Genomic DNA, 55,883 nt, shown 5'->3' with positions numbered 1-55,883 from the left:
TGCTCTGGATCCCTCACTGCCGCAAGGATCAGCCATGCAGTTCTCGTTTCGCACGTTGTCGATTTTTACCGCAGCCTTGTGTCTGTTGCTGGCCTCGATCTGGGGTGTAATACCCGACTGGATGCTGGCCACCTGGGATATCGACTATTCACTGGCGGCAGGTCTGATTGCACGACGCATGGCGGTACTGTTTCTGGCGTTGGGGGTGATGTTTTATCTGGTGCGCAACGAAGCGCCATCTGCAACTCGCAATGCACTGAGCAATGGCTTGATGGTCGGGTGCTGGGGGTTGGCGATACTGGGCTTCGGTGAATGGCTCAATGGCCATGTCGGACCGGGTATCTTGCTTGCGGTCGGAGTGGAACTGGCGCTGGGCCTGGCTTTTTTTCAGACCCGGCGCGTGTCGGTGGAGTTCGAAGCCGCGGGTTAAAGCACTTTACGCATCGGCTGAGTATGCCCGGGTTCGATGTAGTGATGCTGAAGATCGGTGCGCAACTCTGCAATCAGTTCGTTGATTTCCCGACAGCCATTGAGTCGCCGGGCATCGATACCCGTCTTCAAAAGATCCAGCTGGTCGGTTTCCCCATCGGCGTACACTTTTACGGTCATCGACAAATCCGGCGACAGCGTGCATTGGCAGCGTCTCGGCAGGAAACTGCTTTCAATGATATTGCGTAGTTCCAAGGCAGAAAGAAACATGGCGACCCTCTCCTTTGTGAGACTGCCAATCAACCATCGACGCTGACTCATTTGATATCCCGGTCAGCTCAAGAACAGATACAGCATAAAACATGCCTTGGAATGCGCCCGGTTGTTCATCGGTAAATCAAGGTTTTGTGTAACCGCGCATTAACACCTGCCATGCAATTTGCAAAAAAAACGCCTGCGACCATCGTGCAATTTGCACACACTTGCCTATTTGCAATAGTCGTCGACGGCGGTAAAAATTCGACCTCCACATGAGTACATATGCAAGGAGGCAACATGGGTCCCACAACCTTTAACACGACCGTAGGGCTGATCGCGGCCGTACTGTCGAGCGTCGTACACGCGGCAGATCCCGAAAAGGTCGCGCCTTACCCCGAACCTGAAAGCGGATATACCCGCCAGGTCATACAGCTCACGCCACAAACCCGGGAAAATGACTTCAAAGTCGAAATCCTCGCCGGCAAAACCCTCACCGTTGACTGCAACCTGCAACGTCTGGGCGGCACGCTTGAAGAAAAAACGCTCGAGGGCTGGGGGTATTCGTATTACCGCCTGGAAAAAGTCATGGGTCCAATGAGTACCCGGATGGCATGCCCGGACGGCCAGAACAAACAGGATTTCGTGCCGGTAATCGGTGACGGTTTCATGTTGCGCTACAACAGCAAATTGCCGATTGTGCTGTACGTGCCCCAAGGCATCGAAGTGCGCTACCGGATCTGGTCAGCGTCGGGTCAGGTCGACAAAGCTGTCATGGAGTAGCCGGGTTATCGTGCCAGAGCGGACCTTCATGTGTCCGCTGCTGACCACCACCTTCACGCCGGAGCGTCACTTAACCCGGCGCGTTCTGCCACATACCGCAAACTGTCGAAATTGATGTTGGCGCCAGAATCTATGGCCACAAGGCTCTGACCCCGGACGCCGGTGCGCGCTACGTACTTCTTGATCCCAGCCACGGCCAGGGCGCCGGAAGGCTCAGTGATCGAACGGGTATCGTCGTAGATATTCTTGATCGCGGAGCAAAGTTCATCATTGCTGACTGTCAGCACTTCATCGACGCAAAACCGGCACAATTCGAAACCATGGACGCCGATTTGCGCGACCGCCACTCCATCCGCAAAGGTGCCCACGGCTGGCAGGACCACACGCTCATCGACCTGTAGCGCTGCGCGCAAGCAAGCGGAATGTTCTGACTCTACGCCGATGATGCGCACTTCAGGCCGCAGGTATTTGACGTACGCCGCGATGCCGGCGATCAAGCCGCCACCTCCCACCGGGACAAAGATCGCGTCCAGCGCCCCCTGATGTTGGCGCAGGATCTCCATGGCGACAGTGCCCTGTCCGGCGATCACATCCGGATCGTCGAAGGGCGAAACAAAGGTCTTGCCGGTTTGCTGTGCCAGCTCCAGCGCATGGGTCAAGGCAAACGGAAAGCTCTCACCCTGCAGCAATGCCTCGGCGCCGCGACTGCGCACGCCCAGCACCTTCAACTCCGGCGTGGTGGCAGGCATGACTATCGTGGCCTCGATGCCTAATTCCCGAGCTGCCAGTGCCACGCCTTGGGCATGATTGCCGGCCGAAGCAGTGATCACGCCGCGAACTTTTTGCGCGGCGCTCAGGTTCACCAGTTTGTTGTAGGCACCACGGATCTTGAAGGAAAAGGTCGGCTGCAGATCTTCGCGCTTGAGCAGAATCTTATTGCCCAGCGCCTGGGACAACGCGGGGGCCGGTTGCAGCGGCGTACACACGGCCAGTTCGTAGACCGGCGCGGCGAGGATCTTTTTGACGTAATGCTCTAGCAGGGTCTGTTGGGCGGTGGCGCTCATGTTCGTCTCCTGATATTGATCAGAACCCCGAGACAGAAAATGAAAACCCGCCTCTAGGGCGGGTTGGGTGCTGCAGTCGTGAGCTAGCCCGCCAAATGAGGAATGGCGGTAATAATGCTTGGCTGGCAGCGCAATACTGTGGAAGTCATGCCCGAAAACTAGCCGGGTGCTGATGGCAAGTCAATGGCTAATGTCCATCGGCCGCTGTAGGCTGGCAATCCTGCTCATCGTCCCAAGGAGGGAAACCATGAAGTCTGTCGCCCTGCCTCTCGTTGCCCTGATTGCCTTTGCCAGCTACACCGTTTCGGTGATGCTCCAGGCCGAACAGTCGCTGATCGATTTTGGCCTCAGCCTGATGTCACGCCCGGATACAGCGCAGGTGGTGATTGATCTTTATTTACTGGCGACGCTGGCCGGTATCTGGATGTACAAGGATGCGCGCAAGCGCGGGAAATCGGGGTGGTCGGTGGTGCCGTATCTGATGGTTACTGCTGTATTTGTGTCAGTTGGGCCGTTGTTGTATCTGGTGGTGCGTAATCTCAAGGACATCAAAAAACCGGGGAGTGTTTCGCAACAGATCTGATCCCGAGTTTTCAGTGCTGTTGGCATTGCCTTCGCGAGCCTGACAGACGCCACATTCATTTAGCCAAGCGCTTCAGCCCTAGCACCATCACCCCCGCCCCCAGCATCATTGCGCTCAAAAACAACGGATAGGAAACCCACCACGGCGTACCCTCCGTCATCATGCTGAACTCGGACATGCCGCCAATGCTCGCGATCAGGTTCAACGGCAGGAATACCACGTTGATCAACGTCAACTTGCGTAGCAGGTTGTTCATGCTGTTGTTCATCAGGTTGCCGCGCGCGTCGATCAGGCCGGAGAACACCGTCGAGTAGATTTCAGCCTGTTTGTAGCACTGGTTGTTTTCGATGATCAGATCGTCGATCAGGCCAATGGCATGGGCGTCGAAATGTTCCTTTTGCGCATGGTTGCGCAGTCGGGTCAGGACCGCGCCATTGCTGTGGATGGCGTTGATGTAGTAGATCAGGCTTTCGCTGAGGTTGAACATCTGGATCAGGTGCTGGTTCTGCATTGATGCATTGAATTTCTGCTGCAACTCCCGGGCAACCAGCTTGATGACTTTCAGGTGACCCAAATAGTGATGGATGTTGTTGAACAACAGGTCGAGCAACACATCCTGCGGTGTGTTCAGTGCCTTTCCCCTGCCGAGCCCGTTGAGCGGCGCGTCGTCAGTGGCGATTACCAGCAAGCGATCAGCACAAAACAACAGGCCGCAGGACGATACTTCGAAAGACAGACTACCGGCACCCGAGTAGTTTTCCGGGCGCTTCCAGATCAGGAACAGATTGTCGGGATGGAACTCGATCCGTGAAACCTCATCGGGGTCAAGCGCCGAAGCCAGGGCATGCTCATCGAGCTTGAAGTGGCTGTGCAGCAGGAACCGCTCGGCAGCATCGGGGTTGCTGAACAGCATGACGTCGGCATCCAGGTGATCAACGGCGTGCAACGCGCCATCCACCAATTGAAAACGCTTGATCATCGGCCGCTCACCAGGCCTGGCCGCGACGTTTAAGCTCCAGGCGGCGAACGAACTCTTCCAGCACCAACGAATACAGGTCGTCCTGCAGGTAGGCGTCTTCGATGCCGGCGTCCATGTTCGGGTTGTCGTTGACTTCGATCACTACCACTTTGTCGCCGGACTGCTTGAGGTCGACCCCGTAGAGGCCATCGCCGATCAGGTTGGCGGTTTTGACCGCCAGTTCCACCACTGCCCGCGGCGCTTCGTGAACCGCCAGGGTGCGGCATTCACCGTTGATGTCCTGGCCCTTGGCCTTGTGGTTGTAGATTTGCCAGTGGCCCTTGGACATGAAGTATTGGCAGGCAAAGATCGGTTTGCGGTTGAGAACACCGATGCGCCAGTCGTATTCGGTGTAGAAGAACTCCTGTGCCAGCAATAGTACCGAGTGTTCAAACAGCTCGGCGGTGGCTTCGAGCAGTGCTTGCTGGCTTTCGACCTTGATCACGCCCCGGGAGAAACACCCGTCGGGGATTTTCAATACCAGCGGAAACCCCAGCCGTTCGCCAACCCGTTCGAAGTCTTCCGGTCGCTCCTTGTAGAGGATTTCGGTGGCGGGCATGCCCAGTTGATGGCTCTTGAGCAGGTCGGTCAGGTACACCTTGTTGGTGCAACGCAGGATCGACGCCGGGTCGTCCATCACCACCAGTCCTTCGCTCTCGGCCTTCTTGGCGAAGCGGTAGGTGTGGTTGTCGACGCTGGTGGTCTCGCGGATCAACAGGCCGTCGTACTCGGCAATCCGTGCGTAATCCTTGCGTTCGATCAATTCGACGTCGATACCCAGCGTCCTGCCGACCCTGACGAAATTGTCCAGCGCCGTGGCATTCGACGGCGGCAAAGCCTCCTGGGGATCGTGCAGGATGGCCAGGTCATAACGGGCCAGCCGTCGTGAACGCGGCAGACGCCAGATCTTGCGACTGAAACTGTCCAGGGAATGGGCGAATTGATCTTCCTGATCCTCTCGCAACTTGTGCAGTGCGCCGGATTTTATGCCTTCGATGTGCCAGCCATTCGTTCGGCGAAATTCAACTAACAAGATAGGACAGGCAAATACTTCGAATAACTGTCGGGCCAGATCCTGCAAGGGTTCAATATTGGTCTTGCCGAAATAAAGTGTCAGGGTAAAACCCTCGGTGTCGCTGTAAGCATGATGGCTGAGGGCTTTTTCCAGGGCTTTATCCAGGTCGTCCAGCGCCAATCCATACAGGGACTTCCGGGTCAGTTCGCTGATGGTCCGCACCGACGGAATGACCCTGTGCCCGCGGGCTTCGGCCAGCAGCGAGCAGTAATAACCGTGCCCCAGGTACTTGTAGCTACGGCACAAGTTGATGACCTGAACGCGCTTGCCTTGCTCATTGTCGCGGGTTTGTTCCAGGTATTCCTGAGCCGTGACGATGTCTTCGCTGGGAAAATAAGAGGCCCAGTCTTCCTTGCGCTCGACGATGATAATCAACTGGCTGGAAGTTCTGCTGGTGTCTTTTAAATAAGTTGCTGCCGGCAAAGTTTGCTCGGATACTTCGCGCCAATGACCCTGTACCGCTGACATAGTGATTGATCCGTTGGAGAACAAGACCTTTCCTATTAAGCACGAGATTTTTTGAAAGTCTCGTTCCGTTACGCAACTTTTACGGCGGTCATATGAATACGTTTTTTCGTTTGGCGGTAATGGACGATTTACCTGCGCTGCTAAAACTCGAGGAACAATGCTTCACCACCGATCGACTCAACAGTCGTAGCTTTCAATGGATGATCAGCCGCGCCCACGGACAACTGCTGGTGGCCCAACGCGGCGAGCATTTGTTGGGTTATGCAGTGGTGCTTTTCCACCGAGGTACGTCCCTGGCGCGTCTGTATTCGATAGCCATCACAGCCCAGGCCCGGGGCAATGGACTGGGCAAGCAGTTACTCGATCGCGTCGAGGCCTGCGCCCTGAAGCACGATTGCGCCTACTTGCGGCTGGAAGTGCGGATCGACAATCCGGGGGCGATTGCGCTGTATGAGCGTAACGGTTACCGGCGCTTTGCCCTGATTCACGACTATTACCAGGACCATGTCGATGCACTGCGCCTGGAAAAACGCATCCTCCAGCACCGCGACTCGCGCAACATTCAAGTGCCTTAAACCGGGACAAACTTAGGGCGGCGGTGATTCTTTACTGCCGCCCCTCGCCACAAGAGCAAAGCTACTTCAAACCGATCTTGTACAGTTCTCCATTCTCTTCATCGGTCAGCACATACAAATACCCATCCGGCCCCTGCCGTACATCGCGAATGCGCTTGTTGAGTTCCCCCAGCAAGCGCTCTTCGTGAACGACCTTGTCGCCGTCGAATTGCAGGCGGATCAGTTCCTGGGTCACCAGTGCGCCGATAAATGCGTTGTGTTGCCAGGCCTTGAAGCGATCACCGTCGTAGAACGCCATGCCACTCAGGCCCGGGGATTTTTCCCAGACATGGTGCGGCCTTAGGGTGCCCTCCGCGGATTTACCATTGGCTTCCGGTATCGGCAGGCCGGAATAGTTGATGCCGTGGGTGGCCAGCGGCCAACCGTAATTCTTGCCACGCTCAATGATGTTGACTTCGTCGCCGCCCCGGGGACCGTGCTCGTTTTCCCAAAGGGTGCCGGTCCAGGGATTGAGCGCCGCGCCTTGCGGATTGCGAACGCCGTAGGCCCAGATCTCCGGGCGCACACCCGCCTGGCCGACAAAGGGGTTGTCGTTAGGCACCTTGCCGTCCGGATAGATCCGCACGACCTTGCCTTGCAGTTTGTCGAGATCCTGGGCAGTCGGGCGATCATTGTTTTCGCCCAAGGTAATGAACAGATAGCCATCGCGGTCGAACACCAGTCGCGAACCGAAATGGTTGCCGACGGAAAGCTTGGGTTCCTGACGGAAAATCACTGTGAAATTCTTCAGGTTTGCCAGATCTTCGGACAACTGCCCGCGACCGACCGCCGTGCCGGCCTTGCCACCCTGACCGCCACCTTCGGCGTACGACAGATAGATCGTGCGGTCCTGCTTGAAATCCGGTGACAACGCCACATCCAGCAAACCGCCCTGCCCTTTGGCCCAGACCTTGGGCACCCCGTTGATGGGCGCCGAGAGTTTGCCGTCAGCGCTCACTACCCGCAGATTGCCGGGTCGCTCGGTCACCAGCATGCCCTTGCGGTCAGGAAGGAATGCCAGCGCCCAGGGATGCTCCAGCCCCTGGACGATCGGCGTGACCTCCAGGGTGCCCTGCTCGCTTTTCAGGTCCTGGGAAGGTGCCGCCAAGGCAGGCAGCGTGGCGGCCAGTAAAGCGCCGGCGCATGCAATGGCCGGGAGAGATTTGCACAACATGGACGGTTCCTTTTGTCATGTAAATGGTTCAGCGATTGCTGGTGCCAGCGTCTCGATGAGGTGGATTGGGTATGAATTTCGGCGCACTGGCAGGGGGCGATTGAGTTTGCGGATAGCGATTGCCAATGCCGCCGTTGTCGAGGGTCGGCGGTCGCGGCACCGGCACGGTATTGGGCCCGCGAATGGCCGGCGCGCTGGGTTGGGTGCCCTGCATGCTGTTGGGGTTGGCGCGGCGGATCGGGCTGTTGTAGGGGTTGTTGTTGCCGCTGTTTGGCAGGTTTTGGGCGACCTGCAACGGTTCTCGCGGTGAAAGGCCCTGCGCCAGGACCTGATGGCCGAGAACGCCGCTCAAGGCCAGAAGGATGAGGCCGGGTACGCATCGGTTCATGGAAAGCCTCTCGACGAATGCGTGAATAGTGTCTTCGATAGCACGCTACGCCCAGGGTTCGGATTTGTTAACCAAAACCTCCATGGCGAGATGTAACACGAAGTTGATCCAGCGCTGGAACGGACTGCAAGTCACTGAAACTTTTGCACAAGGCCGCGGGTCACCTGAACATCACTTGCGAGTAGACGACCATGGCACGGGCAATCTGGAAAGGCGCAATCAGTTTCGGGCTGGTGCATATTCCTGTAGCGCTGGTCTCGGCAACCTCATAGCAAGGGGTGGATTTCGACTGGCTCGACAGTCGCAGCATGGAGCCGGTGGGCTACAAGCGCGTGAATAAAGTCACCGGCAAGGAAGTCACCAAGGAAAACATCGTCAAAGGTGTCGCTTACGAAAAAGGCCGCTACGTGGTACTCAGCGAAGAGGAAATCCGCTCCGCGCATCCGATGTCGACCCAGACCATCGATATCTTTTCCTTTGTCGACAGCAAACAGAATCCGTTACAGAACATCGACACGCCTTACTACCTGGCACCGGACAAGCGCGGCGGCAAGGTCTACGCACTTCTGCGTGAAACCCTCACCAAAACCAACAAAGTCGCGCTGGCGCGCGTGGTGCTGCATACCCGTCAGTACCTCGCCGCCTTGATGCCGCTGGAATCGGCCCTGGTGCTGGTGAAACTGCGCTGGCCGGCGGAAGTGCGCAGCCTGGATGAACTTGCCTTGGGTCCTGACGTGACCAAGGCCGAACTGGCCAAGGGTGAACTGGACATGGCCAAACGCCTGGTGCAAGACATGAGCGCTGAATGGTCGCCTGACGATTATCGGGATGAATTCGCAGACAAGATCATGGCGTTGGTGAACAAAAAGGCCCATGAAGGCAAGATCGAGGTGGTTGAAACGGATACGGGGGAAGAGGCGCGCAAGACTGCAGATGTTATCGATTTGACCGAGTTGCTCAAGCGAAGTCTGGGAGGCAAGGGGGCGGATAAGCTAATCTCCAAGCCCAAAGCTGCAAGCAAACCTGCGGCAAGAAAGAAAGTCAGCAAGTGATGTGTTGAATGTCCCGGCCTGCTCGCGAAGGCTTTTTCAGATCAGGACGAAGATCGCCAGCAAACCACCAAAAATCCCCCACTTTTGCAGGTAATAGAGTTTGCGATTGCGCTTCTTCAATTCCTTGCCATGCAGGCGAATCTTGTAGATCTTCCCGAACAGGCGATTGATGCCGCCTGTCTTGTCGCCCGCCTCGTTCGGTGCGCCGGCGGCCGACATGACGGTGCGGCTGAACCAGCCATTGAACGCTGCCACCCAGCGGTACTTCATCGGACGCTCGATATCGCAGAACAGGATGATGCGGTTCTGCTCAGTGGTGTTTTCGGCGTAATGAATGTAGGTCTCGTCGAACATCACCGCTTCACCGTCGCGCCAGTGGTAGTTCTGGCCATCGACATTGATGTAGCAACCGGCGTCGTTGGGCGTTTCCAGGCCCAGGTGGTAACGGTAGGAGCCGGCATACGGGTCGCGGTGACGCACCAGTTTGGACCCCGGTGGCAACTCGGCGAACATGGCGGCCTTGATCGAGCCGATGCTCTGCACCAGCTCGGTGGTGCGCGGGCAGAGTTTCATCGCCGACGGGTGGCTGTCGCCGTACCACTTGAGATAGAAGCGTTTCCAGCCGGTCTTGAAAAACGAGTTGAAGCCGACATCGTCGTACTGGTTCGAACGCTTGATCTCACCGGCCCGCAGCAGGGTCTGGCCTTCGGCGCGAATTTCTTCCCAGTGGGTCTGCAATGGACTCAGGTCGGGGAAATCCGCCGGATTGAGGTAAGGCTTGTTGGGGATCTTCGAGAACAGATAAAGGAAGCAATTGATCGGTGCGAGAAACGTCGAGTGATCGCTCAATTGGCGGCCGAGTTTGTGACGCACGCGACCGCGCAGGTGAACGTAAGCAACGGATACAACGTAAATTGCGGCAATGATGAGTTTCACGGAAATCGTCACACGTCAGAAGTGAACAAACTGCGTCCCCTGCCAGCCAGCAACCTGCGGGTCTTGTGCAGCGTCTGAAAACGAAACAGCGGTCTCTGCGCCCGTCCTTGAGCGACGTCGGACATCGGCATCCGATAGAAAGATGGCATTTTAGCCATCGCCTGTAACCAATTGTTAGCGTTCAAGTGTGAAAATCTGTCCACCGGGAATGGTCAAAGCAGCGGTGCGGTCTTATTGCCCTATCGTTTAAAGAGCCAGACCAGTACAATCGCCGCCAAACTTTACGCGCCCCCCCTTGGTTGATGACGGGTATGACCCCGGCCTCAGCGCACTTCGACTCGGCCGCACCCCTTGCTACTCTGAATGCTTCGCAGGAAAAACCTTTGATTTCTACAGCTAACATCACGATGCAGTTCGGCGCCAAGCCGCTTTTTGAAAACGTCTCGGTCAAGTTCAACGGTGGCAACCGTTATGGCTTGATCGGCGCCAACGGTTGCGGCAAGTCGACATTCATGAAAATTCTGGGCGGTGACCTCGAGCCATCCGGTGGCCAGGTCATGCTCGAGCCGAACGTGCGCCTGGGTAAATTGCGCCAGGACCAGTTCGCCTACGAAGAATTCACCGTGATAGACACCGTGATCATGGGCCACGAAGAGCTGTGGAAGGTCAAGGCTGAACGCGACCGCATCTACTCGCTGCCGGAAATGAGCGAAGAAGACGGCATGGCCGTGGCCGAGCTGGAAACCGAGTTCGCCGAAATGGACGGCTACACCGCCGAATCCCGCGCCGGCGAACTGTTGCTGGGCCTGGGCATTCCCCTGGAACAGCATTTCGGCCCGATGACCGAAGTCGCACCAGGCTGGAAACTGCGGGTGCTGCTGGCGCAGGCGCTGTTCTCCGATCCGGAAGTGTTGTTGCTCGATGAACCGACCAACCACCTGGACATCAACACCATCCGCTGGCTGGAAACGATTCTCACGGCGCGTAACAGCACCATGATCATCATTTCCCACGACCGTCACTTCCTCAACAGCGTCTGCACCCACATGGCCGACCTGGACTACGGTGAACTGCGCCTGTTCCCGGGCAACTACGACGAGTACATGACCGCGGCGACCCAGTCCCGCGAGCAACTGCTGTCGGACAACGCCAAGAAAAAAGCGCAGATCGCCGAACTGCAGACCTTCGTCAGCCGCTTCTCGGCCAACGCCTCGAAAGCCAAGCAGGCCACTTCCCGCGCCAAGCAGATCGACAAGATCCAGCTGGCCGAAGTCAAGCCATCGAGCCGCGTAAGCCCATTCATCCGCTTCGAACAGACCAAAAAGCTGCACCGTCAGGCCGTGACCATCGAGCAGATGTCCAAGGGCTTCGACGGCAAGACCCTGTTCAAGAACTTCAGCTTCACCGTCGAAGCCGGCGAGCGCGTAGCGATCATCGGCCCGAACGGTATCGGCAAGACCACCCTGCTGCGCACGCTGATGGGCGAACTGACCCCGGACGCCGGTTCCGTGAAATGGACCGAAAGCGCCGAGCTGGGCTACTACGCCCAGGACCACGCCCACGACTTCGAAGACGATGTCAGCCTGTTCGACTGGATGGGCCAGTGGACTCAGGGCGAGCAGATCATTCGCGGCACCCTGGGTCGCATGCTGTTCTCCAACGACGAGATCCTCAAGTCGGTCAAGGTGATCTCCGGTGGTGAGCAAGGTCGCATGCTGTTCGGCAAGCTGATCCTGCAAAAGCCGAACGTACTGGTGATGGACGAACCGACCAACCACCTGGACATGGAATCCATCGAGGCGCTGAACCTGGCGCTGGAGAACTACCCGGGTACGCTGATCTTCGTCAGCCACGACCGCGAGTTCGTATCGTCCCTGGCCACGCGCATCATCGAGCTGAGCCCCAATGGCGTGACCGACTTCAGCGGCACCTACGATGACTACCTGCGTAGCCAGGGTGTGGTGTTCTAAGGGCAGCTGTAGGAGCGAGCTTGCTCGCGATGGAGTCAAGATCACCGCGTTTAACCAGTAGACACGCGTTATCGTTGACGACCATCGCGAGCGAGCTCGCTCCTACAATGTTAATGCGCAACCTGTGGGAGCGAGCCTGCTCGCGATGAGGTCCTTATGAATAACGATGATTTAGAGACAAGTAGTTAGCCTGCTTCCTTTTATCCCGCCGCCAAGCCATCATGCAGTTCTCCCACCGCCGCCCGCGAACGAGCCCTCATGTCTGCGCAGCAACAGCCACCGCAAAGCTCCATGGCGATCACCCTGCAGATCGTCTCTATCGTTTTCTATACCTTTATTGCCTTCCTTTGCATCGGCCTGCCGATTGCGGTGTTGCCGGGGTATGTTCACGAGCAGCTCGGGTTCAGCGCGGTCATCGCGGGATTGACCATCGGCTCGCAGTACCTCGCCACCCTGCTCAGCCGGCCCATGGCCGGGCGCATGTCCGACAGCATCGGCACCAAGCGCGCGATCGTTTACGGTTTGGCGGGCATTGTGTTGAGCGGCGTGCTGACGCTGCTGTCGACGATGTTGCAAAGCTTGCCGTTGCTCAGCCTGCTGATCCTGATCGCCGGCCGCCTGTTGCTCGGCATCGCCCAAGGCTTGATCGGGGTCGGCACCATCAGTTGGTGCATGGGCCAGGTGGGAGCCGAACACACGGCGCGCTCGATTTCATGGAACGGCATCGCGTCTTATGGCGCAATTGCCATCGGCGCGCCGCTGGGTGTGGTGATGGTCGATCAACTGGGGTTCACCAGCCTGGGGATCGCCCTGTCGGTGCTGGCCGCGCTGGGGCTGCTGTTGATCCGCAACAAACCTTCGGTGCCGGTGGTACGGGGTGAACGCCTGCCCTTCTGGGCCGTGTTCGGACGCATTGCCCCCTTCGGTGCGAGCCTGAGCCTGGCCTCCATCGGCTACGGCACCCTGACCACCTTCATCACCCTGTATTACGTCAACCGCGGCTGGACCGGCGCGGCTTACTGCCTGACGGTATTCGGCGTGTGCTTCATTCTGGCGCGGTTGTTGTTCATCTCCAGCATCAGCCGCTTCGGTGGATTTACCTCGGCCATTGCCTGCATGACCATCGAAACCGTCGGCCTGGCGCTGCTGTGGTTGGCGCCGTCGACGGGCTACGCCTTGATCGGCGCCGGGCTGACTGGATTCGGCCTGTCGCTGGTGTATCCGGCGCTGGGCGTCGAGGCGATCAAGCAAGTGCCCAACTCCAGCCGTGGCGCGGGGCTGAGTGCCTATGCGGTGTTTTTCGATCTGGCGCTGGCCATTGCCGGGCCATTGATGGGCGCCGTGGCGTTGAACCTGGGGTATTCGTGGATTTTCTTTATCGCGGCGTTGCTGTCGGTGAGTGCGCTGGCGTTGACATTGCTGCTCAAGCGTCGGGCGATGGATTAGTCCCATCACGATCCGTGTGGGAGCGAGCCCGCTCGCGAAGAGACCAGTGCATCCGCCAGATTTCCTGCACCTCAAATGCCGCCTTCGCGAGCAGGCTCCCTCCCACAGAGGTTCGTGAGTATCTATTGATCCGCGGTCTGCATCCCCGCCCGGGTTGCCTTGCCCAGGGTATGGGAGAAGAAGCGCCCGGCTTCGGAAATCAGATTGCGATGAATGTCTTCACGGTCGACGCCATCGGCATCGGTGCACAGTGCCGGCATGATCACGATCTGTTCGTCGTTGCACGGCGCCATAAACACGAAGTGCCCTGCCCCGGCCAGTAATTTGAAGTCTGGCGCGACCGGCAGTTTGCGCGCCAGTGCGGCGGCGTTTTTGTCGAAGGGCACCAGTTTGTCGCCGTCACCGCTGTACAGCAGCACCGGCACATGCACGTCGGCCAGGGTATGACGGCCGAATTTGAGGCTCAGCGGCGCCATCAGCAACAACGCATGGACGCGCGGATCGGCCACCGGTTGCAAGTCATCACGGTCGACGATCAGCTCGCCCTGGGTATTACAGGCATCGCGGTCGTCCGGACGTTCCTGACAGTAACGGCGCAAGCGATCCAGGTCCGGTGTCGCGCCAGACAGTATCAACGCTGTCTCCCCTCCCGCCGAATAACCGATGACGCCAACCTGATCGGCATTGACGAACGGCGCCAGCATACGGTCGCCCAGCGTTGCGGTGATGGCTTCGGAAATCTGGATCGGCCGGCCGTAGAGGTTGCTCATGGTGCCGAGCCGACTATGGTCTTTAGAGTTGTCCCCCGGATGAATCACCGCCACCACCACGAACCCCTTGCGTGCCAGTGACGTGGCCAGGTCATGCAGGGCCAGCGGGGTTCCGGTGTTGCCGTGGGACAGCATCAGCATGGGGAAACGGCCCATGGCGACTTTGGTGTCTTCGCCGGCCTCGACCGTGTACCCCTCAAGCTGGCTGGCGTGCTCTTTTTCGCTGGAGGGATAGAACGCGATGGCGCGCATCGGTTGCAGATCGAGGGGATCGAGGAAACTCATCTCGTGGTAGCCGACGCTCCAGTGAGGATGCGGCGCCGGGGCGGCGTGCACTGAATTCAGGCTGCTGAACAGACACATCAGTAATGTTGCACAAAGACGCATCATGGGATGCCCCACCTTGTACCGAACCGGAGACGTTCACCCTCGGCTGCATAACCCGGGCCATACCCTTGAAATCATGCAACAGCCAGAAACAAAAAACTCTGTATCTGACCCTTGCGTGATCAGAATACAGAGTTTTTTGGGGATTGCCCGCGTCGTTTGACGTCTTTACGCAAGCCTTACGCGGCGGCGAACAGTTGCTCGCTGATTTGCGTGTGGGCGTCGCTCATGGCTTTGATACGCACTTCGTCACCGTATGCCAGGCCGTGGGCGCGGACGAATTCGATATCGGTGATGCCGAGGAAACCGAACATCACTTTCAAGTACTCTTCGTGGGCAACGCCGGTCGCCTGACCCGCATGCAGACCACCGGAAGTCGAAACGATCACTACTTTCTTGCCACCGCACAGGCCTTCAGGACCGGCTTCGGTGTAGCGGAAAGTCTGGCCGGCAACGGCGATGCGGTCGATCCAGGCTTTCAGTTGAGTCGGGATAGTGAAGTTGTACATCGGTGCTGCAATCACCACGGCATCGGCGGCGAGGAATTCGGCCAGGGTCGAGGCGCTCAGTTCGGCTTCGTGCTGTTGTGCGGCATCGCGCAGTTCAGCGGTCGTACCGGCGGCCACCAGGGTGGTCGAGGAGAAATGGCTGATGGCATCGGCGGCCAGGTCGCGGTAGGTCACCACGGCCGTTGGCTCGGCGGTTTGCCAGGCTTTCACAACTTCGCTGCTCAGCTGACGGGAAGCCGAGTTGTCACCAAGAATGCTCGAATCGATATGCAGCAGTTTCATGTGGGATCTCCAGGTGAGGATCGCCGCCAGGGCGATCTGATGGAGACAATCCTACAGACGAAACCAATAGCTGATTAGGCTGCATAAATGCGAAAGTTTGTCCTGCCGATAGAACAATCGAGGCTCACCTCAATACCGTTAAGCCCAAGAGGTTAGCTTATCCGTCACCTCTCCCCGCTGACTATTGAGCATCAAATCCCAGCGCAGCCACCCGTGGCATCCGAACAAAATCCCTGATTGCCGTCACGGAATGTTGATCCGGACATTCGCAGAAATAGTTGTACAAGAAAATTGACTTGTACAGCACACACCATATCCTTTAAAAACTGTACAAGGAACATCGAATTGTACAAGTAAAGAGAAAGGGGGGAGCTCCATGGTCGATCGCGCGCACACCGGAAAAACCAGGATCAGCGCCCCTTGCACGCGAACTGATTCATCCCGCATAGCGAGTGATCCGCGACCCGCCTCTGTTGTCGCCGCGGTCCCCTTGCGGTCCTTGAGTTTGCCTGAGGCCCGACGGGCAATGGAGACGCAACGTGTCTGACTTTCTGCGATGTTTCGCCCACGATTTCGCAGCGCTGAACGCCGGTAATCTGCACACGCTCAAGGCGTTGTACAGCCACGATGTGCGCTTCAGTGATCCGCTCCATGAGATCCAAGGCCTGACAGCGTTACAGGACTATTTCACAGAGCTATATGCCAACGTCAGCGAACTTGGCTTCACGTTTCACGGCTATGACCAGATGCAAGAAGGTGCCGGCTATCTGCGCTGGACCCTGCATTACCGTCATCCCCGTTTACGCCATGGCCAACTTATAGAGGTTGTTGGCTGTTCGTATCTGATGTGGCACGAGAAGGTGTATCAGCATCGCGACTATTTCGATGCAGGCGCCCTGCTCTACGAGCATCTGCCGTTAATGGGGACCGCCATTGGCTGGCTGAAAGGGAGATTGGCATGAAACGCATCTGGCTCACTGGAGCCAGCAGCGGCATTGGCGCCGCCCTGGCGGAGATTTTACTGACCCAAGGTCATTTCCTGGCCGTCAGTGCCCGCAATGTAAAGATCCTGGAAAGCTTGCACAGGAACTATCCGCAACAAGTACTGCTTCTGCCAGGTGACCTGACTGAGCCACGCGTGGTTCAGGCCATGGGTCAGCGAATCGGGCAAGTCTGGGGGCATCTGGATCAGGTCATCCTCAACGCGGGCACCTGCGAGTATTTGGATGCAGGCGTCTTTGAAGCCAACATGATTGAACGCGTGATGCGGGCCAATTTGTTTTCCACCGCTTACTGCGTGGAAGCGGCCCTACCGCTGTTGCGCAAGGCTCAGCGGCCTCATCTAGTGGCAGTGTGCAGTTCGGTGACCTACCTGCCGTTACCGCGCGCCGAAGCTTATGGCGCCTCCAAGGCGGCAATGCGTTACCTGTTTCAATCGTTACGCATCGACCTGGCACACGAGGGTATCGACGTCACTCTCGTCAGCCCGGGCTTCGTCGATACGCCACTCACACAACAGAACGACTTCCCGATGCCGATGCGTTGGCCGGTCGGTAAAGCCGCCGCCTACATCACCACCCGGTTGGAAAAACGGCCATTGGAAATCGCCTTTCCCGGTCCATTCATTGCTGCTCTTCGCGCATTAGCAATATTGCCTCAGCGCCTGCAACTGGCACTGGGCAAACGCATGGTGCGTCCGGTTAAAGAAAAATCCTCATGAAAATAGCCATCATCGGCAGCGGTATTTCCGGCCTGACCTGCGCCTACCTGCTCAACCGCCAGCAAGACGTCACTGTATTCGAGGCCAGTGACTGGATCGGTGGTCATAGCCATACGGTTGACGTCGAAGTAGAGGGCGAACGCTATGCCATCGATACTGGCTTTATCGTCTTCAACGACTGGACCTATCCCAACTTCATCCGCCTGCTGGATCAACTCGGCGTAGCCTCGCAACCCACCGAGATGAGCTTTTCGGTTCAGGATCCGCGTACCGGCATTGAATACAATGGCAGCAACCTCAACCAGGTGTTCGCCCAGCGGCGCAATCTGCTTTCACCTGGATTCTGGGGCATGTTGCGCGAGATTTTGCGCTTCAACAGCCAAGCCCTGCGTGACCTGGACGAACAGCGCATAACTGCTCACACCACGCTGGGTGCCTATCTGCGGGAAAACCGCTACGGCCAACGTTTTATCGAACACTACATAGTCCCTATGGGGTCGGCTATCTGGTCGATGTCACCGGGCGAGATGCAGCGCTTTCCGCTCCAGTTTTTCGTACGTTTCTGCAAAAATCACGGGCTCCTGTCCGTCACCAATCGGCCACAATGGCGTGTGGTCAGCGGCGGTTCGCGCAGTTACGTATCCGCCTTGAGTGCCGGCTTTGTCGAGCGTATCCGCCTCAACTGCCCGGTGTATCGGGTGGAGCGTGACTTGGGTGGGGTCACCCTGCACTGTGCGACAGGAAGCGAGCGCTTTGACAACGTAGTGTTCGCCTGCCACAGCGACCAGGCATTACGCCTGTTGGTCGCTCCCAGCCAAGCCGAACGGGAGATACTCGGCGCACTGCACTACGCCGAGAACGATGTGGTGCTGCACAGCGATACCCGTCTGTTGCCGAAAAGTCGCCGAGCATGGGCGAGCTGGAATTACCGCCTCGGTGACTCAGCCCAGCATCTGGCCGCTGTCACCTACAACATGAATATCCTGCAAGGGCTGCAGAGCAACACCACCTTCTGCGTCAGCCTGAACCAGACCACGGCCATTGAACCGAGCAAAATCCTCGACCGTTTCCGTTACGCCCACCCGCAATACAGCCAGGCAGGACTGGTTGCACAGGCACGATGGCAAGAATTACAAGGCGCCCAGAACAGCTATTACTGCGGCGCCTACTGGGCCAACGGTTTCCACGAGGACGGCGTGGTGAGTGCCTTGCGAGTGGCGGCCGCGTTCGGAGAACGACTGTGAACAGCGCGCTGTACCGCGGCTGGGTCAGCCACCGCCGGCTGCTGCCGCGCGCCCATGGGTTTCGCTACCGCATGGGTATGCTCTACCTGGATCTGGCGGAACAACAACAGGTGCTGGCCTTGTCCTGGCTGGCCGGACATTCGCGCTGGGCTGCCTTTGCCTTCCGCGAAACTGACTACCTGCCGCAGTCAACGCGTCAGGGCATGTCCCTGATCGATGCCGTGCGCCAGCGTGTGGAACAGGCCCTCGGGCACACGCCGCAGGGAAGAATCTGTCTGCTCACCCAGCCGCGCAGCTGGGGGCTGTCTTTCAATCCGATCAGCTTGTTTTATTGCTTTGAATCGGACGGCAGTCTGGCCGCCATTCTCTGCGAAGTCAGTAATACCCCTTGGCGAGAGCGTTACCACTACGTGCTGCCGACCAACGCCACCGGTGACTCACGCCACAGGGTCGCCAAGAGCTTTCACGTCTCGCCCTTCCTGCCTCGAGATCTGGAGTACCGCATGCGGTTTTCCGCTCCCGGCCAGGCACTGCACGTGACCATGCAGGATTGGCAAGGTGAGCAAAAAATATTTGAGGCGGGCCTGGGTCTGGAGCGTGTCGAACTGACGCGCCAAAGCCTGCATCGCCACCTTCTGGACTTTCCCTGGATGACCGGCAAGACCCTGCTCGGCATTTACTGGCAGGCCCTGCGTCTGCTGCTCAAGCGTCTGCCACTGTTTTCCCATAAAGCTGCCGTCGGTGAATATCGCACCGCGAATCTGGAGTCTCGCCATGACGAATCCTAGCTTGACCCCAATAACCTGTGGCTCTGCTGCCAACGGGATGGGCGCGCGCGTATTGAAGAAAGGCGTCTTGCGTCAACTGGCGCACCTGCGCCAGGGTCATTTGGTAATCATCGTCGACGGTGAGCCACTGAGTTTTGGCCAGCCTGGTGCAACGCCACATGGCGAAATCGAAGTGCACAATGCGGCACTCTGGCCAATGGTGGCGGTCAATGGCTCAATTGGCGCCGGCGAGGCTTACATCCACGGATACTGGAGCAGTCCTGATCTGACCGCCGTGATCCGCGTGTTCGTTGCCAATCTCGAAGTGCTGGATGGAATGGAGCGTGGCCTGGCACGTATACACCGTCCTTTGGTAAAAGCGCTGCATTGGCTCAACCGCAACACCCGCCAAGGCTCGCAACGCAACATTTCTGCGCATTACGATCTGGGCAACGCGCTGTTCGAACAACTGCTGGACCCCAGCATGATGTACTCCGCAGCCATGTTCCGCTCAAACAACGATAGCCTCGAACAAGCTCAAATGTACAAGCTGGAGCGCATCTGCCAAAAGCTCGATCTCAAACCCAGTGACCACCTGCTGGAGATCGGCACCGGTTGGGGCAGCATGGCCATTTATGCGGCCACCCGATACGGCTGCAAGGTCACGACCACCACGCTGTCGCGTGAGCAGTTCGCCTACACCCAGCGCCGGATCGAAGAGCAGTGCCTGCAAGGCCGCGTTACCCTGCTGTTGCAGGACTATCGTGACCTGACGGGCAAATACGACAAGCTGGTGTCGATCGAGATGATCGAGGCCGTCGGCCACCGCTTTCTGCCCACGTACTTCAAACAGTGTGCCCACCTGCTCAAGGAACACGGGCTTATGCTATTGCAGGCCATCACCATTCGAGACCAGCGCTACGAGCAGACGAAAAAAACAGTCGACTTCATCCAGCGCTACATCTTCCCGGGCGGTGCCTTGCCTTCGGTGAGTACCATGTTGCAGACCATCAGTCGCGACACCGACCTGAACCTTCATCACATGGAGGACTTCGGCCTTCATTACGCCCGTACCCTTCGCCTGTGGCATGACAATCTGCGACGTAGCCGGCACAACCTGGAAGCGTTGGGTTACGACCAGACGTTTTACCGCTTGTGGGAGTTTTACCTGTGCTACTGCGAGGGCGGCTTTCTGGAACGAAGCATCGGCACCGCGCACCTTTTACTCGCCAAACCCGGAGCACGGCCGCAGCCCTTCGGTCTGGAGGCGTGAACGTGCGAGGCCGGTCGTTGCTCAACGCAGGGCTTTTCCAGCTCGGCTGGTTCGCCTGCGTTTTGGGTGCGCAACGGCCGTGGCTATTGCTGATTGCAATAACTTGTCTGGCGATACACCTGCTTTGGATTTCAAAGAATCCTAATGAGTGGCGCTTCCTGTTATGGGTGGCCGCCTGCGGTTGGGTTCTGGACAGTGCTCTACTGCACCTCGGGGTATTTCAGTTTCCCGGTGCCACGCTTGTTTTACCCCTTTGGCTGGTAATACTTTGGCTTCTCTTCGCCAGCACTTTGCGTCACAGCCTGAGCTGGACAAAGCGTCCGTGGTGGATGGGCAGCCTACTGGGGGCGTTTGGCGGGCCTCTCTCTTACTGGGGCGGCGCCAGATTAGCGGACGTGGGCCTGCCGCTGGGTGTTTGGCCCAGTGTTCTGATACTCGCATTGATATGGGCGCTATTGATGCCGGCGTTGCACTGGATAGCCCTACAGTCTGCGCGTTGACTCAAGACTGCTTGCGAAAGAATAAGGTGATCTGGCCAACTTCCACTTCGAACTTGGTCATGAACGAGCGATTGATCATGGTGTTCTTGTCCATCAAGTACATCCAGTCGTCTAAATGAACCTCATACTCCTTGCCATCCACCGGCAACCTCAGCACATAGCGCCAGCGCAATGTATTCCCTGCAACCTCGCCATGCGCTTCGCCCACCACGTCGCCAGCGGTTCCACGCCATTGGCCAGGTCCGGCCGGGGTTAGCGTCCACACCCGTTTTTGCTGAGTACCGTCGCTGTATGTAAATGACTCGTCGAGGATCAACTGGTTACCGGCGGAGTGGCCATGGATCTCTACGTGGAAGCGTTTGGTGACCTCTCCTGAGCGCTTTTGAAACATGCCCCAGGCTTCTACCCGCCCCTCGAAGAACTCGCGCAAATCAAGCTTGGGCATTTCCTGGCTGTAGGTCTGCACATCCACCCGGCTACAACTTGCAAGGCTGATGCACAACGCCAAGATCCATATCCTCAACATGCGCTTTTCCTCTACGGTTTCAGGGTCTTGCGGCGCCCAGCAATTGGGCGCGCAACTGCGGGTTGCGGGTTCGGGGATCAAGCCAGATGGCAAAAAAAGCTTTGGCGAACGCATCATCCCTCACCACATGCCGTAGATTCTCGCCGACATAAAAACGTGCGCCCTCAGCGGGCAAATAGACACCAGTGATGCGATCACCGGCGCGCACATCGACAAACGCCTGCCGCATCTCCTGCTCCCAACGGGCCATCAACTCCGAATTCGGAGGAGTGGGCGACAGGCGTCTGATCTCCTTGATGCTGGCCTCGACCAGATCCTCGCGACTGATAGCGCGACGGTAGGTCAGCTCCAGCGCAAAAGGCATATTCACGCCGGTCGGATCGCCGACAATCAGGCGTGGGCTCCAGAATTGCGCGCTGTAGATGGAGAAACCGAATACGCGCAGCTCCCCGCTACCCACCCGACGAGCATCGGGTAAAGCCTCGCGCCAATCAGCAAACAGGTCTGCGCTCAGGAGCATCGGAACGAGACAGATAAGGTGGCGGAATAAGCGGTCCATCTGCAGGGTCATGCTAAGGCCTCGATAAGACTCAAGAGACGCCTTTAAAAGTTATACCTAATTATTAGTTTGTACAGCTTTTATCTCGAGACTGGCCCCGCTGTAAAACGCGCACACCAGAACCTCAGAGCTGAAGGGACCATTGCCCCCTCATCCTTTCACTATTTTTTCGAGGGGCTGCATCCAGTTCGTTCTCCAGCGAGTAGTACAGATGAGTAGCCATCGCTGCTCAGCTGAATGGATAACCTTTCTGGAGAGATTTGCATGAACGCGAAACAGTTCTCGAGCATTGTCAGCCTTTCACTCACCGTCACCTGTGTCCTGATCAAGGTATGGTTCAGGGCCTGCTGCGGATGTCTTCGCAGGGCTCTCCTGGCGTCGGCTTTGGCAAAGTCATCCACATTTGCACCTACCGCATGGCCGGATGCGCCTTCCCGGCTTTCTCACAAGCGACCCTGTCCGCTTCGGCGTTGGCGTCAAAATCCACGGCCAACTTATCGATCAGACCGCGGACCGAAGGCAGCAACCCCCTGCGAGACGGGAAGACCGCATGGATAAGCCCACTACGAAGTACGAACTCGGGCAGTACTTCCACTAAGAGCCCATCATGTATGGCATGGCGAACCATGATCTCAGGCATTTGCACGACCCCTACCCCCTGTATGGCGGCACGGTGCAGTGCATCAAGGTCCGAAGTAACAAATCTTGGCGCGTGGACGGCCTCGATCAGTTGATCTTTTGCGCCTAAAAAAGTCCACCTGTGCTCACGGTTGGGTGGACCAAGATCCATGCTCGGCAAACGTGCCAAATCCTTGGGTGTTTGCAGTGTCAGCCCTTCAATCAACGATGGCCGCGCCACCAGTTTCTGATGGCTGTCACCCAACACTCTCATCACCAGGTTGTCGTCTTCCAGTGGCGGAAAACGCACTCTCAGCGCGATGTCATACCCCTCACCCAGCACATCAACGCGGCGATTTGTACTATCGATATGCACCTGAACTTTAGGGTGCAGTACCATGAACTCCGCGATGATGTCACTGACCCCCATGGCACCCAAAGCCGGTGGGCAACTGATACGCACGATTCCCTGAGGCTCGGAGCGCGAATGCTCGACCACTTGTTCGGCTGCATCGGCTTCAACAAGCATCGCCACGCAATGGCGATAGTAATCCTGACCGATCTCTGTGACCGTGAACTTGCGGGTTGATCGCTGGATCAGGCGGACACCGAGCCGTTCTTCAAGCGAGGCAATGCGCCTGCTCAGTTTCGATTTCGGTATGTCGAGTTTTTTACTCGCACTTGTGAAACCGTTGTGGTCGACGACCTGAACAAAAAAGTACAAATCATTGAAATCGTACACGGAGCAATTTACTCGCAGTCTGGATACAGGGCGGAGTATCGCAGGTGATAGAACGTGTTTCACATACTCCGCCGGGAGAAACCGCTTGGAGGGTGTACAGAGGCTGCAGTAGGCCCTCTATCGGACTTGGCGCACGGATAGCGTGAGCATGATCGCTGGTGACTCGCCGCCCGCAATACGTGCCCGGCTCAACCATTTGATCGAAACATTCAATGCCCATGGAGACTATTTGTTATGAAGGCTGCACGCATGAGCGAAGCGCAGGTCGCGGCCTTTTGCCTAGCCTTGCCCGGTGCGCGGGAGGACTACAAGTGGGGCGGCGTGCGGGTGTTTTCGGTAGCCGGGACCAAGATGTTCGCCTTGCAGAACCTGCGTGGCGAATCCCTGGCGTTCAAGGTCGACAAGGATCTGTTTCTGGGTCACTGCGACCGTCCCGGCATTCATCCGGCGCCTTATCTGGCGCGGGCCCAGTGGATCATCATGGCAACGCCCTACCCGCTTGGCGCCGAGGAGTTGCAGGGCTTGTTGCGACGTTCCCATCAACTGGTGGTCGGCAAGTTGCCCAAGCGCACGCAGGTCGGGCTGCTGCTCTAGATCAACGAACAACCCACTGGGGTTGCTCACTGTCTTTCAGAACAATGCAAACAGATGCGCGCCGAGAAACAGCATGTCGATCCAGAACACCTGATGCAGCAGCACGATGAGCCAGAACACCAGTTGAAAGGAAACCTTGCGCGTCTTGTGCCGGAACACTTGCTGCGCCAGTAAGGCGCCCGGCCAGCCACCGGCGAACTCCAGCGCATGCAGCACGTTTTCCGGGGTACGCCAGTGATCGGCGCGCGCCTTGCGCTTGTCGCTCCAGTACAGCAAAAACGCCAGCACGCTGACGATGCCGTAGGCCGCCAGGGGGATTAGCGAACCCCCTTGCAGCCACATCGACATCGAACCGAAAAACGGCAACGCACACAGGATCGCGAACACCAGCAACTTCAACCGCAGATTACGGATCTCGCCGCCCGATGGGCGTCCGGAGTTGTTGCGCGCGCCCGAGTCACTCATGGCTTAACCGCGGTCCAGTCGACCCAGCCGAACTGCCAGGTGGCCAGGATGACCAGGCCGAATGCAATGCGGTACCAGGCAAATGCCGCATAGCTGTGGTTGGCGATGAACTTGAGCAAGCCCCTGACGGCGATCATCGCGAAGATGAACGCGGTGACGAAGCCGATGGCGAATACCGGGAAATCGGCTGGTACGAACAGTTTGTGGTACTTGTAGCCCGAGTACACGGCGGCACCCACCATGGTCGGCATCGCCAGGAAGAACGAAAACTCGGTGGCGGTCTTGCGCGACAGGCCGAACAACAAACCACCGATGATTGTGCACCCGGAGCGCGAGGTCCCCGGAATCATCGCCAGGCACTGGGCGAAGCCGACTTTCAGGGCATCTTTCCAGGTGATGTCATCCACTGTTTCAGCATGCACCTCATGCTGACGATTTTCCGCCCACAACATGACGATACCGCCCACCACCAACGCGGCGGCCACCGTGATCGGGTTGAACAGATAGTGATGGATCAGGTCGGCGAAGGTCACCCCCAGAATCACGGCGGGAAAGAAGGCAATCAGCAGGTTCGCGGTAAAGCGTCGTGCGCTGGGTTGCGTCGGCAAACCAATGACCACATCGAAAATCTTGCGGCGAAATTCCCACACCACCGCCAGGATCGCCCCCAGCTGGATAATGATGTTGAACGCCATGGCGCGCTCGCCACCAAAATTGAGCAGGTCGGCCACAATGATCTGGTGCCCGGTACTGGAAATGGGCAAAAACTCTGTCAGCCCTTCTACAACCCCAAGAATCAACGCCTGAAAGGCAGTCCAAAGATCCATCAATCCCCCAAAGGCTATGCGTCAACGCATGCCCCGTTAGTATTTTTCAAAGCGTTCAGCGTAGTTGAAAACCCGCGTGCACAAGATACCCGCAGGCCGGGGAAAATTCCGTGAAAAATCAATTTGTATTCAGGTTTTTCCGCGCGGGGCCGAAATCCTGTGAGAGAAGCCCGATTGGCGTTGCCGCGTTATCGGGCCGGACAGGATGCTGGCGATCACTTCTTACAAGAACAACCACAAAAACAAGAATCTGGAGCACCGCGTTATGAACAGCTTGCGCAATATGTCGATCAGTCGGCGTTTGTGGCTCATCTTGATCGTGGCCGTCGTGATGCTATTGGCATTGGGCGCCTTGATGCTCAAGCAGATTCACGAAGACCTCAATGAGGCCAAGGCGCAGAAAACCCAGCATGTGGTTCAAACCGCCAGCGGCATTCTCACCTACTACCATGGCCTGGAAACCGCCGGCACCCTCACCCGCGAGGCTGCGCAGAAACAGGCGCTGACCGCCGTTCGCGGACTGCGCTATGACCAGAACGATTACTTCTGGATCAATGACCTGACGCCGGTGATGGTCATGCACCCCGCCAACCCGAAACTCGATGGCCAGAACCTGTCGGCGATCCGCGACCCGGACGGCTTTGCGGTGTTCAACGAAATGGTCGCCGTCGCCAAGGCCAAAGGCGCCGGCATCATCAACTACCGCTGGCCAAAACCGGGTGCCAGCGACCCCGTGGAAAAAACCTCCTACGTCAAACTGTTCGAACCCTGGGGCTGGGTGATCGGCTCGGGCGTGTACATCGATGACATGCAAGCCGAGTTCTACGGCCAGGTCTGGGAAGCGTCGGCGATCGGCCTGGCCATCGCACTCATCATGGCGGCGCTGGTGATCGTGATTGCCCGCAGCATCGTCCGTCCGCTTCAGGAAACCGTGAACGCGATGGCCAATATCGCCAGCGGCGAAAGCGACCTGACCCGCAGCCTCGACACCCACGGCCAGGATGAAGTTACGCAATTGGCGCAGCACTTCAACGCCTTCACCACCAAACTGCGGCTGGTGATCGGTGAGTTGCAGGTGTCCGCCAGTGCCCTGGGGCAATCGTCCAGCGAACTGGGCAACGACGCCACCCAGGCCCAACAACGCAGCCAGCAACAATCGCAACAGATGGAACTGGTGGCCACCGCGATCAATGAAGTGACCTATGGCGTGCAGGATGTGGCGAAGAACGCCGAGCATGCCGCCAGCGAAATGCGCGATGCCGAAGCGCAGGCGCAACAAGGCCAGATCAACATCGACGGCAGTCTCAAGCAAATCGATACCCTCTCCTCCACCATCGATCAGGCCGTGGAAGTGATCCGCACACTGGCCAGCGAAAGCAACCAGATCGGCAGCGTCCTGGAAGTGATTCGCTCCATTGCCGAGCAAACCAATTTGCTGGCCCTCAACGCCGCGATCGAGGCGGCCCGGGCCGGCGAGCAAGGTCGCGGGTTCGCGGTGGTGGCCGATGAAGTGCGCCTGCTGGCCCAGCGTACCCAGAAGTCCACGGCAGAAATCCAGTCGATGATCGAACGCCTGCAAAGCCACTCCGAAGCGGCGGTCAAGGTGATCGGCGACAGCAGCCGGGCCTCGCAACTCACGATTGAACAGGCCGGTCTGGCCGGCGCCAGCCTGAATGCCATTGGCCAGGCATTGCGCAACCTCAACGGACTGAACGCATCGATCGCCAGCGCGACCTTGCAGCAGGCGCATGTGGTCGAGGACATCAACCAGAACGTCACGCAAGCAGCCGGACTCTCCCACAGCACCGCGCTGGCGGCTGAACAGTCCAGCGTGGCGAGCGTGCGGCTCAAGGACTTGAGTGAGCAGTTGAACGGGTTGCTCAGGCAGTTTCGGGTGTAATTCGTAGAGATCGCAGCCTGCGGCAACTCCTACAGGGTATGACGTACATCACGTAGGAGCTGCCGCAGGCTGCGATCTTTTGATCTTCAAGCCGGGTTACAATCCGCCCTCTCTCCGACTTCCCCCAAGGAACCTGCATGTCCGGGCTTGAACTGTTTGCCGCCACTCTCGGTGTCATTGCCGTCTGGTTGACGGTCAAGCAGAACCCCTGGTGCTGGCCGATCGGCCTGGTCATGGTGCTTATCTATAGCTGGATCTTTTTCGAAGTGAAGCTGTATTCCGACATGCTGCTGCAAGTGATCTATGCCGGCCTGCAGATCTACGGCTGGTGGCAATGGACCCATGCCGGCGATGCGCGGCATGGGCGCGAGGTTAGCTGGCTCGACGGTCGATCCGTGGTGTTCGGCCTGATCGTCGGCGCAATTGGCAGCCTGCTGTTGGGCGCCGCCATGGCCCACTGGACCGACGCCGCCCAACCCTGGCTCGATGCGGCGCTCACGGGTTTCAGCCTGGTGGCGCAATTGTGGATGGCGCAAAAACGCGTGCAGTGCTGGCCGCTGTGGATCGTCCTCGATGTGATCTTCGTCGGGTTGTTCGTCTACAAAGCGCTGTACCTGACGGCCGTTTTGTATGGATTGTTCCTGTTGCTGGCCGTACAGGGCTGGCGTGAATGGCGTGCGGCCCCGGCGTTGCGCACATGAAAGTCCTGGTACTCACAGGTCCGGAATCCAGCGGTAAAAGCTGGCTTTCGAACGAGATTCACGCCAATTTTGGCGGCATATTGGTCAATGAATACGTTAGGCACTTCATCGACAGCAAAGCACGCGAAACCCGCTATGATGACATTGGGTCAATAGCACATGGCCAGCTGACTTGGGAGGATGAAGCTCGCGCCAAACAGCCATCACTGCTGATTCTTGATACGCACCTCTTGAGCAATATCCTTTGGAGCCGCACGTTGTTTGGCGATTGTCCGAAGTGGATCGAGCAAGCATTGCTGGCACGGCATTACGACCTGCATTTGCTGCTGAGCCCTGAAAACGTGGCCTGGCATGACGACGGGCAACGTTGCCAGCCGCAACTGGCAGAACGTCAGGCGTTTTTCCAGGCCAGTCGCCAATGGCTTGACCAACATCGCCAGCCTTATCAGGTATTGCTAGGTGATTGGCAACAGCGCCAGGACGCGGCATTAGAGGCAGTGACACGCTTGCTCAAGACCTGACAGGGCTACCCGCCCTGCCGTACCGTCCATTCCTGAAACACTCCTCCTGCGCAAACCCTCGTGCTAAAGCCTTCCGGGTAATTCAACAAGAAATGTTAAGCCATTGATACAACCTGCCTTCAGCGCCCGTAGCGAGCTATGGCGCCGGCGGAGACGGCGTTCTAGAGCGGTTCTGTCTCAGGGGCTTTACATTTTTTTTTGACTACTTCGACAATTAAAGTCAACCCACTGTTTTCAATAGAAAAACAAAAAACGGCACACCTTCTGCTCTATATCTCGCACCGCTGATAAGGGCCAGCGTTGCACTCACAGAAGGAATTGCCGCCGTGGGGAAACTCAATAATAAAAGCTTCTATAGCCTCCTGCTGATCGGATGTGCACTGGGTTCAAGTGTCTGCGTGCCTGTACAGGCCGACAACGGCATTATTGTGATCACCCGTGATGTCCAAACGCGCATGGCAACCCGTGCGCCGGTGATTCCCGACCCCAACCCCACCACCGTCAACGCCAACCCGTCGCAACAGATCCTCAAACAAACGAACGAGTTGAACGACGGCGACTTTGCAAGCGTCACCAGTGGCACAGGCATCTCCGGCCTGATCAATCAGGGCACCGGCAATCTTGGCGGCAACATCAGCAACCAGACCCAGCTTTCCAACCTCCCCGCCGGACGTTCGGGCAACTCCGGCAGCGGTATCGCCAACATGGTCAATTCAAGCGTCCAGCGAGGACTGGGTGCGCTGAATATCATGACGGGAGACCGTTAAGATGAATCGTACGCTGCTGATTGTCGCCATGTTTTGCAGTGCTTCGACCTTTGCCCAGTCTCCCGTCATCAATAACGCCGAAATCGACGGTTCGGGCATGCAGTATCAGGGCAACCTCGCCGTCAACCAGGCGGCGGGCGATCTGCAACAACAAGCCAACGCCCGGGCCTTCGCCAATGGCTACCATGCCAGTGCCAGCACCCAGATCCGCCAACGGTTGCGTACGGTGGTCGACCCCAATATGGAAGCTCGATCGAGCATCCAGGGCGCCTCCTTCAGCCATGGCAACGGCGCACTGGGCGTTAACCAGAGCTCGGGTGCGAGTAACCAGCAAGCCAACGCACTGCGCATCAGCATCAGTACCCAGCCGCAAAGTATCGACGACAGCGTCCTCATGCAACAGAACGTGGCGCTGCTCAACAACTCCGATCCAACTGACTCCACACCCGGCTATCGCCAGGTCACTACCAGTGACCAGGCTTTCACCGGTAGCCGTGGGGTGATTCAGTTGAATCAGAGCGCCGGGGTGGGAAACCGAATGGCCAACACCCTAAGCGTACGGGTCGTGGATTGACCCAAACAGGTAGGAAACAACACTTAACCTAAAATAAGTACGGAGAATCACCATGAAACCTTCGATGGCACTCAAGCCTCTGGTTTTCGCAATTGCTGCGGTCATGGCTGTTGCTGTACAAGCTGGGCAAAACGATAGGGACCGTGGCCATGGCCACCACAATGGCCATCATAACGGTGGCCACCACACCCCTCCTCCAACCAAGATCCCTGTCTATGCGACTGCCAATGCCTGGGATAAGCAAAGCAGTACCAACAACCGCATCTACAACGAAGGGGTTGAGAACAGCGCTGAAATGAGCAGCTCTGCCGATGGCGCCAGCGGCAACGTCGGCGTCAACGTGGCAGCAGGCGCAGGCAACCAGCAAGACAACGCGGCCGCCATTGCAAACGCCGGCGCCGACTCCAGTCTGGATAACAGCTTCGTGTTCGGCAATGCGTCCGCCACCGCCAGCGTCCGGCAATACAGCAACAACAACAAGGTGATCAACTACGGCGTAACAAACTCTGCCACGATGAGCGGATCGGGTAATAACGGCAGCGGCAACATGGGGATCAACATTGCTGGCGGCGATTTGAACCAGCAGAAAAACACCATGGCAATTGCCAACTCCAATGCCCCACTGGGCAGCGCAACCGCCACCGCCTCTGCCGATCAAAACGGTCCTGGACTGGTCGTGAACAACTCCGCGGATCGGACGTACCGCGTGGATACGATTACAGTTACCAAAACGGCCAGCGGCAGTTTCTCTAAAGATAAGTCATCCGAGTTGCACATTGATAAGAGCAAATCTTCGAGCTTTGAAGTGAGCGGCTCTAAGAGCTTTGATGCAAGTGGTTCCAAAAGCGTTGATGTGAGCGGTTCTAAGAGCAGTAGTGCGAGCGGCTCTTCGAGTGCTTCTTTGAGCGCTACTTTGGACGCCGATTTCGATGCATCCAAGACCGTTTCCTGGGATCATGGCCGCTACCACGAGGGCAGTCGCACTAATTCTGTCGACGCATCGCTTAGCGCATCGCTCGACATAACGGTCGACAAATCGTTCGAAAAATCGCGCGACTCCTCGTTCGAAAAATCGTTCGATAAATCCTGGGAGAAATCGTTCGACTCCTCGTTCGAAAAATCGGGCAGCAAATCGTCCGAATCTTCGTTCGACAAATCGAAAAGCTACAGTGAGAGCAGTTCATTTGATTTGAGCAACTCCTATTCCTATCAAGTGCTGACTCCTACTGGCTGGGCAAACCCTGTGACCAACACTGCAACCCTGAGCGGTTCGGTGAATGGCGGCAGTGGCAACCTGGGCGTCAACGTAGCGGCTGGTGTGGGTAACCAACAAAGCAACTCGCTGGCCATCTCCAACACCTCGTTCTAATGCTGTCTCTGGAGGCCCCCTCACGGGGGCCTTTCTTCAAAACATCCAGGGGGCGTCCAATCATGCGAATTATCGCCTTGGCATTTTTGCTTTGCGTGTCCAGTGTGATCGAGGCTGCACAGTTGCCGCTTTCCATCCTGCCGGGTGGCGCGGTGGTGTATAAGCCGATCCAGAGCATACGCGAGCGCAAGTTTGCCGACCTGGTGCAACAGAAAACCGATTTCAGTTGCGGCGCGGCTGCGCTGGCGACCGTATTGCGTCAGGCCTATTGGCTGGACGTGAATGAAGAACAGATCATCGAAGGGATGCTGGCGCATTCCGATCAGGATCTTGTCCGCGTTCAGGGCTTCTCCATGCTCGACATGAAGCGCTACGTGGAAAGTATCGGTATGCGGGCCCGTGGCTATCGGGTGGCCACCGAAACGTTAAACGACATCAAGATTCCGGTTGTTGTACTCATGGATATCCGTGGCTACAAACACTTTGTGGTCATGCAAAGAGTCCACAACGGCTGGGTGTATATCGGCGATCCGGTACTCGGTCATAAACGCTACAAGGTCGAAGACTTTGTCAAAGGCTGGAACGGCATCATCTTTGCCGTCATCGGCCAGGGCTACGACAAAAACAATGCGTTGCTCAACCCACCTTTGCCGCTGACCGCCAAGAACCGCATCAACGCCTTCAGCCCTGTGCAGGACGCAGAGTTGATGGACTTCGGATTCATCCAGAGCGACTTCTTCTAATAACAAGGGAGCACGACGCTCCAGGAGCATTCAATGAAGACTCCAATCTGGCTGGCCATGGTATGCCTGACCGCCAGCCTGCCAACCCAGGCAGAATTTTTCAAACCCATCGAACTGAAAGATCAGGAACTGGCGAACCTTCGCGGCCGCTTTGTCATGCCGGGACGGGTCATCAGTTTCGGCGTTGTCATGACCAGCACCTGGCAAAATGCCAACGGAGATGTGATCGGGGCACGCTCCTCGATGCAAATTCAGCAGTCGACTATCACGCCGCAGTTCTATGTGTCGATGATCGACGAAAATGGTACTGGCTCTGCGCGTTCGCAAAGCACCGGTACCGGCACCGTTGCTGGCGGCAACGGCCTCAACAGCACCCAAGGGGTCACTCAAGTGGTGCGTGCTGCCGGTGACAATAATACGGCCTACAACAATGTTGATATCAACGTCACAAAGGCTAATCAGGCACCCGTAACGCAGCAGCAGGGCCAGGCATTGGCCTCGGGCTCGACCTTGACCGGCGCCAACGGCGCGGGCTCGATGAGCATTTCCTCGACCGGCAATGGCGTGCAACTCAATATCGTGGCCAACAACAATCAGGGCAGTACCGTACAACGCCTGGCCCAGGGTGGGCTGATGCAGAATACGACTTTGCTAGGCGGCAGCAACCAGGTCCGCAACTTCACATCCTTCAATGTCGTGTTGCGTGACAACGTAACCACGGCCGGGTCGTTGAACGGCAATCTGGATCAGCTCAAAGGTCTTCGCACTCTCGGATTCTGATCTACGCTCAGTCTCATCAGATGTAGTCAGAAGGGACGGCTAACCCATGCACCGATCGTTAACGTTCAGAGCTATCGTTTGTTTGAGCGGCCTGGCCCCGGCAACTTTGCTTTACGCAGCAACGGACCCCCAGGTTGAAGCACTAAAACAAGAACTCATGGAGTTGAAACAACGTTACGAAGCACAACAGAACGCACTGATGGTACTCGAACAGCGCGTTCGCCAAGTCGAAGCGGCACCTGCGTCACCTGCTCCCAAACGCCTGACCAAATCCCCTGCCGAAACCACCAGGGGTGGCCAGGCAGTGGCCGCGGGTGCGCCCGGAACCACGGGCAGCTCCTACGGGCAGTCGCTCAAGGATGACTCGGAACCGGCACAAAGCGTTTCGAACCTGTACGACGAAGCCAGCGGATTCTTCGGTGGCGGCAAGTTCAGCGTCGAAACCGGCCTGACCTATACCCACTACGATACCCGAGCACTGACGCTCAACGGCTTCCTGGCGCTGGACTCGATTTTTCTCGGCAACATCAACCTCGACCGCATCAAGGCCGACAACTGGACACTGGACCTGACCGCCCGCTACAACGTTGCACAACGCTGGCAGTTCGACATTAACGTCCCCGTGGTTTATCGCGAGTCGACGTATTCCTCCGGTGGCGCCGGTGGCGCAGGGCCGGTAACGTCCGACGCAAGCGTCACCCGCGACCCGACCATCGGCGATGTGAACGTTGGCGTGGCCTACAAGTTTCTGGATGAGTCGGAAAGCCTGCCCGATGCAGTCGCTACCCTACGCATCAAGGCGCCGACCGGCAAGGACCCCTACGGCATCAAGCTGGTCAATGACCCTGGCAACGATAACCTCTCGGTGCCCGAGGACTTGCCTACCGGCAATGGTGTCTGGGCCATCACCCCGGGTATCTCGCTGGTCAAGACTTTCGACCCGGCCGTACTGTTTGGCAGCCTGTCCTACACCTACAACATGGAAGACTCTTTCAGCGACATCAGCCCCCAGGAAGGCTCCAAGGTCAAAGGGGACGTGAAGCTGGGCGATTCCTGGCAGATCGGCGCCGGCATTGCATTCGCCTTGAACGAGAAGATGAGTATGTCGTTCTCGGTCACCGATCAGTTCGCCCGCAAGAGCAAGATCAAACCGGACGGTGGCGATTGGCAGTCGATCACCAACAGCGATTACAACTCGGCCAACTTCAACATCGGCATGACCCTGGCAGCAACCGACAACCTGACAATCGTTCCCAACCTGTCTATCGGACTGACCGAAGACTCGCCAGACTTTTCCTTCAGCCTGAAGTTCCCGTACTACTTCTGATCCGACACCCACAAAAAAGCCCCGCTGCGATTCAGGTCGCAGCGGGGCTTTTACTGTAGGAGCCGATGGTCGTTAACGATTACACAGCAAGCCTGACACCCGTGGTGTCCCAAAGTCCATCGCAAGCAGAGCTCACTCCTGCAAGGGTGGGTTTACCGGATCTGATGCTTGTGCAATAAACGGTAGAAGGTAGGCCGGGAGATCCCCAGCACCTTGGCAGCGATACTCAAGTTATCGCTGTGGCGGTTAAGTACATCGCACAAGGCCTGGCGTTCCGCCCTGTGTTTGTACTCCTCCAGTGTGCCCATCGGCGGGGCAATGCCCTGATGGCTGATCAGCCCCAGGTCTCGCGCTTCGATCTGTCGGCCCTCGGCCAGCACCAACCCGCGACGTACCCGGTTGGCCAGCTCACGAACATTGCCCGGCCAGTCATGCTTGCCCATGGCAATCAAGGCGTCTTCACTGAAGCTGCGCGGACGGCGGCCGGTTTCATGGCTGTAGAAATGGGAAAAGTGGTTGGCCAGCAGTGACAGATCGCCATTGCGCTCACGCAGGGGCGCGGTCGCGACCTGCAACACGTTCAGCCGATAGTACAGATCTTCGCGAAAGCGCTTCTTCTCGATGGCGGCTTCGAGATCGACATGGGTCGCGGCCAGCACTCGCACATCCACGGGAATCGGTTGGCTGCCACCCACCCGCTCAATGTGTTTTTCCTGGAGGAAACGCAACAGGTTCGCCTGCAGTTCAAGGGGCAGGTCACCGATCTCATCGAGAAACAGCGTGCCGCCGTTGGCCGCTTCGAGTCGCCCGACCTTGCGTTGATGGGCACCGGTAAAAGCACCCTTCTCGTGGCCGAACAGTTCGGACTGGATCAAGTGTTCGGGAATCGCGCCACAGTTGATCGCGACAAAGGGTTTGCTGTGGCGCAAGGATTGCCGATGCAGCGTACGGGCGACCAGCTCTTTACCTGTCCCGCTTTCGCCGCGGATCAACACCGGTGACTCGGTGGGTGCCAGTTTGCTTAATAGCTTGCGTAATTCGCGTATGGGTTTGCTGTCGCCCAACAGTTCGTGCTCGGGCTGATCGATATGCACCGTGCCCTGCCCACGCAGGCGCGCCATGCCAAAGGCCCGCCCCAGTGTGACCTGGACCCGGGAGACATCGAACGGCAAGGTATGGAAGTCGAAAAACCATTCGCAGACAAAGTCCCCGACATTCTGCAGGCGCAGGACTTCCTGATTCAGGACGGCGATCCACTCGGTGCCGCTGCGGCTGATGAGTTCTTTGACGGCATCGGGGCGTTCAAGGTGAAAAGGCTGCAGGCGCAACAGACCCACGTCACAGGTTCGGTCGATGGCGTTTTCCAGCGAACAGCTGTCAACATCCCAACCCACGGAGCGTAATCCCGGCAATACACGATGGCAGTCGTCGCAGGGATCAACCACTAATAGACGTCGCAAGGCAGGCGCTTCGTTCATGACTGTTCCTTGGCGCCAAATTCTAGGAAATTTTATTAAAAACAGTCATTTGGCGGACCTGGCTGTAACATTAGCAAGAATTTGACGTGGCCTTGTACCGTTTGACTATAGAGTCGCTGCCTAAATAGTTATAAGAATCTATATTGTTAGTTAACTAACGACTCCAACCTTTCATTCAGCTTTCAAAACATGTGCTTGCGATGTGCATTTGAACAAAAGTTGAAATTTCTTTTATTTGTGTGTGACCCGAACCCTGGTTGCGGACATCAGTACAAGTAACCTGCCGAACGGTAAGCCCAACCGTCGGCACATCACTTGATTGGGCATACTGAGAGAACATCCTATGAACGCCCCGCTCCGTATCAACGAAGCTCTTTTGATTGCCGACCGCGCATTCCAGCCTTTCCAATGCGTGGCCTGGGCGCCACAGGACGGCAACGGCGAACTCTGCCTGACCGTCATCGACCGTACCAACAACAGTATAGGCCGCAAGCAGATCCCGAGCAGCGCCTACACCGACCCTGAGCAGCTTCAACGCCTGCTTGAACAAGCTCGTGAAGAGTTGAGCCAGGAAGGTTACAAACTGCAGTCGTGGTCGATGCCGCACTAATCATTTTTGCGGATTACTTCGGTAATCCGCGCCCTCCTTTTTTGCCGTTAGTTGCCTGGTTTTCATTTTCAAATGCACGTGTCTCGCATCGTTATTTGAACTGGCTCACATTAATCCTTTGCACGCTTGCCATTGGTTCGAAAAGACACTGTTGTGGCACACAACGACCCTCCGCCTGTTATTTCTGCCAGTTGTGCATCCGGGCATTCAGGGATTGAATGATCTCCTAACTAGTCGCCAACCAACTTCTGGACAACGACGACTCGCAAGGAGATGCGTGCATGTCAATCCAGTCCGTTTTAACTGTCCCGGCCGCGTCAAGTTACGCCGGCAAGCTCGATATCAGCTTCGCCACCCAAGGCAAAACCCAGGTGTACTTCGCCGGCAGCACTTCAAGCCTGGCCAACGACGTCACCATCGATTCCCAGGGACGCTTGCTGGTGGCGGCAAAAGTCGGCACGCCAAGTGGCAGTCGTTTTGGCCTGGCCCGTTTGCTGGAGGATGGTTCCGCGGATCTGGCATTCGGCTACAAAGGCAGTGTCATCGGGCAGTTCGAGCCGGGCTTTGAAGCCATGGCTGGCAAGGTTCACGAATTGCCCGACGGGCGGATTCTGCTGACCGGCCTGCACTATGAAAATGCCCACCGTACCCTTCCCGCCGTAGCATTGTTCGATCCGCAAGGTTGTCCGGTCCAGCAGTTTGGCGACAACGGTTACTGCGTGGTGCGACTGCCGGGCAATCTATCCCACGGGATTCGCGATGCCTGGCTGCCTCCCGGAGTGCCGGGGGCCGAAGCCTGTGATGCCGGCGTCCAGGAAGACGGTAAAATCGTGCTGGTGGCCAACCATCATTTCGAACTGGCCGATCACGCCGGCATGCTCATACGGCTCGACACCAACGGCGAGTTGGACAATACATTCAACGGCCGTGGATTTGTGATCATCAGGCACTTGCTGATGAACACCTGGCTCAATTGCGTCAGGGTGCAGCGCGACGGCCGAATCCTGGTGGGTGGTTCGATCAACTTCCCCGAAGAGGGCTTGCTGGCCCGTTATCAGCCCGACGGCAGCCTTGACGATCGCTTCGCCGTGGATGGTTTCATGAGTTTCAAAGCTCAGGGACAAAGCGCGCAAGTCAGCCAGGTCGTCCAACTGGAAGATGGCGATATACATTGTTTTGGCAGCAGCCGCGATCCCATGCGTTGCCTCTCCCTGAAACTCCACATTAATGGCCGCCCGGACAGGCATTGGAACGATGGCCAGGCGCAATTGCTGGAAATCGGCCGCAGTGGTTGCCAGTGGACCGCGGCTCAGGCACAACCGGATGGCAGCGTGATCACGGCCGGCGCAACCATCGGCGGTGTCGAGGCCGACTTTATTCTGGGTCGATATATGCCCGACGGGCAGCTTGATCGTAACTTCGGCGACGGTGCCGGATGGGTTCGTACCCGACTCGGCCGCAGTCTCGATACGGCAACTTCATTGGCCATCCAGGCCGATAAAAATATCGTCGTGGCAGGTTATTCACTGGACGGCAACTATCATGCAGTCGTTGCACGTTTTTTGGGCTGATCCATCGTACTGTTCCTGCACTTGATCTTCTCTTTCGCTTACGGCAACTTGCGCGCTTCTTAATACAAGGAGTAGCCGATGTCCGGTTCCATGGCCCAGGCGTTCGCGCATAACTTTCTCGGCAACTCACCTCGCTGGTACAAACTCTGTATTGTCGGTTTTCTTATTATCAATGCAGTGGTGCTGTGGACCGTAGGTCCGGTGGCGGCGGGTTGGCTGCTGGTGCTGGAATTCATCTTCACCCTGGCCATGGCGCTCAAATGCTATCCGTTGATGCCCGGGGGATTGTTGCTGGTCGAAGCACTGGTGCTGAAAATGACCACGCCCCAGGCGCTTTATGACGAACTGCTGCACAACTTTCCGGTGATCCTGCTGCTGATGTTCATGGTGGCCGGCATTTACTTCATGAAAGACCTGCCGCTGTTTCTTTTCTCGCGCTTGCTGCTTGGCGTGCGCTCCAAGGCCATGCTGGCATTGATGTTCTGTTTTTTGTCGGCGTTTCTGTCAGCGTTTCTCGATGCCTTGACCGTGACCGCCGTGATCATCAGTGCGGCTGTCGGTTTTTATTCGGTGTATCACCGCGTGGCCTCAGGCACCGATCCGCGGCAGGACAGCGAATTCAGCGACGACCGTCACCTGCCCAAACTCCATCATGAAGACCTCGATCAGTTTCGCGCCTTCCTGCGCAGTCTGCTGATGCACGGTGCCGTCGGCACGGCCCTGGGTGGCGTCTGTACGCTGGTGGGCGAGCCGCAGAACCTGTTGATCGGGCATGAGATGGGTTGGCACTTCGCCGAGTTCTTTCTGAAGATCGCGCCGGTTTCGCTGCCGGTATTGGTGGCGGGACTGGTGACCTGCGTCCTGCTGGAGAAACTGCGCTGGTTCGGTTACGGCACATTGCTGCCGGACAACGTACGGGCCGTGCTGGCCGATTACGCTGCCCAAGACAATGCCGAGCGCACCGCGCGCCAGCGTGCAGCGCTTATCGTGCAGGCAGTTGCAGCACTGATCCTGATCGCCGGGCTGGCGTTTCATGTCGCGGAAGTGGGTTTGATCGGTTTGATGGTGATTGTGCTGATCACCGCGTTCACCGGGATTACCGACGAGCACCGTCTCGGTACTGCCTTCAAGGACGCGATGCCGTTCACCGCCCTGCTGGTGGTGTTCTTCGCCGTGGTGGCAGTGATCCACGATCAGCAACTGTTCACACCATTGATCCAATGGGTACTGGCCCTGCCGGTCGATCAACAACCGGGCATGCTGTTCATTGCCAATGGCCTGCTCTCGGCGATCAGCGACAACGTGTTCGTCGCGACGATCTACATCACCGAAGTGAAACAGGCGTTCATCGCCGGGCACATGAGCCGCGAGCATTTCGAGACGCTGGCCATCGCGATCAACACCGGCACCAACCTGCCTAGCGTGGCAACGCCCAATGGCCAGGCGGCGTTTCTGTTCTTACTGACTTCGGCGATTGCACCGCTGATACGCCTGTCTTACGGGCGCATGGTCTGGATGGCGTTGCCGTATACGGTGGTGATGGGTGTGTTGGGTTGGTACGCCGTGACCTACTGGCTGTAAACCCGAACTAAATGTGGGAGCGGGCAAGCCCGCTCCCACAGTGGTTTGTGTGTTCAGCGCGGGAGAATGTATTGCTCGATTGCCAACGCCGCCCCGTCTTCGGCATTGCTTGCAGTGACCACATCCGCCTGACGCTTCACCGCCTCTTCCGCCTGCCCCATGGCGATCGACAACCCGGCACAATGAAACATCGCCGGGTCATTGCCACCATCCCCCATTGCAGCCGTCTGCGCCAAAGGCACTGCGAGGAATTCGGCCAGCGTCTTCAGCGCCTCGCCCTTGTTGGCCTGCATCGCGGTCACGTCCAGATACACCGGTTGCGAACGCGAGACCTGGGCCTGGCCTTCGACTTTCGCCAGCAACTGAGCCTCGAGCTCAATCAGCAACTCGGTGTTGTTGCTGGCGGCGACGATCTTGTTGATGCGGGCCAGGTACGGTTCGAAGCTTTCGACCGCCACCGGCGGGTATCCCAGCCCGTGCTGTTCGCGGGGCACCATGGGGCCGGCCGGATCTTTGACCAGCCAGTCATCGCCACTGAATACCCAGACTTCGATCTCCGGTTGATCGGCGAACAGCGCCAGGGTCGTCAATGCTGCCGCCGTCGGCAAGTAATGCGCGACGAGCAAACTGCCATCGGGATGAACGAGGGTGCCGCCGTTGAAGGCTGCCGTGGGCAGGTCGACGCCCAAGGCCTCGATCGTCTGCAGCATGGCCCTGGGTGGACGCCCCGTGGCCAGGCTGAACAACACGCCGGCTTCGCGCAACGAACGGACCGCGTCGATGGTGCGCTGGTTAAGGCTGTGATCGGGCAGCAGCAAGGTACCGTCCATGTCACTGAGCAAAAACCGGATGGGCTGTGGCGTGGCGTCACTCATCCGAGGCCGTGCCAGACGCGACCGTCGCGAGTCAGCAGCTCTTCGGCGGCTTTCGGCCCGTCTTCGCCCGCAGCATAGCCCTGCACCGAGGCATCCTCCTGCCAGGCATCGAGGAACGGCTGTACCGCACGCCAGCCGTTTTCGATGTTGTCGGCACGCTGGAACAGCGTCTGATCACCGGTCAGGCAATCGTAGATCAGGGTTTCGTAGCCGGTGGACGGCTGCATCTCAAAGAAGTCCTTGTAGGCAAAGCCCAGTTCGATGTTCTCCATCTTCAGGGCCTGCCCTGGCCGTTTGGCCAGAAGATCGAACCACATGCCTTCGTTGGGCTGGATCTGGATGCGCAGGTAGGTCGGTGCCAGTTCATCGACCTCGGTATCGCGAAACTGTGCATATGGCGCCGGTTTGAAACAGATGACGATTTCGGTATCGCGCACGCTCATGCGCTTTCCGGTGCGCAGGTAGAACGGCACGCCCACCCAGCGCCAGTTGTCGATCATGACCTTGAGAGCCACATAGGTTTCGGTATTGCTGTCAGGCGCGACCCTGTCCTCCTGGCGATACCCCGGCAGGGATTTGCCACCGACTTCCCCCGCGGTGTATTGACCGCGTACCGAATTGGCCCGGGCCTCTTCGACCGACCAGGGACGAATTGCGCCGACCACCTTGGCCTTTTCGCCACGGACCGCATCGGCGCCAAACGCCGCCGGCGGTTCCATGGCTACCATCGCCAGCAACTGGAACAGGTGATTGGGCACCATGTCCCGCAGGGCGCCGGTGTTTTCGTAGAAACTGCCACGGGTTTCCACGCCGACGGTTTCGGCGGCGGTGATTTGCACATGGTCGATGTAGTGATTGTTCCAAAACGCTTCGAACAGGCTGTTGGAAAACCGGCTGATCAGAATGTTCTGCACGGTCTCCTTGCCCAGATAGTGATCGATGCGGTAGATCTGCTTTTCCGACATGACCTTGAGCAAGCAGGCGTTCAAGGCTTCGGCTGTTGGCAGATCGGAACCGAAGGGTTTTTCGATCACCACCCTTCTGAATGCTTCCGGGCTTTCTTCGAGCAAACCGGATGCGCCGAGACGACGCACCACTTCACTGAAAAAACGTGGCGCGGTGGCCAGGTAGAACACCGCGTTGCCGGTGCCGCTGTCGGCGATTTTTGCCGCCAGCGCTTGATAGGTGCTGTCGTCCAGGAAATCGCCCTGGACGTAGCTGATGCCTTGGGCGAGTTTGGCCCACAAGTCTGGATCAAGGGATTGATCACCCTTGCCGACTTTGCTGGCCACTTCGCTGCGGATGAAGTCTTCGAGTTTTTTTGCGAAGCCTTCATCGCTGATGGCGTTGTGGTCAACACCAATGATCCGCAGTCCATCCCCGAGTAAACCGTCGCGCTTGAGGTTATACAGCGCCGGCATCAGCAGGCGCTTGACCAGATCACCATGGGCGCCGAACAGAAACAGCGTGGTAGGTGGCGCGGGTTCAGCCTTGGATTTTCTGCGGATCACATGGGTCATTTTTTCGCAGTCTCCACATGGCCGCCGAAGCCGAAGCGCTGGGCCGAAAGGATCTTGTCACCAAAGGTGCCCTGCCCACGGGAGCGATAGCGCGAGAACAGTGCTGTCGTCAGCACGGTTGCCGGTACCGCTTGCTCCATGGCCGCTTCGACAGTCCAGCGCCCCTCCCCGCTGTCCGCCACCGAACCGGAGTAACCGTCGAGTTTCGGATCGCTGGCCAGGGCATCGGCGGTCAGGTCGAGCAGCCAGGACGAGACCACGCTGCCACGACGCCAGACTTCGGCAATGTCGGCAACGTTCAGGTCGAAGCGCTGGTCTTCCGGCAGGTTGGTACTGGATTTGGTCTTGAGGATATCGAAGCCCTCGGCGAAGGCCTGCATCATGCCGTACTCGATGCCGTTGTGGATCATCTTGACGAAGTGCCCGGCACCGGCGGGACCGGCGTGGATGTAACCGCGCTCGGCACGGTCGTCATCGGATTTGCGGTCCTTGGTACGCGGGATGTCACCCATGCCCGGAGCCAGGCTGTCGAACAGTGGATCAAGACGCTTAACGGTCTCGGCATCGCCGCCGATCATCATGCAGTAACCGCGCTCCAGCCCCCAGACACCGCCCGAGGTGCCGACGTCGATGTAGTGCAGGCCTTTTTCCGAAAGGGTCTTGGCCCGGCGGATGTCGTCTTTATAGAAAGTGTTGCCGCCGTCGATGATGGTATCGCCGGCTTCGAGCAAGGTGCTCAGGGTGTCAATGGTCTCTTCGGTCGGTGCGCCTGCCGGCAGCATGACCCACACCGCTCGCGGTTTGGCCAGGCCAGCAACCAGGGCTGGCAAATCGGCAACGCCGGTCGCGCCCTCTTCGATCAAGGTCTCGACGAAGGCGGTATTGCGATCGTACACAACGGTGGTATGGCCGTTGAGCATCAGGCGCCGCGCAATATTGCCGCCCATGCGGCCCAGTCCAATAATCCCGAGTTGCATGTGCTGATGCTCCCTACTACAAATAAATGTGTGTCAAAGGTTATAGCCCAACGCGACTAATGTGGGTTAGTCCAGAGCGCTGGCTTGAAGTTTCCGGGCATTGTGCCCGATCCAGACAGATAACGTCGGGAATCGTGCCGAAGACACAACGACCATGAAAAATAAAAAAGTTCCCTTCACGGGAAAAAGAAATCAAAATTGGCGCCGATAGTAGATCAGCCGCTTATTTCACGCGGATCTACAGTTGAGACACGCCATTTGCGAGGTGAGCAATGGGCACAGTACACACCGCACTGCCAGCACAAACCCTTTATGTCACGATCCGACGCGATGAATTGCGCCAGTTGAAAGACGAACGCGACCAGTTGAAACAGGAGCTGGCGCAACTGCGCTTGTTGATCCAGGGCCAACAGACCTTACCCGTGACCCAAGGCGCTCCCCACGCCTGACGCCCTCGCCTGAATCGGAAGCAGCACTGCCCTGCTTCCGATATGCCATCGCCCTTCGTCCTCTCTGGCAAACTCACGAAGTTTTCACATCCACTTGTTGATACTCCGGTTCATTGTGGCCGCTCGGTATCCGGGCTGCCCCCGTTCGTCGGCGACTTTAGTGTTCTGGCGGTGGAAGTGATCATTGGCTGGAGCATTGAATGGCTTGGTTTAAACGCAGCGACAAGTCTGCGAAAGGTTTCGATTGGGCAGGGTTTTTCTGGCTGTTTCTGTTCTTCTGGTATTTCTCCGGCATCACCCAACTGCTGATCCAACTGACCGGCACTTCCGGTTTCACCGGTTTCCGCCAGGCGTTTGTGATGAGCGCCATCTGGCTGGCGCCGATGCTGCTGTTCCCCAGACAAACCCGTGTCATGGCGGCGCTGATCGGCGTGGTACTCTGGGCCTGTTCCATGGCCAGCCTGGGTTACTTCTTCATCTATCAGCAGGAATTCTCCCAAAGCGTCATCTTCATCATGTTCGAGTCGAATGTGTCTGAAGCCGGCGAATACATGACCCAATACTTCGCCTGGTGGATGGTGGCCGCGTTCCTCGCGCACACCGCGTTCGCCTGGTTCCTCTGGACACGCTTGCGCCCGGTGTACATGCCGCGAGGTCGCGCCATGGTGGCTGCAACCGCCATCCTGGTAGCGGTGATCGGTTATCCGCTGATCAAGCACACCTTGCGTACCGGCAGTTTCGCCAGCGGCTTCGAAAAGTTCGAAACGCGCATCGAGCCGGCCGTGCCATGGCAAATGGCCGTGGCCTATCACCGCTACCTGGACACCTTGGCGGGGATGCAGGAAATGCTGACCAGTGCCAGCAAGATCCCGCCACTGCACAACCTCAAGGATACGACGGCCAACCAGCCGGCAACCCTGGTGCTGGTGATCGGCGAGTCCACCAACCGCCAGCGCATGAGCCTCTACGGCTACCCGCGGGAAACCACCCCGGAACTGGACAAGCTCAAGGATCAACTGACGGTCTTCGACAACGTCATCACACCGCGTCCCTACACCATCGAGGCATTGCAGCAGGTGCTGACCTTCGCCGATGAAGACAATCCGGATCTGTACCTGTCGACGCCGTCCCTGGTCAGCATGATGAAACAGGCGGGCTACAAGACCTTCTGGATCACCAACCAGCAGACCATGACCAAGCGCAACACCATGCTCACGACCTTCTCCCAGCAGGCCGACGAACAGGTGTACCTGAACAACAACCGCAACCAGAACGCCGCGCAGTACGATGGCGATGTGATCGAGCCGTTCAACAAGGCCCTGGCCGACGCGGCGCCGCGCAAGCTGATCGTGGTGCATCTGCTCGGCACCCACATGAGTTACCAGTACCGCTACCCTTCGACCTACGACAAGTTCAAGGATCGCAACGGCGTCCCGCCCGGCGTGCGCGACGATCAGTTGCCGACGTACAACAGCTACGACAACGCAGTGCTGTACAACGACTTCGTGGTGTCGAGCCTGATCAAGGACTACGCAAAGTCCGATCCGAACGGTTTCCTGCTTTACCTCTCCGACCATGGCGAAGACGTTTTCGACTCCCCTGGCCACAGCACCCTCGGGCGCAACGAGAGCAAACCGACGGCACCGATGTACACCATTCCGTTCATGGCCTGGGCCTCGCCGAAATGGCGTGAAACCCACGACTGGAATTTCGACGGTGACCTGGGGCGGCCGTACAGCAGTTCGCACCTGATCCACACCTGGGCGGATCTGGCAGGCCTGAGTTTCGATGAACTCGACCACAGCAAGAGCTTGGTCAGCGACAGCTTCAAGCCACGACCATTGATGATCGGCAACCCCTACGAACGCCAGCAGCGGCCGCTGATTGACTTCAGTCTGATCAAGCCCAAAACGAAGCCGGACACGGCGGAAGTCGTGCTGAAGTAACTGTTTCAATACAAATAACCCTGTGGGAGCGAACCGGCTCCCACAGTGGTTTTTGGGGTTCAACAAGAACTCAATAGATAATAATTATTCTCGTTCAGCCCTAAAACCCTCCCCCCTCCTTCGTCTTTGAACAAACGGAAATTTTTCAACGACGACAAGGAGTCGGCTGCGATGTTCGCGCCTATCACCCGTTCCATGACTTTTACCCTTGGCCTTTGCGGCGCAGCATTGAGCCCGGACTTGCTGGCTGAAACCGAGCCTGAAACAGCGCCATTGGCGCCTACGCTCATGCTCGGCGCCACCAACGTAACCGCCCAGAGCCTGGGCAGCACCACCGAAAACACCGACTCATACACCACCGGCTCCATGAGCACGGCCACCCGCCTGAACCTGTCGATCAAGGAAACCCCACAATCGGTTTCCGTGGTCACTCGCCAGCAAATGGATGATTTCAAACTCGGCACCCTGTCCGAAGCCATGAGCCAGACCACTGGCGTAGTGGTGCAGCACAACGACTCGGACCGGGTCAGTTATTCTTCGCGCGGCTACTCGATCAACAATTTCCAGGTCGATGGCATGTTGAACACCTTCAGCTACATGAAGTCCGATTCCGACACCATCATTTACGACCGTATCGAAGTGGTTCGCGGTGCGACAGGGTTGACCACCGGCGCCGGCGATCCTTCGGCCACCATCAATATGGTGCGCAAACGGCCGACCGCGCAGTGGCAAGCAAAGACCGGTGTCAGCGGTGGCAGCTATGACAATTACTACAGCTACCTCGACGTCGGCGGACCGCTGGCTTTCGACGGACGCCTGCGCGGGCGCGGCGTAGTGGCCTACCGTGACAGCGATTCGTACCGGGACAAATACCAACAACAACGGGAGGTCGGTTACGGGGTCCTCGAAGCCGATCTGACCGACGACACCCTGCTGGCGGTGGGTTACGACTATCAGAACAAGCATGTCCAGGGTACGTCCTGGGGCACTGTGCCCTATTGGAACTCCGACGGCAGCAAGGCCAACCTCGGACGCTCGACCAACATGGCCACGTCCTGGAGTTCCTGGCCGCTCAAGGACAAGACCGCGTTCGCCAACCTCGATCATCAACTGGCTGGCGGATGGCAGCTCAAGGCCGCGTATACCCATCGTGAAAGTGACACCGACGGCAAGATCTATTACGCCGGCGGCGGTTTCCCGAATGCGGATCGCAGCGGCATGATCGCCAACGTCAGCCATATGATCGGCACGCAAAAGATGAAGGCCTATGATTTCAATGTCTCCGGCCCCTACTCATTGTTCGGCCGGGATCATGAATTGATGGTCGGTTATGGTGAAGCGGAGCGCCGCGAGGATTCGCCCTACACAGTGGACGGCCCAAGAGCGGCGGATTATGAAAACGTCCCCGACTGGAAATATATGGGCAACATCGGCAAGTTTCCCGACACCGTTACCAACCTGACGGGCTCGAAAGACTACACCCGGCAGAAGGCCGGTTATTTGGCGACGCGCCTGAACCTCACCGATGAACTGCACGCCGTTCTCGGCAGCCGCTACGGCAGCTGGAAAACCTCAACCACCACCAACAGCTACGACAACAACCTGCAACTGTCGAGCGTCGATCACAGCAGCCAGCAACAGAACGACATGTGGACGCCCTACGCCGGCCTGCTTTACGACCTGACCCCGGAGTACACCGTTTACGTCAGCTACACCGATATTTTCAAACCGCAGACCGAGCGCGACAGCAGTCGCAAGTACCTTGAACCGGTGGTCGGCAGCAACTATGAACTGGGCCTCAAGGGCAGTCTGCTGAAAGAACGATTGAACCTTGCGACCGCGCTGTTCTGGAGCAAACAGGACAACGTCGCCGAACTGGACGACTCGGTGCCGCCGGACCCGGTGACGGGCGAAGAATTCTTCAAGTCGGGCGGCAAAGGCAACAAGGTGCAAGGCTTCGAAGCCGAGCTGTCAGGTGAGGTCATGGCGGGCTGGAACATGAGCGCCGGTTACACCTACACCCACTCGGTCGATGGCGAAAAGCAGCGCATCAACACCAACCAGCCTTTGAACATGTTCCGATTCTCCACCGCCTATCATTTGCCCGGCGAATGGCAGGCGTTGACCGTGGGCGCTGCCGTGAATTGGCAGAGCGACGTCTATCGAGCCGGCAACCGCCCGGTCGGGCGCCGTGTCGATGGTAGCCTGATCACCGAGCGCACGAATATCCGTCAGGAGGCCTACACCGTGGTTAATCTGATGTCCCGCTACGCGTTCGACAGGCATCTGTCGGCCTCGCTTAACGTCAACAACCTGTTCGACAAGAAGTATTACGACAACGTCGGTTTCTACAACGGCGTCTACTGGGGCGACCCGCGTACAGTGACCTTGAGCCTGGACTGGAAACTCTAGGGGTTATTAATTCCCATTTAACGGAATCGGCGGATAATGAGGCTTCGACTTTGATCTGTTGACTCATGGACGAAAGGCATCCGACATCTGTAAGTGGGAGGCACACCATGAAACGTACTACGCTGATTCTAGCTGTCCTCACAACACTAGGCTCCGCCGGCGCCTTTGCCGAAGGTGGCGCTGAACGCATGAGGTACTACTACGAGACGCTGCGCTATAACCAGCAAGTGGCGCTGGGCAACATCACACCAAGCCAAGCCAGTGAACTGCGGGTCCCGGACGATCAAACGGCACAAATGACCGAGTCCTACAGACCGAAATGATTGTTACACCTCTGACTGCTTGCTCTTCAGTCAGAGAAAACAGTTGGGCGTCCTGATGGACGCCCTTTTTTATGCGCGGATCAAAGTGGCTTGATCCAGAACATCATGCGCCCGTGGGCCGGGTCGAACTCGCCCGGGACGAAACCGAACTTGCCGTAGGAGGCCTGGGCCACCGCATTGCCTTCCAGCACTTCCAGGGTAATTTTGCAGCAGCCACGCTGACGGGCAATGTCTTCGACCTTTTGCAGCATTCGCTGGCTCAAGCCCAAGCCACGAAACTTCGGCACCACGGCCACATCGTGCACATTGACCAATGGCCGGCAGGCAAAGGTCGAGAAGCCTTCAAAGCAATTGACCAATCCGGCCGGCTCGCCGCCGACAAAGGCCAACACGCTGAATGCGTGGGGACGCTTGGCCAACTCGCCTGGCAGCAGTTGCAGCACGTTGGCGGGCAGAGAATGGCCGCCGCCCATCGGGTCTTGGGCGTAACTGTTGAGTACCAGGCCAATGGCCTCGGCATGTATCGGATTGGTGTAGCTGGCTTGCAGCACAAGTATTTCCGCGAAATCCATTTCCATCCTCGATCACATTCAATTTGGCCCCAGTGCGCAGATCGCTCTGGAAGGCCTGGCGACGATATCGCGAGCGTGTCTGTTTGAAAATCAAAAGATCTTAATGCCCCCAGATCAAGGCCTCGGTCCATCCCAGCTCGGCAAAATCCTCGACCCGCAGGTGCGACTCACCCGCGCAGAAAAACTCGTCCAGTTGCGGTGGTTTCACCGATGTGCCGCTGAGCATGGCGTGGACCTGCCCCCGGTGATGGATCTGGTGCTCGAACAGGTGCGACAGCAGGCGCAAGCGGCTGTCATGTTGTGGCGTGTCCCGGGCAATGGTCACCACCTTGCCCAGATCGGCATCGCGCATCTGCTCGCAGTAGGCAATTAACCGCTGGTCGACATGAGCCTGCTCGCGCTTGAGATCCGTCGCCTGGGTGAACGGTTCGTCGTCCTTGAAAAACACGTAGCAGTCGGGGTGCGGATCATCGCCGCGCAACTCGCGTTCGAGGGCATCCACGTAAAACCAGTCACAGGTCAGGATGTGATTGAGGGTCGCACGGATGCTTGGAAAGAAGCTGACACGGGGGGCAGCCAGATCGCCGGGACTCAACTGACACCAGGCCTTGGCCAGTCGGTGATTGGCCCAGGCGTTCTGGTAAGCCATGCTCAGCAAATGGTGGGACAGAGGCTGGTTCATGCTGAAACCTCCTGAATCTCATATCTTCCAAGCCCTAGACTTGTGCAAAACGCTCCAGCTGCATTTCCTGCAGGCGGCTGAGGGTACGGCGGAACGGGAACTCCAGGTAGCCCTCGGTGTAGAGCGAATCCATCGGCACCTGCGCTTCGAGGTACAGCGGTACCTTGCGGTCGTAGCACTCGTCCACCAAGGCAATGAAACGCCGCACTCCGTCGTCATGCACCGATAACTGCGGCAATTCGCGATCCCCGGCTTCCACCCGCACGGCGCCGTCTTCAGTACCCCGGGCGATGCGTCCGACACGTTTTTGCGCGCTCAGGTTGGGTACGTCACTCAACAGGATAACGCTGAAGGTGTCGCACAGGGCCATGAAATCCATCGCGGCGAACGGCTGTTCACAGAGATCGGCGTAACGACACCAGAGCACCGATTTGCTTGCCTGCACCACCTCGAGCGAACGGTAACCGACCTTGACCGGTGAACAGGATATCGCCTGGCCGACGGTCAGCGCCTTGAATACATCCTCCAGTGGGCTGGATTGATCGGGCGCAACCACCCAGTATCGTTGAAGCCCCTGCCCCGGATGCAGACGATGATCTTCGCCGCCATCTACCGCAATCACCTGCATGTGCTGCTTGATCGCGGCGATGGCCGGCAGGAAACGGTCGCGGTTGAAGCCATCGGCATACAGCTTGTCGGGGGGGAGATTGGAGGTACAGACCACCACCACGCCCTGTTCGAACATTACCTGGAACAAGCGCCCGAGAATGATCGCGTCACCAATGTCATTGACGAACAATTCATCGAAACACAGCACCCGCACTTCTTCGCTCAACTCGCGAGCCAGCGCTTTCAACGGGTCGGCGGTGCCGGTGAGCTGAAACGAGCGCTGATGCACCCAACCCATGAAATGGTGAAAGTGCTGGCGCCGGGCCGGAACCTGCAAGTGCTGGTAAAACTGGTCCATCAACCAGGTTTTACCGCGCCCGACCGGGCCCCAGAGGTAAACGCCAGTGATCGGCTTGCGGCCTTCATGCAGCGCTTCATGACACTTCTGCAAAGCCCAGACGGCATGTTCCTGGGCTTCGTCCTGGACGAAGCCCTTTTGTTCGATGGCGTACAGCCAGGCGCTGAGGGGAGAGTCGACATTCATGCGCGGCAGTATGCCACCAGCGCACGATGACTACAGTGAAATGTCCAGCCGGGCAATCTTGCCCTGCTCATTCAGGCGAAACATGTAGCGCAGTTCCAGGGGGCTGCCGGGAAACGTGCCGGAGATCAGGCCATTGACCAGCACCTTGCCGGTACGCTGTTGCACCTCCAGTACTTCGACCCGAGGCTGATAGCGCTGGCCAGTGTCTTGCATCCATTGGGCAATGGCTTGCGTGCCGATCCGGTGCTGCCCCTCATCGAACACATTGGCATCTTCGGCGAAGAAACTGCCGACCCGCGAAGTGTCGCGGGCATTGGCGGCGGCAATGTAGGCGGCGATGGCGGGCGCCAGTGCCGAGGCGGGATTGGACATGTTGCGGCTCCTTGTTTGTTGGTTCTGGAGCCATGCTAAAACAGGGCGCTGTCAATTCTTGTCAGGAGTGAAACGCCCGGATTCATCCAGTTGCATTTGCTTGCGTCAGGTCCGCAACAGGTCGCTACGCCGCCCTGGATAACGCTCGCCCTGCTCGCTCGCCTGCGAGATCCGGTCGGTACGAAACGTCCGATAAGCACCACGCAATTCGCACCAGGCCACGATGATCCGCACCTCGTTGAGAAACCCCAGGGCCAATGGCCAGATCAGCCGTTGACTCGGCACTTGTTGGGCGTCGGCGTAATCGATGTGCAACTTGGACTGATTGCGAATGGCCTGGCGAAACACATTCAACGGCACCGCGTTGGGTGCAAAACCATACCCCGGCGGCCCCGGCATCACGGTTGGGTTACGTAACGCGTCCAGCGCTTCCGGCGCGAGTACCGCGGCAATCTTGGCCAGCGCATCGGCCGCCGCTTTGCTCAGTACCTCATCTCCCCGCTGATCCACATAGCGCAGCCCCAGAACGATGGCTTCGGTTTCGTCGGCATTGAGCATCAACGGCGGCAAGAACAAGCCGCTGCGCAGTACATAGCCAATCCCCGCTTCGCCATAGATCGGCGCGCCCAACGCGGTGAGTTCAGCGATGTCGCGGTAAAGCGTACGTTCAGAGATGTCCAGTTCGCCGGCAAGCGTGGCCGCCGTCACCGGACGGCTCTTGCCGCGAAGCACTTGCAACAACGTCAGTAAACGGGTCGTTCGCGACACGATTGGCAGGTCCTGTCCAGAGAGTCGAGGGAGCTTAGCAGAGGCCCCTGTCAGAAACTGTCAGCAGCATGGTGGAAAAACCACATACCTGCAGGAGCAAAGCTTGCTTGTTTGCGATGGCGGCTGTGCAGTCAACGATGCAGTGCCTGAGCCACCGCCATCGCCATCGCCATCGCCATCGCGAGCAAGCTTTGCACCTACAGGCGGAACGAGGGAAAAGGAGCTTGACGCTGAATATTACTGGGATCATATTAAATAGATGTCGCAAATAATTTATATTCACCTCGACGTACCTTCAGGAGTCTCCCCATGCATTACAAAGTGTTTGGCCGTAAAACCGGCTTGCGGGTTTCCGAACTGGCGTTGGGCGCCGGCAATTTCGGCACCGGCTGGGGCCATGGTGCCGAACGTGATGAAGCCAAGGGCATTTTCGATGGTTACCTGGAGGCTGGCGGCAACTTCATCGACACCGCCAACGGCTATCAAGGTGGTCAGTCGGAGGCCATGCTCAGCGAGTTCATCGCCCCGGAGCGGGACCATCTGGTCATCGCCAGTAAATACACCTTGGGGACTACACCGGCAGCCGGTATTTCCCACACCGGCAACAATCGCAAGAACATGGTTCGCGCCGTGGAAGAGAGCTTGAAGCGGCTGAAAACCGATCACCTCGATCTGTTCTGGGCGCACATGAGCGATGGCGTGACGCCAATGGAAGAAATCCTGCGTGGTTTCGACGATCTGGTACGGGCCGGCAAGATCCATTACGCCGGGCTGTCGAATTTCCCGGCGTGGCGCATCGCCCGCGCCGATCTGCTGGCCGAGGTGCGCGGTTTTGCGCCGATTGCCGCGATTCAGGTCGAGTACAGCCTGGCCGAGCGTACCGCGGAGCGCGAGCAACTGCCGATGGCCGAGGCGTTGGGGCTGGCCGCCACCCTGTGGTCGCCGCTGGGTGGCGGCTTCCTGACCGGCAAGTACCGCAACACACAGGGCGACAACCGCGCCACTAAACTCGGGGTGCTGGTTCACGCCGAGAAAGGCGCCCGGGAAACCGCCCTGCTCGACACCCTGCTGGCGGTCGCCGCAGAACTGGCGGCCAGCCCGACCCACGTCGCCATCGCCTGGTTGCGCGAACAAGCCAAACGCTCGACCACCACACTGATCCCGATTCTCGGCTCGCGCACTCGCGAACAACTGGATGCAACCCTGGGGGCGTTGAACGTAGCGTTGAATGAAGATCAGTTGGCGCGGCTCGATGGTGTCAGCGAAGTGGCCAAAGGTGTGCCTCATGAGTCGATCAGCGGTTCCTTTGCACGGTTCAGTGGCGGCGTGACCCTCGACCTGCCGAAAATCCCGGTGGCTTGAAAAGGCATCGCGGGCAAGCCCGCTCCCACAGAATCCATGCAGAACCTGTGGGAGCGGGCTTGCCCGCGAAGAGGCCGTGTCAGCCAATATTCAAATCGACTGACACAGCGCTTTCGTCGGAACGCCGCCCGGAGCCGGCTCGCTCCCACAATGGTTTGTATTTTTACCGGTCGACCTTATGCTTGGCCGCATAAAGGCACAGCATCTCCATCGCCAGCGTCGCCGCCGCCAACGAGGTGATTTCCGCACTGTCATAAGCCGGCGCCACTTCCACCACGTCCATGCCCACCAGGTTGATCCCGCGTAAACCGCCGAGGATTTCCAGTGCCTGCACCGTACTCAAGCCGCCACACACTGGCGTTCCGGTGCCCGGAGCGAAGGCCGGGTCAAGACAGTCGATGTCGAACGTCAGGTACACCGGGTGATCGCCGACCCGCGCCCGAATGGCTTCGACAATCGCATCAACGCCACGTCGATGCACCTGCCGCGCATCCAGCACCTCAAAGCCCTGATGATCGTCGTTGGTGGTACGCAATCCGATCTGGACCGAACGCGACGGATCGACCAGGCCTTCCTTGGCGGCGTGCCAGAACATGGTGCCGTGGTCGATGCGCTTGCCCTCTTCGTCCGGCCAGGTATCGCTGTGGGCGTCGAAGTGGATCAGCGACAGCGGGCCGTGCTTGCGGGCGTGGGCCTTGAGCAGCGGATAGGTGATGAAGTGATCGCCGCCGAAGGTCAGCATCGCACTGCCCGCGTTGAGGATATGTTCGGCGTGGGCCTCGATGCATTCCGGGGTCGACTGCGGCGAACCGTAATCGAAGTCACAATCGCCGAAGTCAACGACCGCCAGATGATCGAACGGATCGAAGGTCCATGGCCAGTGGCGCTCCCAGGCAATCCCGGCGGACGCGGCGCGAATCCCCCGCGGTCCGAAACGCGCGCCAGGGCGGTTGCTGGTGGCGGTGTCGAACGGCACGCCGCTGACTGCCACGTCGACGCCGCGCAAGTCGCGGCTGTAGCGGCGACGCATGAAACTGGTGATGCCGGCGTAGGTGCTTTCGGCGGCGGTGCCATACAGGCTGTCGCGGGTCATGGCCTGATCGTTTTGCATCGGGACGTCCATCTCGGGTTCCTTATTATTGGCGGCTACGGAAAGCGGTCCACACGCGAGTGCGCTGGCGCATGTCCTTGAGGCTCATGCTGCGATCGGCGTACAGCCGTTCGCGAACCTCAGCAGGCGGGTAGATGTCCGGGTCGGTGCGCACCGCCTCATCCACCAGCGGCGTCGCGGCCTGGTTGGCGGTGGCAAAGAACAGGGTGTTGGTCAGCGCCGCGACCGATTCCGGACGCAACATGAACTCGATGAACTGGCGCGCCGCTTCGGGGTGTGGCGCGTCCTTGGGGATCGCCAGGTTGTCCTGCCACACCAGGGTGCCTTCCTTGGGAATCCGGTAGGAGATTACGTAGGGCTTGCCGGCCTTGCGCGCCTGATCGGCGGCCATGCTCGCATCACCGTTGTAAGCCAACGCCAGGCAGACACTGCCATTGGCCAGATCGTTGATCTGCCGCCCGCTGGCCACGTACAGCACCGAAGGCTGCAGCTTATGCAACAGCGCCTGGGCCGCTTCGAGATCGTCCTTGCTGGTGCTGTAGGGATCCTTGCCCAGATAGTGCAATGCCAGGCCGATCACTTCCTGGGGCGAATCGATGATCGCAATGCCGCAGTCTTTGAGCTGGCTGGCGTATTCGGGTTTGAACAACAGGTCCAGGCTGTTGAGCGGCACGTTCGGCAAGCGTTTCTGTACCGCCTCTACATTCATCCCCAACCCCAGGGTGCCCCAGGTGTAAGGCACGCCATAGCGATTACCGGGGTCCACCGCCGCCAGTTTTTCCAGCAAATCCGGATCAAGATTGGCGTAGCCCTTCAGGCCTTCGTGGGGAATCGCTTTCAATGCGCCTGCCGCCAGGCCACGGGCCAATACACTGGACGACGGCACCACTACGTCATAGCCGCTGCCGCCGGTGAGCAGTTTGGTTTCCAGCACTTCCGGCGCGTCGAAGGTGTCGTAGCGCACATGAATGCCGGTTTCCTGTTCGAAACGCTGCAGGGTTTCAGGGGCGACGTAATCGGCCCAACTGTAGAGATTGACGACTTTGTCCTCGGCCTGGGCCGCTGCGGCCATGGCAAGGAACAGCGCGGGGACACACATCTTGAACACGGTAGCCATGACGAACACCTGACCGGAGGAAGTGGTTGCAGGATGCGTCGTCGGATACATTGATAAAATATAAAGATTATTAACCTGACATTACCAAGGAGTAATGTTTGATGCTCGGTCAACTCCACGATCTGGATCTGCACCTGTTGCGCCTGTTTGTCAGCGTGGTGGAGTGCGGCGGTTTCAGCGCGGCCCAGGGTGAACTGGGCCTGAGCCAGTCCAGCATCAGTCAGCAAATGGCCAAACTGGAAACCCGCCTCGGCTACCGGTTGTGCAGTCGTGGCAAGGGCGGGTTCAGCATCACGCCCAAGGGTGAACAACTGCTCAGCGCCACCCGAGGGCTGTTCGAATCCATCGAAGCATTCCGTCATCAGTCCAACGGCGTGGCCGGGCGCTTGATCGGCGAAGTGCGCCTGGGCTTGTCCGAAGCCCTGGACCAATCGGTGTTGCAACGGGTGGCCGAAGCGATCCGGCGTTTTCGCGAACGCGACGAATCGGTGCGCATCGAATTGATAAGCGCCATGCCTGGCGAAATGGAGCGCTTGCTGCTGCAACAGCGGCTGGACCTGGCCATCGGCTATTTCTCCCAGGTGCAGAGTGCTTTTGATTATCGCGAACTGTTTACCGAAACCCAGCACCTGTACTGCGCGGAAGGCCATCCGCTGTTCAACAACGACGCGCCGGATGACCTGGCGCTGCAAGCTTGCGACCGGGTCGATCACCCTTACCGCTTCCTGCGCAGCGATGAGCCATTCCAGGGCAAGCTGTGCTCGGCGCGTTCGGAACAGGTCGAAGGCACCCTTGCCTTCATTCTGTCCGGAAAGCATGTCGGCTATCTGCCTGAGCACTTTGCTCGTCATTGGGAGGACAAGGGGCTGCTGCGGATGGTGCGCCGTGAAGGCATGAGCTTTGACGTGGCGTTTCACCTGACCCGGCACCGGGCGCAGGTACCGGGGGATGCGCAGAAAGCATTTGAAGAAGACTTGTTGGCGGCGTTTGCCTGAAACGCCGGTTTCCCTGCCACCTATGACCATTGTGGTGGATACGGGGCTCATCGCTCGCCACAAAATAGTCTTTCTGGCATCCTGCGCCTCCATTTTCTGACCCGGCCCACCCCTGGACCATGAACGCCTCTGAAAAACCCCCTGCCCCACGCCACAATGACCTGATCTACGGCCTCGACAATCGCCCCCAGGCGCAGGAAGGGTACGTCCACCCGGTTCAACACCACGATGGTCCCGAGTACCAGCGCCGCCAGGCCCAGGTGGCTCGCCGCGCCGAGATCGGGGGCGC

Annotated in this window: 55 protein-coding genes and 4 pseudogenes; 33 read left to right on the top strand and 26 right to left on the bottom strand. The window is 58.2% G+C overall.

The genetic code is table 11. From position 1 onward, the window contains the following. The first annotated feature begins 34 nt into the window (after window positions 1–34). Window positions 35–430, top strand: a complete 396-nt coding sequence (locus FFS64_RS15655) for a hypothetical protein (RefSeq protein ID WP_137806131.1) — start codon at window positions 35–37, stop codon at window positions 428–430. Here FFS64_RS15655 and FFS64_RS15650 read toward each other — a convergent pair. Next, a complete protein-coding gene (locus tag FFS64_RS15650) occupies window positions 427–699 on the bottom strand; it encodes a DUF1652 domain-containing protein (protein ID WP_137806130.1) in 273 nt (90 codons plus the stop codon). The genes FFS64_RS15655 and FFS64_RS15650 overlap by 4 nt on opposite strands. A 285-nt stretch (window positions 700–984) precedes the next feature. Between FFS64_RS15650 and eco the strand changes: the two genes are divergently transcribed. Continuing rightward, a complete protein-coding gene (eco, locus tag FFS64_RS15645; protein WP_137806129.1) occupies window positions 985–1,467 on the top strand; it encodes a serine protease inhibitor ecotin in 483 nt (160 codons plus the stop codon). A gap of 53 nt (window positions 1,468–1,520) precedes the next feature. Here the strand turns inward: eco and ilvA are convergent, their stop codons facing one another. Further along, complete coding sequence (gene ilvA / locus FFS64_RS15640) at window positions 1,521–2,531, bottom strand: threonine ammonia-lyase, biosynthetic (RefSeq protein ID WP_137806128.1); 1,011 nt, start codon at window positions 2,529–2,531, stop codon at window positions 1,521–1,523. Between the two features lie 247 nt (window positions 2,532–2,778). Here ilvA and FFS64_RS15635 point away from each other — a divergent pair, with 247 nt between their 5' ends. Then, window positions 2,779–3,114, top strand: a complete 336-nt coding sequence (locus FFS64_RS15635; protein ID WP_137806127.1) for a DUF2834 domain-containing protein — start codon at window positions 2,779–2,781, stop codon at window positions 3,112–3,114. 55 nt (window positions 3,115–3,169) lie between these two features. On the opposite strand, the gene FFS64_RS15630 is transcribed toward FFS64_RS15635, so the two are convergent. Together FFS64_RS15630 and FFS64_RS15625 are read right to left on the bottom strand one after the other, a co-directional pair. Further along, window positions 3,170–4,093, bottom strand: coding sequence for a magnesium transporter CorA family protein (locus FFS64_RS15630; RefSeq protein WP_137806126.1), 924 nt, complete (start codon window positions 4,091–4,093; stop codon window positions 3,170–3,172). 7 nt (window positions 4,094–4,100) lie between these two features. Next, window positions 4,101–5,675 (bottom strand): RimK family protein, encoded by a 1,575-nt coding sequence (locus FFS64_RS15625; protein WP_137806125.1) that lies wholly within the window; start codon window positions 5,673–5,675, stop codon window positions 4,101–4,103. 92 nt (window positions 5,676–5,767) lie between these two features. Between FFS64_RS15625 and rimI the strand changes: the two are divergent. Beyond that, window positions 5,768–6,247 (top strand): annotated as a pseudogene (gene rimI / locus FFS64_RS15620) (ribosomal protein S18-alanine N-acetyltransferase); the annotation flags it as partial. Window positions 6,248–6,311: 64 nt separating this feature from the next. Here rimI and FFS64_RS15615 read toward each other — a convergent pair. Together FFS64_RS15615 and FFS64_RS15610 are read right to left on the bottom strand one after the other, a co-directional pair. Beyond that, window positions 6,312–7,463 (bottom strand): PQQ-dependent sugar dehydrogenase, encoded by a 1,152-nt coding sequence (locus FFS64_RS15615; RefSeq protein ID WP_137806124.1) that lies wholly within the window; start codon window positions 7,461–7,463, stop codon window positions 6,312–6,314. A 28-nt stretch (window positions 7,464–7,491) separates the two neighbouring features. Next, window positions 7,492–7,851 carry a hypothetical protein gene (locus tag FFS64_RS15610; protein WP_137806123.1) on the bottom strand — a complete coding sequence of 120 codons (360 nt, stop codon included), beginning with the start codon at window positions 7,849–7,851 and terminating at the stop codon, window positions 7,492–7,494. A 191-nt stretch (window positions 7,852–8,042) separates the two neighbouring features. Between FFS64_RS15610 and FFS64_RS15605 the strand changes: the two are divergent. Beyond that, window positions 8,043–8,903: pseudogene (locus FFS64_RS15605) on the top strand (Ku protein). 36 nt (window positions 8,904–8,939) lie between these two features. Here FFS64_RS15605 and lpxO read toward each other — a convergent pair. Continuing rightward, entirely contained in the window at window positions 8,940–9,839 is a 900-nt protein-coding gene (gene lpxO, locus FFS64_RS15600; protein WP_137806122.1) for a lipid A hydroxylase LpxO, read from the bottom strand. Between the two features lie 383 nt (window positions 9,840–10,222). Between lpxO and FFS64_RS15595 the strand changes: the two genes are divergently transcribed. After that, window positions 10,223–11,809: an ABC-F family ATPase gene (locus FFS64_RS15595; RefSeq protein ID WP_090321229.1), complete on the top strand. Its 1,587-nt coding sequence runs from the start codon at window positions 10,223–10,225 to the stop codon at window positions 11,807–11,809. Between the two features lie 258 nt (window positions 11,810–12,067). Continuing rightward, window positions 12,068–13,255 (top strand): MFS transporter, encoded by a 1,188-nt coding sequence (locus tag FFS64_RS15590; RefSeq protein WP_137806121.1) that lies wholly within the window; start codon window positions 12,068–12,070, stop codon window positions 13,253–13,255. Between the two features lie 122 nt (window positions 13,256–13,377). Here FFS64_RS15590 and FFS64_RS15585 read toward each other — a convergent pair whose 3' ends face one another. Further along, on the bottom strand, window positions 13,378–14,415 hold the full coding sequence (locus FFS64_RS15585) for a dienelactone hydrolase (protein ID WP_137806120.1): 1,038 nt from the start codon (window positions 14,413–14,415) through the stop codon (window positions 13,378–13,380). Between the two features lie 176 nt (window positions 14,416–14,591). After that, complete coding sequence (locus FFS64_RS15580; RefSeq protein WP_095194183.1) at window positions 14,592–15,203, bottom strand: FMN-dependent NADH-azoreductase; 612 nt, start codon at window positions 15,201–15,203, stop codon at window positions 14,592–14,594. Between the two features lie 539 nt (window positions 15,204–15,742). On the opposite strand from FFS64_RS15580, the gene FFS64_RS15570 reads away from it, so the two are divergent. The 6 genes from FFS64_RS15570 to FFS64_RS15545 are packed head-to-tail and all read left to right on the top strand — an operon-like array spanning window position 15,743 to window position 20,707. After that, window positions 15,743–16,165, top strand: a complete 423-nt coding sequence (locus tag FFS64_RS15570) for a nuclear transport factor 2 family protein (RefSeq protein WP_137806118.1) — start codon at window positions 15,743–15,745, stop codon at window positions 16,163–16,165. Continuing rightward, window positions 16,162–16,923, top strand: a complete 762-nt coding sequence (locus tag FFS64_RS15565; protein WP_137806117.1) for an SDR family oxidoreductase — start codon at window positions 16,162–16,164, stop codon at window positions 16,921–16,923. The genes FFS64_RS15570 and FFS64_RS15565 overlap by 4 nt, the downstream gene beginning before the upstream one ends. After that, entirely contained in the window at window positions 16,920–18,167 is a 1,248-nt protein-coding gene (locus tag FFS64_RS15560; RefSeq protein WP_137806116.1) for an NAD(P)/FAD-dependent oxidoreductase, read from the top strand. The genes FFS64_RS15565 and FFS64_RS15560 overlap by 4 nt, the downstream gene beginning before the upstream one ends. After that, window positions 18,164–18,955: a DUF1365 domain-containing protein gene (locus FFS64_RS15555; RefSeq protein ID WP_137806115.1), complete on the top strand. Its 792-nt coding sequence runs from the start codon at window positions 18,164–18,166 to the stop codon at window positions 18,953–18,955. The genes FFS64_RS15560 and FFS64_RS15555 overlap by 4 nt, the downstream gene beginning before the upstream one ends. After that, a complete protein-coding gene (locus FFS64_RS15550; RefSeq protein ID WP_137806114.1) occupies window positions 18,942–20,207 on the top strand; it encodes a cyclopropane-fatty-acyl-phospholipid synthase family protein in 1,266 nt (421 codons plus the stop codon). Before FFS64_RS15555 ends, FFS64_RS15550 begins: the two co-directional genes overlap by 14 nt. A gap of 2 nt (window positions 20,208–20,209) precedes the next feature. Continuing rightward, entirely contained in the window at window positions 20,210–20,707 is a 498-nt protein-coding gene (locus tag FFS64_RS15545; protein ID WP_137806178.1) for a DUF2878 domain-containing protein, read from the top strand. A 1-nt stretch (window position 20,708) separates the two neighbouring features. Here FFS64_RS15545 and FFS64_RS15540 read toward each other — a convergent pair whose 3' ends face one another. The 3 genes from FFS64_RS15540 to FFS64_RS15530 all read right to left on the bottom strand — a co-directional run bounded on the left by FFS64_RS15540 (window position 20,709) and on the right by FFS64_RS15530 (window position 23,152). Continuing rightward, window positions 20,709–21,233 (bottom strand): DUF3833 domain-containing protein, encoded by a 525-nt coding sequence (locus FFS64_RS15540; RefSeq protein ID WP_137806113.1) that lies wholly within the window; start codon window positions 21,231–21,233, stop codon window positions 20,709–20,711. Between the two features lie 19 nt (window positions 21,234–21,252). Beyond that, the gene (locus FFS64_RS15535; RefSeq protein WP_137806112.1) at window positions 21,253–21,804 is read right to left on the bottom strand and encodes a chalcone isomerase family protein; all 552 of its coding nucleotides are present in this window, start codon (window positions 21,802–21,804) and stop codon (window positions 21,253–21,255) included. A gap of 397 nt (window positions 21,805–22,201) precedes the next feature. Then, the gene (locus tag FFS64_RS15530) at window positions 22,202–23,152 is read right to left on the bottom strand and encodes a LysR substrate-binding domain-containing protein (RefSeq protein ID WP_137806111.1); all 951 of its coding nucleotides are present in this window, start codon (window positions 23,150–23,152) and stop codon (window positions 22,202–22,204) included. Window positions 23,153–23,386: 234 nt separating this feature from the next. On the opposite strand from FFS64_RS15530, the gene FFS64_RS15525 reads away from it, so the two are divergent. Next, window positions 23,387–23,746: an MmcQ/YjbR family DNA-binding protein gene (locus FFS64_RS15525; RefSeq protein ID WP_137806110.1), complete on the top strand. Its 360-nt coding sequence runs from the start codon at window positions 23,387–23,389 to the stop codon at window positions 23,744–23,746. 36 nt (window positions 23,747–23,782) lie between these two features. Here the strand turns inward: FFS64_RS15525 and FFS64_RS15520 are convergent, their stop codons facing one another. Both FFS64_RS15520 and FFS64_RS15515 read right to left on the bottom strand, forming a co-directional pair. Continuing rightward, window positions 23,783–24,211: a DUF1294 domain-containing protein gene (locus FFS64_RS15520; RefSeq protein WP_137806109.1), complete on the bottom strand. Its 429-nt coding sequence runs from the start codon at window positions 24,209–24,211 to the stop codon at window positions 23,783–23,785. After that, the gene (locus FFS64_RS15515; RefSeq protein WP_137806108.1) at window positions 24,208–25,038 is read right to left on the bottom strand and encodes an undecaprenyl-diphosphate phosphatase; all 831 of its coding nucleotides are present in this window, start codon (window positions 25,036–25,038) and stop codon (window positions 24,208–24,210) included. The genes FFS64_RS15520 and FFS64_RS15515 overlap by 4 nt, the downstream gene beginning before the upstream one ends. A gap of 205 nt (window positions 25,039–25,243) precedes the next feature. Here FFS64_RS15515 and FFS64_RS32215 point away from each other — a divergent pair. The 10 genes and pseudogenes from FFS64_RS32215 to FFS64_RS15470 form a co-directional block, all read left to right on the top strand. Next, window positions 25,244–26,032 (top strand): annotated as a pseudogene (locus FFS64_RS32215) (cache domain-containing protein); the annotation flags it as partial. Window positions 26,033–26,203: 171 nt separating this feature from the next. Continuing rightward, window positions 26,204–26,938 carry a methyl-accepting chemotaxis protein gene (locus FFS64_RS32210; protein WP_371917519.1) on the top strand — a complete coding sequence of 245 codons (735 nt, stop codon included), beginning with the start codon at window positions 26,204–26,206 and terminating at the stop codon, window positions 26,936–26,938. 137 nt (window positions 26,939–27,075) lie between these two features. Then, window positions 27,076–27,639, top strand: a complete 564-nt coding sequence (gene pnuC, locus FFS64_RS15505; protein ID WP_137806106.1) for a nicotinamide riboside transporter PnuC — start codon at window positions 27,076–27,078, stop codon at window positions 27,637–27,639. Further along, window positions 27,636–28,160, top strand: a complete 525-nt coding sequence (locus FFS64_RS15500) for an AAA family ATPase (RefSeq protein ID WP_137806105.1) — start codon at window positions 27,636–27,638, stop codon at window positions 28,158–28,160. The genes pnuC and FFS64_RS15500 overlap by 4 nt, the downstream gene beginning before the upstream one ends. A gap of 326 nt (window positions 28,161–28,486) precedes the next feature. After that, window positions 28,487–28,927: a hypothetical protein gene (locus FFS64_RS15495; RefSeq protein ID WP_137806104.1), complete on the top strand. Its 441-nt coding sequence runs from the start codon at window positions 28,487–28,489 to the stop codon at window positions 28,925–28,927. Window position 28,928: 1 nt separating this feature from the next. Then, a complete protein-coding gene (locus FFS64_RS15490) occupies window positions 28,929–29,501 on the top strand; it encodes an adhesin (protein ID WP_137806103.1) in 573 nt (190 codons plus the stop codon). 52 nt (window positions 29,502–29,553) lie between these two features. Then, window positions 29,554–30,870 (top strand): heme utilization protein, encoded by a 1,317-nt coding sequence (locus FFS64_RS15485; RefSeq protein ID WP_137806102.1) that lies wholly within the window; start codon window positions 29,554–29,556, stop codon window positions 30,868–30,870. Window positions 30,871–30,932: 62 nt separating this feature from the next. Next, window positions 30,933–31,613, top strand: coding sequence for a C39 family peptidase (locus FFS64_RS15480; protein WP_137806101.1), 681 nt, complete (start codon window positions 30,933–30,935; stop codon window positions 31,611–31,613). A gap of 33 nt (window positions 31,614–31,646) precedes the next feature. Continuing rightward, window positions 31,647–32,393 (top strand): hypothetical protein, encoded by a 747-nt coding sequence (locus FFS64_RS15475; RefSeq protein ID WP_137806100.1) that lies wholly within the window; start codon window positions 31,647–31,649, stop codon window positions 32,391–32,393. Between the two features lie 46 nt (window positions 32,394–32,439). Then, window positions 32,440–33,720 carry a transporter gene (locus FFS64_RS15470; protein ID WP_137806099.1) on the top strand — a complete coding sequence of 427 codons (1,281 nt, stop codon included), beginning with the start codon at window positions 32,440–32,442 and terminating at the stop codon, window positions 33,718–33,720. A 152-nt stretch (window positions 33,721–33,872) separates the two neighbouring features. Here FFS64_RS15470 and FFS64_RS15465 read toward each other — a convergent pair whose 3' ends face one another. Then, the gene (locus FFS64_RS15465; protein ID WP_137806098.1) at window positions 33,873–35,198 is read right to left on the bottom strand and encodes a sigma-54 dependent transcriptional regulator; all 1,326 of its coding nucleotides are present in this window, start codon (window positions 35,196–35,198) and stop codon (window positions 33,873–33,875) included. Between the two features lie 343 nt (window positions 35,199–35,541). On the opposite strand from FFS64_RS15465, the gene FFS64_RS15460 reads away from it, so the two are divergent. The 3 genes from FFS64_RS15460 (at window position 35,542) to nhaB (ending at window position 38,960) form a co-directional block, all read left to right on the top strand. Then, complete coding sequence (locus FFS64_RS15460) at window positions 35,542–35,808, top strand: hypothetical protein (protein WP_095194162.1); 267 nt, start codon at window positions 35,542–35,544, stop codon at window positions 35,806–35,808. A gap of 281 nt (window positions 35,809–36,089) precedes the next feature. Next, a complete protein-coding gene (locus tag FFS64_RS15455; protein ID WP_137806097.1) occupies window positions 36,090–37,379 on the top strand; it encodes a hypothetical protein in 1,290 nt (429 codons plus the stop codon). 78 nt (window positions 37,380–37,457) lie between these two features. After that, complete coding sequence (nhaB, locus tag FFS64_RS15450; protein ID WP_137806096.1) at window positions 37,458–38,960, top strand: sodium/proton antiporter NhaB; 1,503 nt, start codon at window positions 37,458–37,460, stop codon at window positions 38,958–38,960. Between the two features lie 53 nt (window positions 38,961–39,013). On the opposite strand, the gene FFS64_RS15445 is transcribed toward nhaB, so the two are convergent. Genes FFS64_RS15445 through gnd form a run of 3 tightly spaced genes read right to left on the bottom strand, consistent with a single transcriptional unit; the run spans window position 39,014 to window position 42,332 of the window. Next, window positions 39,014–39,835: an HAD family hydrolase gene (locus FFS64_RS15445; protein WP_137806095.1), complete on the bottom strand. Its 822-nt coding sequence runs from the start codon at window positions 39,833–39,835 to the stop codon at window positions 39,014–39,016. Beyond that, entirely contained in the window at window positions 39,832–41,355 is a 1,524-nt protein-coding gene (gene zwf, locus FFS64_RS15440; protein WP_137806094.1) for a glucose-6-phosphate dehydrogenase, read from the bottom strand. The genes FFS64_RS15445 and zwf overlap by 4 nt, the downstream gene beginning before the upstream one ends. Continuing rightward, window positions 41,352–42,332 carry a phosphogluconate dehydrogenase (NAD(+)-dependent, decarboxylating) gene (gene gnd, locus FFS64_RS15435; protein ID WP_095194157.1) on the bottom strand — a complete coding sequence of 327 codons (981 nt, stop codon included), beginning with the start codon at window positions 42,330–42,332 and terminating at the stop codon, window positions 41,352–41,354. The genes zwf and gnd overlap by 4 nt, the downstream gene beginning before the upstream one ends. Window positions 42,333–42,604: 272 nt before the next feature. Here gnd and FFS64_RS31300 point away from each other — a divergent pair, with 272 nt between their 5' ends. From FFS64_RS31300 to FFS64_RS15420, 4 genes are all read left to right on the top strand, one after another. Further along, window positions 42,605–42,781 (top strand): DUF6026 family protein, encoded by a 177-nt coding sequence (locus tag FFS64_RS31300; RefSeq protein ID WP_171017093.1) that lies wholly within the window; start codon window positions 42,605–42,607, stop codon window positions 42,779–42,781. Window positions 42,782–42,981: 200 nt separating this feature from the next. Next, window positions 42,982–44,727 (top strand): phosphoethanolamine transferase CptA, encoded by a 1,746-nt coding sequence (locus tag FFS64_RS15430; protein WP_137806093.1) that lies wholly within the window; start codon window positions 42,982–42,984, stop codon window positions 44,725–44,727. 171 nt (window positions 44,728–44,898) lie between these two features. Further along, on the top strand, window positions 44,899–47,139 hold the full coding sequence (locus FFS64_RS15425; protein WP_137806092.1) for a TonB-dependent siderophore receptor: 2,241 nt from the start codon (window positions 44,899–44,901) through the stop codon (window positions 47,137–47,139). 107 nt (window positions 47,140–47,246) lie between these two features. Next, window positions 47,247–47,462, top strand: a complete 216-nt coding sequence (locus tag FFS64_RS15420; protein WP_095194154.1) for a hypothetical protein — start codon at window positions 47,247–47,249, stop codon at window positions 47,460–47,462. Window positions 47,463–47,542: 80 nt separating this feature from the next. On the opposite strand, the gene FFS64_RS15415 is transcribed toward FFS64_RS15420, so the two are convergent. The 5 genes from FFS64_RS15415 to FFS64_RS15395 all read right to left on the bottom strand — a co-directional run bounded on the left by FFS64_RS15415 (window position 47,543) and on the right by FFS64_RS15395 (window position 51,009). Next, complete coding sequence (locus tag FFS64_RS15415) at window positions 47,543–48,034, bottom strand: GNAT family N-acetyltransferase (RefSeq protein WP_137806091.1); 492 nt, start codon at window positions 48,032–48,034, stop codon at window positions 47,543–47,545. A 100-nt stretch (window positions 48,035–48,134) separates the two neighbouring features. Further along, complete coding sequence (locus tag FFS64_RS15410; protein WP_137806090.1) at window positions 48,135–48,716, bottom strand: DinB family protein; 582 nt, start codon at window positions 48,714–48,716, stop codon at window positions 48,135–48,137. 34 nt (window positions 48,717–48,750) lie between these two features. Beyond that, window positions 48,751–49,869 carry a cell division protein ZapE gene (zapE, locus tag FFS64_RS15405; RefSeq protein ID WP_137806089.1) on the bottom strand — a complete coding sequence of 373 codons (1,119 nt, stop codon included), beginning with the start codon at window positions 49,867–49,869 and terminating at the stop codon, window positions 48,751–48,753. Between the two features lie 30 nt (window positions 49,870–49,899). Continuing rightward, complete coding sequence (locus FFS64_RS15400) at window positions 49,900–50,241, bottom strand: nuclear transport factor 2 family protein (RefSeq protein ID WP_095194151.1); 342 nt, start codon at window positions 50,239–50,241, stop codon at window positions 49,900–49,902. Between the two features lie 105 nt (window positions 50,242–50,346). Beyond that, on the bottom strand, window positions 50,347–51,009 hold the full coding sequence (locus tag FFS64_RS15395; RefSeq protein ID WP_137806088.1) for a YafY family protein: 663 nt from the start codon (window positions 51,007–51,009) through the stop codon (window positions 50,347–50,349). 309 nt (window positions 51,010–51,318) lie between these two features. Between FFS64_RS15395 and FFS64_RS15390 the strand changes: the two genes are divergently transcribed. Continuing rightward, the gene (locus tag FFS64_RS15390) at window positions 51,319–52,371 is read left to right on the top strand and encodes an aldo/keto reductase (RefSeq protein ID WP_137806087.1); all 1,053 of its coding nucleotides are present in this window, start codon (window positions 51,319–51,321) and stop codon (window positions 52,369–52,371) included. A 163-nt stretch (window positions 52,372–52,534) separates the two neighbouring features. On the opposite strand, the gene speB is transcribed toward FFS64_RS15390, so the two are convergent. Together speB and FFS64_RS15380 are read right to left on the bottom strand one after the other, a co-directional pair. Further along, window positions 52,535–53,494 carry an agmatinase gene (gene speB, locus FFS64_RS15385; RefSeq protein ID WP_137806086.1) on the bottom strand — a complete coding sequence of 320 codons (960 nt, stop codon included), beginning with the start codon at window positions 53,492–53,494 and terminating at the stop codon, window positions 52,535–52,537. A 13-nt stretch (window positions 53,495–53,507) separates the two neighbouring features. After that, window positions 53,508–54,599 (bottom strand): polyamine ABC transporter substrate-binding protein, encoded by a 1,092-nt coding sequence (locus FFS64_RS15380; RefSeq protein WP_137806085.1) that lies wholly within the window; start codon window positions 54,597–54,599, stop codon window positions 53,508–53,510. 101 nt (window positions 54,600–54,700) lie between these two features. Here FFS64_RS15380 and FFS64_RS15375 point away from each other — a divergent pair, with 101 nt between their 5' ends. Next, a complete protein-coding gene (locus tag FFS64_RS15375; protein ID WP_137806084.1) occupies window positions 54,701–55,594 on the top strand; it encodes a LysR family transcriptional regulator in 894 nt (297 codons plus the stop codon). A gap of 137 nt (window positions 55,595–55,731) precedes the next feature. On the opposite strand, the pseudogene FFS64_RS32205 reads toward FFS64_RS15375, so the two are convergent. Beyond that, window positions 55,732–55,883, bottom strand: a pseudogene (locus FFS64_RS32205) (xanthine permease XanP); the annotation flags it as partial.

The sequence above is a fragment of the Pseudomonas sp. G(2018) genome, from assembly GCF_005502415.1.
GTDB lineage: Bacteria > Pseudomonadota > Gammaproteobacteria > Pseudomonadales > Pseudomonadaceae > Aquipseudomonas.
This window is presented reverse-complemented; position numbering and strand designations above follow the sequence as displayed.

Excerpts from the sequence above, each read along its gene's own strand:
- FFS64_RS15430 (WP_137806093.1), top strand. The coding sequence starts at position 42,982 with ATGGCTTGGTTTAAACGCAGCGACAAGTCTGCGAAAGGTTTCGATTGG.
- FFS64_RS15410 (WP_137806090.1), bottom strand. The coding sequence starts at position 48,716 with ATGAACCAGCCTCTGTCCCACCATTTGCTGAGCATGGCTTACCAGAAC.
- FFS64_RS15460 (WP_095194162.1), top strand. The coding sequence starts at position 35,542 with ATGAACGCCCCGCTCCGTATCAACGAAGCTCTTTTGATTGCCGACCGC.
- FFS64_RS15560 (WP_137806116.1), top strand. The coding sequence starts at position 16,920 with ATGAAAATAGCCATCATCGGCAGCGGTATTTCCGGCCTGACCTGCGCC.
- FFS64_RS15470 (WP_137806099.1), top strand. The coding sequence starts at position 32,440 with ATGCACCGATCGTTAACGTTCAGAGCTATCGTTTGTTTGAGCGGCCTG.
- zapE (WP_137806089.1), bottom strand. The coding sequence starts at position 49,869 with ATGAATGTCGACTCTCCCCTCAGCGCCTGGCTGTACGCCATCGAACAA.
- FFS64_RS15400 (WP_095194151.1), bottom strand. The coding sequence starts at position 50,241 with ATGTCCAATCCCGCCTCGGCACTGGCGCCCGCCATCGCCGCCTACATT.
- speB (WP_137806086.1), bottom strand. The coding sequence starts at position 53,494 with ATGGACGTCCCGATGCAAAACGATCAGGCCATGACCCGCGACAGCCTG.
- FFS64_RS15580 (WP_095194183.1), bottom strand. The coding sequence starts at position 15,203 with ATGAAACTGCTGCATATCGATTCGAGCATTCTTGGTGACAACTCGGCT.
- FFS64_RS15540 (WP_137806113.1), bottom strand. The coding sequence starts at position 21,233 with ATGTTGAGGATATGGATCTTGGCGTTGTGCATCAGCCTTGCAAGTTGT.
- FFS64_RS15630 (WP_137806126.1), bottom strand. The coding sequence starts at position 4,093 with ATGATCAAGCGTTTTCAATTGGTGGATGGCGCGTTGCACGCCGTTGAT.
- FFS64_RS15655 (WP_137806131.1), top strand. The coding sequence starts at position 35 with ATGCAGTTCTCGTTTCGCACGTTGTCGATTTTTACCGCAGCCTTGTGT.
- FFS64_RS15535 (WP_137806112.1), bottom strand. The coding sequence starts at position 21,804 with ATGACCCTGCAGATGGACCGCTTATTCCGCCACCTTATCTGTCTCGTT.
- FFS64_RS15590 (WP_137806121.1), top strand. The coding sequence starts at position 12,068 with ATGTCTGCGCAGCAACAGCCACCGCAAAGCTCCATGGCGATCACCCTG.
- FFS64_RS15475 (WP_137806100.1), top strand. The coding sequence starts at position 31,647 with ATGAAGACTCCAATCTGGCTGGCCATGGTATGCCTGACCGCCAGCCTG.
- FFS64_RS15445 (WP_137806095.1), bottom strand. The coding sequence starts at position 39,835 with ATGAGTGACGCCACGCCACAGCCCATCCGGTTTTTGCTCAGTGACATG.
- gnd (WP_095194157.1), bottom strand. The coding sequence starts at position 42,332 with ATGCAACTCGGGATTATTGGACTGGGCCGCATGGGCGGCAATATTGCG.
- pnuC (WP_137806106.1), top strand. The coding sequence starts at position 27,076 with ATGTCCGGGCTTGAACTGTTTGCCGCCACTCTCGGTGTCATTGCCGTC.
- FFS64_RS15650 (WP_137806130.1), bottom strand. The coding sequence starts at position 699 with ATGTTTCTTTCTGCCTTGGAACTACGCAATATCATTGAAAGCAGTTTC.
- FFS64_RS15635 (WP_137806127.1), top strand. The coding sequence starts at position 2,779 with ATGAAGTCTGTCGCCCTGCCTCTCGTTGCCCTGATTGCCTTTGCCAGC.
- FFS64_RS15415 (WP_137806091.1), bottom strand. The coding sequence starts at position 48,034 with ATGGATTTCGCGGAAATACTTGTGCTGCAAGCCAGCTACACCAATCCG.
- FFS64_RS32210 (WP_371917519.1), top strand. The coding sequence starts at position 26,204 with ATGGAACTGGTGGCCACCGCGATCAATGAAGTGACCTATGGCGTGCAG.
- zwf (WP_137806094.1), bottom strand. The coding sequence starts at position 41,355 with ATGACCCATGTGATCCGCAGAAAATCCAAGGCTGAACCCGCGCCACCT.
- FFS64_RS15420 (WP_095194154.1), top strand. The coding sequence starts at position 47,247 with ATGAAACGTACTACGCTGATTCTAGCTGTCCTCACAACACTAGGCTCC.
- eco (WP_137806129.1), top strand. The coding sequence starts at position 985 with ATGGGTCCCACAACCTTTAACACGACCGTAGGGCTGATCGCGGCCGTA.
- nhaB (WP_137806096.1), top strand. The coding sequence starts at position 37,458 with ATGTCCGGTTCCATGGCCCAGGCGTTCGCGCATAACTTTCTCGGCAAC.
- FFS64_RS15465 (WP_137806098.1), bottom strand. The coding sequence starts at position 35,198 with ATGAACGAAGCGCCTGCCTTGCGACGTCTATTAGTGGTTGATCCCTGC.
- FFS64_RS15565 (WP_137806117.1), top strand. The coding sequence starts at position 16,162 with ATGAAACGCATCTGGCTCACTGGAGCCAGCAGCGGCATTGGCGCCGCC.
- FFS64_RS15585 (WP_137806120.1), bottom strand. The coding sequence starts at position 14,415 with ATGATGCGTCTTTGTGCAACATTACTGATGTGTCTGTTCAGCAGCCTG.
- FFS64_RS15455 (WP_137806097.1), top strand. The coding sequence starts at position 36,090 with ATGTCAATCCAGTCCGTTTTAACTGTCCCGGCCGCGTCAAGTTACGCC.
- FFS64_RS15525 (WP_137806110.1), top strand. The coding sequence starts at position 23,387 with ATGAAGGCTGCACGCATGAGCGAAGCGCAGGTCGCGGCCTTTTGCCTA.
- FFS64_RS15550 (WP_137806114.1), top strand. The coding sequence starts at position 18,942 with ATGACGAATCCTAGCTTGACCCCAATAACCTGTGGCTCTGCTGCCAAC.
- FFS64_RS15615 (WP_137806124.1), bottom strand. The coding sequence starts at position 7,463 with ATGTTGTGCAAATCTCTCCCGGCCATTGCATGCGCCGGCGCTTTACTG.
- FFS64_RS15380 (WP_137806085.1), bottom strand. The coding sequence starts at position 54,599 with ATGGCTACCGTGTTCAAGATGTGTGTCCCCGCGCTGTTCCTTGCCATG.
- FFS64_RS15515 (WP_137806108.1), bottom strand. The coding sequence starts at position 25,038 with ATGGATCTTTGGACTGCCTTTCAGGCGTTGATTCTTGGGGTTGTAGAA.
- FFS64_RS15375 (WP_137806084.1), top strand. The coding sequence starts at position 54,701 with ATGCTCGGTCAACTCCACGATCTGGATCTGCACCTGTTGCGCCTGTTT.
- FFS64_RS15500 (WP_137806105.1), top strand. The coding sequence starts at position 27,636 with ATGAAAGTCCTGGTACTCACAGGTCCGGAATCCAGCGGTAAAAGCTGG.
- FFS64_RS15480 (WP_137806101.1), top strand. The coding sequence starts at position 30,933 with ATGCGAATTATCGCCTTGGCATTTTTGCTTTGCGTGTCCAGTGTGATC.
- ilvA (WP_137806128.1), bottom strand. The coding sequence starts at position 2,531 with ATGAGCGCCACCGCCCAACAGACCCTGCTAGAGCATTACGTCAAAAAG.
- FFS64_RS31300 (WP_171017093.1), top strand. The coding sequence starts at position 42,605 with ATGGGCACAGTACACACCGCACTGCCAGCACAAACCCTTTATGTCACG.
- FFS64_RS15425 (WP_137806092.1), top strand. The coding sequence starts at position 44,899 with ATGTTCGCGCCTATCACCCGTTCCATGACTTTTACCCTTGGCCTTTGC.
- FFS64_RS15520 (WP_137806109.1), bottom strand. The coding sequence starts at position 24,211 with ATGAGTGACTCGGGCGCGCGCAACAACTCCGGACGCCCATCGGGCGGC.
- FFS64_RS15490 (WP_137806103.1), top strand. The coding sequence starts at position 28,929 with ATGAATCGTACGCTGCTGATTGTCGCCATGTTTTGCAGTGCTTCGACC.
- FFS64_RS15625 (WP_137806125.1), bottom strand. The coding sequence starts at position 5,675 with ATGTCAGCGGTACAGGGTCATTGGCGCGAAGTATCCGAGCAAACTTTG.
- FFS64_RS15485 (WP_137806102.1), top strand. The coding sequence starts at position 29,554 with ATGAAACCTTCGATGGCACTCAAGCCTCTGGTTTTCGCAATTGCTGCG.
- FFS64_RS15390 (WP_137806087.1), top strand. The coding sequence starts at position 51,319 with ATGCATTACAAAGTGTTTGGCCGTAAAACCGGCTTGCGGGTTTCCGAA.
- FFS64_RS15610 (WP_137806123.1), bottom strand. The coding sequence starts at position 7,851 with ATGAACCGATGCGTACCCGGCCTCATCCTTCTGGCCTTGAGCGGCGTT.